Genomic DNA, 57,671 nt, shown 5'->3' on the forward strand with positions numbered 1-57,671 from the left:
CTCTGCACCATTACCACAAACATTCTCTGTTCGCGGGTAATATCCTTTACTACAAATAACTCACCCAGTAACTTACCCTGCACTTGTACAGAACTACCGCATAAAACAAAGTAGCTTTGGTTTACTTTGTAAACTTGTGGTTTAATCGGCATCTTAGTTAAGGACATTAACTCAGCTACCGTAGTATCAGATAATAAATCCAAAGTATTAGATTTTGCTAAAATTTTATTATCAGGACTTTTTAACCATAATAATGTGTTGGTATTTGCCAAATTATTAATAGCCTTTTGCAACCCAGTTTCAGGTTGCATCATTTCACTATAAATTTGCACATCTTGCGGCAAGCGCTTGGCGATTTGTTCTATATTATACTTATGACTATCAAGTAAAATTTGCTGCATTTTCCAACTAGTCCATGTAGCAAGGCTACCTAATACCAAAGCTGAAAATGATGCAATACCAACCGTGAGGCGTGATTGTAAGGAAAATGGATCTATATTTATCCCAATTTTTATGATTTGCTTCACTGTTTCGGTTGGTTTTAGGTGTTTAATAAGGCTTGAAAAATAAAATCAGACCGCTAAATGTAAAGTTACTGTTAATCGCTACATTTTTAGTTATAGCAGATTTGAACTTACCTTTGTTGCAGACCTACAGTGAAAAGTGCAGCTATTCCAAAAAGATTGCTAAATATTTGATTTAATTGCCATCTCAAATCCGCGAATTTTTGTCTAAGAATAATCTAAATGCATTTACTAGTAATTAAATTAATTTCTGCTGAGAATTCCCTTAAGATTTTTAATCATCAAAATTGATTACAAGACGGGGTAGTAACAACAAGCGTTTTTCATTAATGCGAGATAGAATCGGATTTGGATGTTGTTATGTTAAAGCGATCGCGTCTTTATCCTTCTCTACTTCTGGTTCTTGATGCCGTGCTTTATATTTACGAAATTGCTGGATTAATCTGGCAACTAAACCTGTCCAGTCGGTTCATAATCAATTATAAATTACGAACCATTGACATCAAAAATATAGGTATTTTCAGCATGAAATATTGAAAGTGTCCGAATGCCATAAGGGCCAAAAAACTCGCTTTCATCCAGCATTTTTTGCAGAATACTTCTAAGCTTATCTGTGGAAACGATCGCGATCGTGCCTTTGGTCAAAATCAATAATCGGCCCCTTGGGCACAATTCGATTTGGATTAATATCAGTCATACTCATGTAATAGCCGCGCTTGGTATAGTCTAGATTGCAAGTCGCTTTGAACTCAGGACGCTGATATAGGTCTAGTAGATAATTCCAGAGATTTGGATAGTCGATAATTCGCCGCAAATTGCATTTAAAGTGACCGTAATACACTGAGTCGAAGCGATACAGAGTTGTAAACATACAAATATCGGCTTCGGTGAGTTGATTGCTACATAAATACCGCTGCTCGTTTAGAATGGTTTCCCATCGCTCTAAACTCTCGAAAAGTTCTGTTACCGCATCTTCGTAAGCTGCTTGCTCCATCGCAAAACCAGCGCGATATACACCAGCATTAATTGGCAGATAGATTGCATTGATCGTTTCATCAATCTTATGCTGTAGGTCGCGTGGGTATAAGTCTATTTTTTGTGTTGCCAATTCCCCAAACTCTACATCAAACATCCGCATGATTTCGCGAGATTCGTTATTGACGATCGTTTGAGTTTGCTTATCCCACAACACTGGAACAGTAACTCGTCCTGTATATTTGGGATCGGCTTTCAAATAAATCTCTTGCAAATATTGAGTGTGATTCACCCAGTCAGGAATAACTTCTGGTGCTTCAGTAAACATCCATCCCTTGTCGCTCATAATCGGATCGACGATAGAGACTGAGATTACATCATTCAAACCTTTGATTTCTCGCATAATTAAGGTGCGATGCGCCCACGGACAGGCTAAGGAAACGTAGAGGTGATAGCGTCCTGCTTCTGCCTTAAACCCACTAGAACCATCGGCGGTTATGCGATCGCAAAACGTTGTTGGCGTTTCATTGAACCGATCATTAGGATCTGATTTATTCTATCGGTTGTCCATTTGCCTTCGATCATCATTCCTAACGGCATAATTTCCTCCCAACACTAGTACAACACGGCGTAAATAAACATACCATACCCTTCGGGAAGCCGATGCAGCGTCTACAAAATGACGTGAAAGCCCGGAATACAATACTTTTGAACGCCAGTTGCTTCTCCTGTGGTCGCCGCTGCGCGTAGCTTGCTTCCCTGTAAGGGTACAAGTCGGCAGAGCACAAGGGCGCACTGGCTCCTTTTGACTTCCGCCTTGCGGTACTAGGGCGTGTCTATCAACTTTTGAGGATTACTTCAGCATTACGTCTTTCCTTTTCTGAAAGATGTTAATTTCTTAAAATTCTTGACAAAATCGACTTTGCAGACAGACCACAGTTCGGATAAGCAGGAGATTCCCCATATCAACTCGTTGTTGCCAACCAAGCACGCAAAACCTCTGCCACTGTCCACGCTTGGGCAATACATCCCCGTGGAGTCATCGGGGCATCACCATCAAAAATCTCGCTGAGACTACCAAGACCGTGTGCGTTGAGGTGATTAGCCATTGGTTCCAAAAATTGACGAGCCTGCTCAGGATTTTTGTAGACGTGCAGGTGTGCTAAGACAAACGGCCCCAATAACCAACCCCAAACCGTCCCCTGATGGTAAGCTCCATCACGTTGATACTGGTTACCACCGTATTTACCCTGGTATTGGGGATGGTCGGGGGCAAGCGATCGCAATCCATGAGAAGTCAGTAGCACTCGTCCGCAAGCTGACACCACACTCCTTTGCTGGGCAGGTGTGAGCGGACTTTCTGGTAATGAAACAGCAAAGATTTGGTTAGGACGCAACGCCGAATCATCACCATCAGGACTGTCTATAACGTCATAGCAATAACCTGTCTCGTCATTCCAGAAGCGAGAAAATCTATACTTAGCACGGTCTGCGATCGCCTCATATTCTTGGTGTGGTTTACCAAGCTGACGGGCAAACTTTGCCATTGTCCGTAAAGCATTATACCACAGGGCATTAACTTCAATCGGTTTGCCAATTCGGGGCGTAACTACCCAATCGTCAACTTTGGCATCCATCCAGGTCAGTTGTACACCTGTAACGCCTGCATAAAGTAAGCCATCGGCTGCATCGAGGTGGATGTTGTAGCGTGTACCGCGACAGTGCCAATTAATGATGTCTGCAAGTATTGGAAAGAGTTCACCAAGCAAATTATCATCGTCCGTAGCGCTGTAGTAGGCGCGGACTGCTTCAAAGTACCAGAGAGTGGCATCGACTGTATTATATTCTGGTTGCTCACCTGCATCGGGAAAGCGATTCGGTAACATTCCTTGGTCTACGTATCTGGCAAAGGTGCGAAGAATTGAGCGTGCTACCTCTGGGCGACCAGTCGAAATTGTCAAACCAGGTAAACTAATCATTGTGTCGCGTCCCCAGTCGCTAAACCAGTGGTAACCAGCGATGATGGTTTTACCGTGAGGGTCTTCTGGTACTGGGCGGTTAACAATAAACTGGTCAGCAGCTAGTATTAGGTGGTTAATCCAGGTAGGTGATTCCTTAGTGTTGAGGGGTCGGTTACTATTCCAAAGTCCTGTTAGCTTCTGCTCTTGAGCGCGACGTAACTTAAGTGCAGCTTCGTCATTAAGATTTGGTTGTTTTTCTGTGCTGGCTACAAATGCGATCACTTCCCCAGCATTCAGTGTAACTTCAAAGGTGGCGGCGTGGAGATGGTCTTCTTTATCTCTTAATCCCCGATAGCGTTCAACTGCCAAGTCAAAGCCATAATACCAATTGTGGGCAACAGATGCACTACCGCGTGAAGCGCAGCTATCGCTTAAAAGCGAATCGCTCAGTAGATACAATGGTACAGCACCTGGATAGGCAGTTATACAAATCCCTTGTTCTACCTGCTCAACAGACATCTGCCAACCGTTGCTTTGAGTATCGCCGTGATAATCACGGTAGTTGACTATTGCTTTGAGCGTCAACTTCAGCGGTTGCGTGGCACGACGCAGAGTATATTGGACATAGGTTGTGTTAGCGCCTTGTTGCATCCACACCCGTTTTTCTAACAAAGCATCGGCAACAGCAAAACGCCATACGGGTATTGTACCTTCCAGAGAAAAACGTTCAATATGTCGATAACCGTGGGGACTGACAATCCCATCTGCCCAACGATTGGTGTGTAGAGAAAAAGAGCCAGTGTCATACAGAACAGTTTCATCTAGTTTTGCCAGCAGCAAAGTGCGACCCAGAGGTGGTTTCAATGCCGCTACCAGTAGTCCGTGATAGCGGCGGGTCAATAATCCTGCCACAGTTCCAGAAGCGTAACCACCAATACCGTTAGTAACTAACCACTCCCGCGATTCTGCGGTGTCGAGATTGCCGCAGATTTCCCGCCCAAATTCTATACACATAAGTCAACACTTTTTTTGGCGATCGATATCTGGATTATCGATTATGAATCCTCTAATGTGCTAAGAGTGGTATTAATAGTTGATAATAGCGCAATTTTCCGTTGATCTCAAAGCCAGGCTTTACAACATCATAGCGATCGCACTTACCCTAAATTAAACACAAGTGCGATCGCATATTCCAAATCGCTTCAGTAATTTAGTCTAGCTGTATTTATTGAAGGGAATAGTTCTGAGATAACACTTAATATCTTTTCTCCACAATCCGCATTGTATGACTATCAGCATCTCTCACCAAAAAGCCCTTTTTAAATTCCAAAGGAGAGAATTATTCTTTTAATGATTTTGCGTGATTGCAGATTCATAATTTTGACATACCTGATTGATTATAAACATTACTTAATACTGAAAAGCCTGGGGAAAAGCTGCTCAGATAATTTGGCAAATTCCATAACTCCAGCAATAGGAATTTCTTGATTATTCTCAGACTTTCCAGCACTGTTGTTTGGTGTATAAGTGCGATCACACGCAAGTTATATTGGGCTATACCTGCGAAGATTCAGCAGACGGCAGAATAATCTCAAGACCGTATCTTGGAGCAGCTGCCAAAATTTTTTCAATGTCTGCCGGACTAAGGCTAGGTAATTGCGTCTTCTCTGAGACTGGCACACCTACTTCCATAAAAAACTTCTCTAACCCTGCTGGTGTGACCCAACACAGCAATTTTGCTGGCTGTGAGCCGATATTTGTAAACCTATGAAGTTGACCTTTAGGAGAGTGAAGAAAGGTTCCAGGAATTGCTAATATAATCTGCTCATCAAGCTGAAATTCCAATTCTCCCTCTTGAATATAAAAAGCTTCATCTTCGTGACGATGAATGTGGGGAGGTGGACCGTTTTGTGGTTGAACAGTAATTTCAATTAGAGCATAAGCTTGACCAGTTTCTTCACCTACCGCCTTAAAGGTACACAAATCCTGAAACACCCAGTATGAGGAACCTTGTCCTGGTTGCTGTAATATTCCTTGCAAATTGATTGTCATGGTGATTTCCTTTTGAGATGTTTTCTATTATGGATTTCTCAACAAAATCTAAATTTTCAGCCTATAAGTACTTAGACAGAAATAAACGTAACCATATTATCATGAATGGAGCAGACTCAAGTCAAGCGATATCTACAACGGGTTATGCCTACGTAATGCTCTAAGATTGTTTGACTTTACTCACAATCACACAACTTATTCTTACCTATCTAATTGTTGTATAAATTTACATTTAATCAAGTAAAAATTCATCAGTTTGTTATATCAAATAACATATGTCTCTAGTAAAATCTTTTTATCAAACTAGTGCAGCGTGGCCCAAATAACTATTCAGTTGATTTTTGAAATTATTTTTATAACTCATGCAATAGGCATCCATGAGCAAAACCAGTAATGACGAAGTGTTGTTGCACAACCAAACTTGGCAGCGTGAGCGACAAATCATAGCACGTTTGTCTTCTTTGAACTATCGAACTGGCGAACTGGGTAGCTATTTGCACAATATTGCCTGCGGAGTCAGCGAACTTATTGGAGTTGATTGGACAGTTGTTACCTTTTGCCAAGAGGGATTTGAAACTGTTTTAGCGAGTAGTCTTGAAATGGGTGAGGGCGAACATGTTTATTCACTACATGGTTTACTAACTGGCACTGTTATCCAAATGGGTCACTCATTAGCAGTAGAAGATGCTCAAAAACACCCAGAATATGGACAGGCTCCAGAAGGTTATTGTGCATATTTAGGGATACCATTGCGGACTGCTGAAAGTGAAGTGATTGGTACTATCTGTTCATTTAATCTCCAACCACGTGATTTTAAAAAAGAAGACATTCAAATTGTGGAATTGTTTGCTGAACGAGCTGCAACAGCAATTGATAACTATCATCTTTATCAACAACAGTGCCAATTTAATCATATTTTGGAAGCTGAAATTGAAAAACGTACCGCAGAATTACGAACAGCCCAAGCCCAACTTTTAGAACAGGAACGACTGGCAGCTATTGGTGAATTTGCTGCCATTATTGTGCATGAAATTCGTAATCCTTTGACTACAATGATTATGGGATTAAAGTATTTCCGAAAAACTCTTATGACTGAATCTGCTCAAGAGCGATTAGCATTGGCACTGAGCGAAGCTAGTCGTCTGGAACGTCTGCTGAATGAAATTTTGCTCTACGCCAAACCCCAAGTGTTGCAGCTTTGTGAATTAGATGTGAATGAATTCATTCATGAGTTACTGCTACACATTCGTGAAATGCCAGAAGCTCTAGAACGACAAATTGAATTTATTCCGGTGTTACCTACGGTAAAAATTTTGGGGGATAAGGACAAACTTAAACAAGTATTTATCAACATTGTCCGTAATGCTTGCGAAGCAGTAACAGCAGGAGATGTTGTGAAGTGGAAAGTAGAATGTTCGCATACAGATAAAGTCTGCATTAATGTCCACAATGGTGGCGAGCCAATTCCATCAGAAGTTCTCGCCAAGCTTTCTGTGCCATTCTTCTCCACAAAACCTTCTGGCACTGGGCTAGGACTTGCTATTACTAAACGCATCGTTAATGCTCATAATGGAGAACTGTTAATTTCTTCTAATCTCTTGACAGGTACTACCGTGAGTGTTCAATTACCTGTAGTTATTCAATGAAGATAGCAATCTGACTACTGTTGCACCTTCAATCACATTGAACTTGAGCGATGGACAAGCCTAAATCTGTACTATCAAGCTGCAAAGCGACTACGTATCCTCAATATGCCCAAAAACCATATCCCTAGTACGTCGGGCGCGTAAATAGCGCAAAGTTGAGCCAGTCCGTTGGTAAGGTTCCCCCACTTAAAGGAACTGGCGTTGAGCGGCGGTTCCCGCTGATAGCGCAGCCTCTTCTCTACGAAAGGCTACGCCAACGAGTCCGCGTACCCCTTCGGGGAAGCTAGCTACGCGTAGCGTCTCGTAGAGAGCGTCTGCCTGCGGCAACGCCAAAGGCGAACAGTTAGCACAGCGTAAAGTCTGAGCCGTTCGCGGAGCATAGCACCCGATGAGATCGAACAACGATACTGGAATAGCCAGAGCCTCCTTAGGGTGGGGTGAATGATAGCAAAATTTCTATGTTTTTACATCTAGCCTGTGTAGAAATTTGAATTAATATAGCTACAATAAAAGTACTGAGGCATCTTTATAGGAAAATGACAGATTTAACTCCAAATAGGACATTTTTAATAGCAGGAATTGTTTTTATAACGATTGCTGTCATCGGGCAATCTAAATTAGGTTTTATTGAAATTAATCCCGGTTGTTTTGGGAGATTTTTAGCTCTATTTATTGGGATTTTGAGCCTATTATATGCTTTGGGATTACTTAATATTTCAGCCGAAACCCTTGACTTATTAAGAACTTCTCTGACAGAACAAATTAAACAGAGCATAAGTTCAATTAATGAACTTATACAAGGATCGTAACAGGTCTGACAAATTGATTTCTGGGTGCATCTGAATACTTTTAGTTAAGAGGAAAAGCTTAAATTTCTCTCTTAACCTTATATCCCCTGCATAAATGACGAAGGCTTTACGCATCACGAGTCGTAAATATTTTCCATTCGTTTCGCTACCACCCCTATTTATGAAGAGGAAAAATGAACGTAATTTTGTGTCCCTAATCTGTATAGGTAAATCTATCTTATTAGTGATGGACACGGCAACAAGTTTTCATCTAAATTTACACTGCCACTATCCCGAAGCAGAATATAGACTTACAACCATCGGCAAGGTTAACAGCAACTTGTCACTTGTAGCGAGCACTAAATTCACTTATCAGATGCTTTAAAACATCAATCCTATTGAATTAGTCTGCCTTTAGGTAAGGAAAAATCCTGACTTTGACATAGTTGTAAACACAGACATAATATCACTCCTCGGTTATCAACTTTCTTTCTTCAGGGAGTAAGGTAGTTTCATCCTCAGGGGGTTTGCCATCTACGGATTTGACTTTAGTTATATACGGTTTGATAATTAGACTAACGCCAATTGTCCAACCTAATGTAACCATCCAACCTGCGAGAATGTCACTGGGAAAATGAACCCCCAGATAGAGACGACACCAGGCAATAGCTATTACATATAAGCTGCCGAAGATGAGAACTAACCAATGCCAGGAGCTAGCCCAAGTTAAGAATAGCAAAATTGCTACCAGAGTTACACTCGTCATGGCATGAGCACTGGGAAATGCAAAACTAGACTCAGGTGCAATGGACTGCCACAATTGTGGACGCACTCGATGCATTAATTCCTTTGCAGTGAGGTTAATGATGATGCTTCCTACAGAGGCAGTGAGTAAATAAGCTAGCGATCGCCAGCGTTTTTGAAGTAGTAATATTAGTGCGATCACACCCAAAATCGGTATCGCCGTCCAAGGCAAGCCAATTATAGCTAGCGCCACTGCTAAAAAATCTAACTGTGGGTTTGCTGTAGAATGAACTGCTAACAGAATAGGCACATCCCACGGGAAGCCAGCTTGATTCTGCCATATTTTCACTGTCAGAATTTCAAAGACCTGCAAAGGTAAATATACTCCTATCAAAAGGAGTAAGAGCGATCGCCAACGGGCAATCAACAGGTTTCTGATAAAACAAAGAGGCGACTGACTCTCTTTATTGACTTTTTTCACTTTTTCCATATCTAAATTAAAAAGACTGATGAACGACTTCACTGATTACAAATTACTGGAATCTTGAGAAGCTCCACAATGTTTACAATACGACAAATGTTTATAAGTAAGATTATGACAGTTTTGACATTCAATGTCTTGATCGTAACCACAGTGTGGACAGTAAATATCAAGAGGTCGAATTTTCTTGGCGCAATTGACACAGCGTGATTTTTGAACTCTGCTAGCTGCTTGGACTTTAGGATTAAAGACAAATTTTTGAAAAAACTGGATAATTCCAAAACCAATAATTGGAATTAGTAAAATATATATATAATTAATCAGGAAAAGCAAACCACCAAAAATGGCGCTAATGATATTAAAGAAAAATCGAAATATTGCACTTATTTGAAGAAATTCAAATATTTTAACGATTAGTGGAATAAAAAAGATAGCTAGCAAATGCCAGCTAATTAGTGAGATGAGTCCATATCCTCTTCCTTGGGCAAATTTGTGAACTGATAAAGCAATGAGAATCAACGGTAGAAGAAAAAGGGACTGAAAAGCAAGCTGGATACTTGGATACCAAAATGATGCCTGTCGATAGCCTTTGTCAACTTCCCGGAATTGATTGTCATCTTTAAAAAAGGCTATAAAACTAATGCTTTCCGCTTTGGCAAGCAGTTCATTTTTAAGAGTATAAATAAACTGTTTAAACGTAGAAATTTCGCGATTATTTTGTTCTAATACCTGTTTAGCTTTTTCAGCACTGACTTGATTAATTGATTGTTCACGACCTTGACCTGCAATTTTTTCTAAGAGCGTTGAGTCATATTGGGCTTTAATAGTGCGATTTTTTTGTTCCAAGGTACTGATTTTCGCTTGTTCCTCATCAATAGTTTTGATGATTTGCTGCTTTTCAGGATTGTTAATCTTATCTTTGTAGTCGGCATATTGCAAACATGTTTTAGAAACCTTACCCAAATGTCCTACTTCTGCTTGTTGATAGTTTCGCTGAAAACTGAGTTGATTATTTGTGTCAGATGGCAACGAAAGTTTAACAATTTCATAGTCTTTATCCTTAGTGGTTTTTGTCCGGTAATTTTGCCACTCTGAATAACATGGATAAGCCTCAGTCGGGCTGATATGCCATCTGCTAATATCATCGAGTCCCGTAAAAACATTAATTAAGATAAAAATATCAATTAAAATAATCACAATCAAACTTACTTTATTCAGTGGTTCGTTGTTGATTGTCCTTGTTCTCCTAAAAAATTGACTCAATAGTTGGCGAATTCTGGTAAACATATTGTCTTTTAAATAAATAAAAATTCAGTCCGAATTGATTTTACATGATCAATAAAAAATACATCTACTCATCTGAAGATTTGTTCACTGCTAAGTTTTGAGAAACAAAATCCCCGACTTGTTTGAGAAATCGGGGATCTGTAGCTTTCAATTCTCACAAATCAAGTTGCGGTCAAAATACCATGACTTTCACCTAAAGTTGACACAGATGACGGCTGTGTGCCCCAGCTAAAACCTATTTAGCAGCAAAGTAGGCTTCTAGTGCCTCAGAACCACCAATTAATTTACCATCGATAAACACTTGGGGAACTGTTGTCGCACCTGTAACTGCTTTTAACGACCGTGTGGTGATATCCTTACCTAAGGTAATTTCTTCGTAGTTAATGCCATGTTCCTTGAGCATCGCCTTAGCACGGGCACAGAAGGGACAGCCCACTTTCGCAAACAGGGAAACCACTTCGGGCTTCACTGCTTGGGGGTTAATGTATCTGAGTATTGTTTCAGCATCAGACACCTTAAAGGGATCTCCTGGCTCGTCTGGCTCAATAAACATTTGGTCAATTACGCCATCTTTCACCAGCATAGAATAGCGCCACGATCGCTTACCAAACCCCAAGTCTGATTTATCTACCAGCATACCCATGCCTTCAGTAAATTCACCATTCCCATCGGGAATTATTGTGATATTTTCTGCCTCTTGATCCTTTGCCCATTCGTTCATCACAAAGGCATCATTGACAGAAATACAGATAATATCATCGACACCATTTTCTTTGAAAACCTTAGCCAACTCGTTGTAACCAGGGAGATGAGTTGATGAACAAGTCGGAGTATAAGCACCCGGTAAGGAGAAGACAACCACTGTTTTATTAGCAAATAGCTCATCGGTTGTTACATCCACCCAGTCGTTGTGATGGCGAGTATGAAAAGTGACATTGGGTACTCTTTGTCCTTGACGATTGGAGAACATAATTTTGCTTGCCTTTAGTAATCAATTCCAGTCATAACCTATCATGAGAGAACTGGTATAATCTCATGATCAATCAACTAAGAAACTTTATTAATAAATGGGGCGATCGCTGCAACAAATTCAGCGGTTGATTCATATGGTAAAACATTACGCCCATTTATTTTTATACTTCGACCTTGAGACAAACAAGCGAGGTAGTGAGCCAAGCGTTCATCTGGCGTTTCTTTTTTACTTTCTTGACTAATACTCGATGCAGTTTCTCCCACAACCGCTAATGTTGGTTGCTGAATAGAGGCGATAAAACTAGTATAATCCTGTCGCCAAAATCCTGCTAAAAAAGAAAATACTGCATGGCGACTAGCAGGATTTTCTGCACCTGCAAGCAATGTCTTCAACCACTCTGCATCCACAGCATTTTCAGAAGCAAAGAGCTGACGAGTCGAGAAAGAATGTAAAAACTTTGGGGTGCGTGCATAGCGATAAAAAGCACTCCCAAAAGGCGAATCTAACAGATTCCAAAGGATTTTTTGCTGCCATTCTGGTGATTTCTTTGTCATCAAAGCCCACACTGGAGGTCCAGAAAGTACGAGTCCAGCAATTAAGTTTGATTCCTTTTGGACTAATTTAATCGCAACTGGTAATAAACTACCTTGTACTACTACAATCACAGGCTTTTGCACTACTGTTTGTAAAAAGTACTGCAACTGTTCTGCCCAATCACTAGGAGTGTAAGCCACATGAGGCATATCACTTTCACCACATCCTAATAAATCAGGGTTGTAAATTAAATTACGCTGACCCGTATTATACCATTCACGACAAAATCGCTGCCAAAATTGCCGCGACAATCCGACGCCAATAGGATGAATTAACAGTAAGGGAATACCCTCAGCTGTTGTATTAATTGGTTGATGAACTTCGTAGGCACAACGATAATTCTGCCAAGTGTAAAACTGACTAGGAGATGCTGTCAAATTGGTTGTGTTAGCTATAGCTGATGGTTGCATAATTCCCAGTTTTTAATAATTGCTAAAAAATCATCTGTGGATGAATTAACTGGTATCCAGCCTCTTTGAGCTTTTCATTCGATACCCAAGCATTATATGGACGAGTACTCTTGATAGAAGTATCCCATTTAGCTTTGGGTAAATTATGTTTTTCAAATAGGCATTCTAGCAATTCACGGCTGGTAAGATGTGCATCATCCACTAAATTGTAAATCCCTTGCAAACGACGGTGACGGGCAAATTCTATGGCACCAACAATATCATCCAAATGAATCCAGTTTGTGATATCCTTGCCATTGCCAGGACGGGTTGCACCAGAATATCTGTTAAATATTTTCACCAGTTCCCTGTCAGTCCCATAAATCCCTCCTAAGCGGAAGATACAAACGCGGAGATTTTCGTTAGATGCTGATAGCAACACATCCTCTGTTTTTCGGAGAATTTGTGCATTTAAATTAGCGGGTGCAAGCGGTGTTTCTTCATCTACCCATACACCATTTCTGTCACCATACACTGCATAACTTCCTGTGTATATCAATTGTTTTACACTTTGAATCTGCTGCAAGCAGGAAACTAAAGTTTGAGCAGTTTTTAGATAAGTTTCTTCATAAACTTCTGCACCTTTTGCACCAACACTCAAAAGTACAACATCTTGATTGTGCAAAACTGATTTTAGACTATCTAGGTCATTTCCACAGGTAACTACAACTCTTTGGGATACTGATTGTAGTGCAGGAACACGCTCAGGGGAAGTTGTGGTTACACTGACAACAAAATCCTTTTTTTGCTGCCAATATTGAGCAACTTTATAACCAACATAACCACAACCAATAATTGCAACGTTCATGATAAATTAGACACAAATAAATGAAACTACTCATCAAGACAATATTCTCAATTAAGGGACTGAACGGAAATAATTTTAACAGTTCAGAGCCAAAAATCACTACCAATAGTACAACTTAATGACTAATCACTAATGACTATTTTGCTAATTCTTTCTCAATTATGGCAATTATCTCTGGTGAATTTGGCTGGACACTACTATTAAATCTAGCTATCACTTCACCTTGTTTATTAACTAAGAATTTTTCAAAGTTCCAAGCAACAGTTCCGGTTGGGTTAACAGCTTTGGTAAGTCGCTCATAAAGTGGATGCTGCTGCGAGCCTTTAGCACGAACTTTATCGAATAGTTCAAAGGTAACATTATATTTACTTGTGCAGAATTGCGAAATCTCTTTATTGCTTCCTGGTTCCTGCGCTCCAAAATCGTTACAGGGAAACCCTAAAATACGTAACCCTGCTTGCCCATACTTTTGGTTCAACTTTTCTAGCCCCTCATATTGAGAAGTATAACCGCAGTAGGAAGCCACATTCACAATTAAGAGTACCTTGCCGATGTAGTCGTTTAATTGCTTATCCTCACCGTTGATGGTCTTGACTGCGATGTCCGAAATTGTATTACTCATCTTGAATCTGATTTATAGAGAATATTGCCAAGTCTCCCATATTACAGGTACTCTAAACTCGGTTTATTTTAGGAAATTAGGTTTGTTAACCTTGTTTGCCACTACGATTATATTTAACTCCGGCTATAAGCTTGTATGGGAGTTTCGATAGATGTTTCTCTCACTGATTAGTGCTTAATGACAAGTCAAGAGGCGGAGCGTCTTTGCTGAACTGGTACACCTGATCAATTAAGATAGCGATCACCTGTGATATCATGTCTGCCTAATCATTAACGATATGTAATTGCGAGTGCAATGTACTCCTACACAGAAGCAAGCTACGCGAACACTTCGTACCCTTCTCCTAACAAAGACGTACTCGCGGTCGGGTTCTCCAAAGGAGTACGTAATGACAACTATAGCGGTTCTCAATTGCATGGAATATAGACCTAACAAGAACAGCCTCAACCCTAGTAGCTTTGGGGAGTAAGATTCAAAGCCTCTGACGCCACGTGCTTGGTTGTCGGCAGAGCGCAAGGGCGCAGTGGCTCCTCCTTTTAGGAGAGAGGAATGGAAGTCAGATCAGAGCGTATTGTATCCATAGACGCGTAGCGGCTTAAGGCAGGGTACGAGAAGCGCTATAATCAGCTGGACATAATATGAGTTTACACTGGCAACCAGATTTAACTAAATGATAACTCTTTTATAAATAGCTCGGCTCAATCCGCTATCTCAGGATAGGTTTTGGAAATCTGCGTTGCTTTTAATACAAATTTTCTTCGCAGAGATGAATTATGTTGACCTCCGTCTTGAGTTTATCTCTACAGTCCGTTAGTTTTATCAACAAAGTTGGATGCTGGAAACTGCGGGCAATCTATCGGTTCTTTTTCCCAATGGTAGCTTGTGAATTTTTAGAATTATCCGATCCTAATATCGGAAAATACCTTGGCAGGATGCTTGCGAGTATTGACCGAATAATGTCACGATCAATCTGCGTGATCTGAATCAAAGTGAAAACTTAATTTCAGCAAAACTTATTTTACCTTGTGACAATTTTATGGTTAAAGGATTGAGAGTTAGTATGCTGCTATTAGCAGTTCTGGGAAATCTGGCATGGTCATTTAGTGCCAAAGCAAATTTTAACGGCAAACTCACCGTCGAAATTGATGGCTTGAAGAATAAAGAAGGACAAGTATGTGCCAGTATATTTGCGAGCAGTGAAGGATTTCCTAGCGATCGCAATCACGTCTTACAAAAGCAGTGTACCAAGATTACTGACATTCCCTTTAACATTAACTTTGAGAACTTGAAAGCGGGTAGTTATGCCGTTGCTGTCTTCCACGATCAAAATAATGACGGCACTCTCAATAGAAATGGACTTGGTATACCAAGCGAAGGCTTTGGATTTTCCAGCAACCCAGAAATTCGCACAAGAGCGCCCAAATTTAGCGAAGCAGCATTTTTGGTCGCAGGCCCAAACACTAATATCCAAATCCAATTGAAATATTTTTAGGCTGACCAAAAAGCGAAGTTGCTCTATTCTCGTGAATCGTTGTGTGAATCTTCCGGTAGACTTTGTTGTTCTGGTAAGCCACGCATTCGATTCATCTGACTTAAAGCATATCGTGCTGTTGCTTGCACTTCGGGATCTGGGTCTTCCAGCGCATGGAGCAACATCTGACTGGTTTGACTCATCATGTCATAAACGCGCGTCAGGTCACGGATCGCATTTTGCCGCACTTGTGGACTTTCATCTTGGATTGAAGTTGCTAGAGCACGGTTCATCGGTTTGAGTGTGCGGATGCCAATTTCTGCCAAAGCTGCCAAAATTAAGCTGTTTTCTTGAGAATCGGCATCAATCATCAGGTCAACCATAGGCTGAATTGCCCGCGAATCTCCCTGCTGACCCAAATCCCAAATAGCCTTGCGTCGCTTCGTTGGGTCAGGACTGCGTAAGTCTTGTATTAATTCGTCAACGATATTGAGTTTAGCAAGCCGGGAAGTTTTTTCTGGTAGTAGTAATTGTGTGGCGAGTGGTGGCGTAGCTGTTTGTGGACTAGTTACAGTCTCTGGTAAGGGTGGTGTCATCACATCTTTGTTAGCTTCACTCAAACTTTTAGTATTTGATATTTCGGACTTTTGCACTTGTTTGACCTGACGAAACCACCTCAGCAGGTAAACAAGTGCGCCAATACTTCCTAGAACTCCGATGGCAAATATTAACCACCAGACAAAACCTCTCTCGGTTGGCTTGGGTTTTGCAGTTGGTTTGGAAGTCGCAGCAAAAGAGGTAACAAATGGAGAAGTCATAATCTGATTTTTGGCTGCCAAAGCTGCTTGCAGCTTCCCCCTAGTCGCCAGACCTGTAATCCCATCTACTTGTAAACCCTTTGCTTTCTGAAATTTAGCTACAGCGATTTTCGTACTGGCGCTGTACTGTCCATCTACAACCCCACTGTAGTATCCCAACTCCTTTAATTGGGTTTGTAGTATCTGCACATCTGATTTTGGACTACCATATGTCAAAACAGCCTGACTAGCAGAAACTGTCGAACTAGCTTGTGCAAGTTCTAAAATTTCAGGTGCTAGGTTAGGTGTGGCTGTACTTGCGCGAATTGGGTAAAAACCCAGGCAAGAAAAACAGGTAAATATCAAGATTGAGGAAGGGCGTAGCCTCATATTGCAAGTTTCAGCCTGAACGTGCTTTTGAAGTCATCGATCCCACAATAACTTCAAGGTGTCTAAATGTTAACTGTTATTTGTCATTTGTCACTAAGCATTGGAAAGAGGAAATAGGGCATTGGGTATTGGGCAACAGACTTCTGTGCTCATCTCCTCTTTAACTAGTTAGGGCAAAATTTCTGGTTCAGATTCTCTGACTGCTAGGGTTATAGGGTTCAATTTTTTAGCAGATGCTTCTAAAATTGGTTGCGATATATTAGCTTTTTCGCCGACAGTAACTGTGTCGGTTTGCGCTGCTAAAGTATCACGTTGGTTAATGAGATAGATGCTGATTAAAGTCAGGAAAACACCGACCCACTGCAACGGACTGAGGACTTCTGAGAGGAAGAGATTGCCGAATAGTAGGGCAAAGACGGGTGTGAGGAAGGTGAGGGAACTAAGACTGGTGAGACTGCCACTAGAGGCAAAGTAAAAGAATAATCCATAGGCGATCGCACTGCCAAATACGGTAGCATAACCCAAAGCCACTAAATCAGATGCTCCTAGATTCTCCCACTGCTGGGATTCCACAACTGATGAAACTCCCCATAGTGGCAATCCACCCAAAATCATGTGCCATCCCGTGGCGCTTACTGGGTCAGCATGTCGGCACACAAACCGAATCAACACTGTTCCCACTGCCATTGATAGCGCTGCTAATAGCATCAACCACTCGCCGCTGGCAAACAAACCTTGCCAGTTGCCAATTGTGATATTTCCGCCTGAGTCGAGAAAATGTAAAATCCACTCATCAGATAAACCAATTAAACTAATGCCTGTGACTCCTAGTCCTAGCCCCAGCCATCCCCAAAAACCAATATGTTCCTGGAATAGCCACAACGACAGTAAGGCAACAGCCAAGGGTTGGGAGTCAATCATCACAGACCCTAACCCCGCACTGGTTCTGACTAATCCTTCTGCCAAAAAGCCTTGAAACAGCGTCCCATCTATCAGGGCAAATAATCCAATCCACAGCCATGCAGCCCAACCCTTGGGCTGGGGTTTACCCATGAATGCTGCTGCAATCAAAATTAACATCCCCGCTGGTATCAGACGCACTCCCGCCATAAATAGCGGTGTGGTATGCGGTATCACTCCTTTCATGGCTACCATTGCCGTCCCCCATAGGAAAAAGGGGGCAATTAACAAAAAGGAGGCGAAGGGAAATCGAGATGCACTGAGTTTCAGTTGCATGGGTTTGCTGATGCCTTTGTTTAACAAGCGCAAAAATTGCTTTACCAATTTTACCGAATTATGTAGTTTTGTGTTCGTGTAGCGTCTAAAAGAGAAAGAAAGAATACTTAGGTGTAGCTAAGGTTACAGGAGGCTGAAGATTGTAATTAGATGGATACATTTAAAAAGCTTTATAGCGCTTTTCGTACCCTGCCTTAAGCCGCTACGCGTCTATAGATGTAATACAGTGTGACCTCACTTCCATTCCTCTCTCCTAAAAGGAGGAACCACTGCGCCCTTGCGCTCTGCCGACAGCCAAGCATGTGGCGTTAGAAGCTTTGAATTTTACTCCCCTTTCCTTGTAGGGGCTGTTCTTATTAGGTCTGTATTGAACTCAACACAGAAGCGCTATAAGTAGCTGAACAAAAATATTTACTGTCATTAGATTTCTTCCAAAAGTCAAAAAATTAGAAATGTCATTCTGTTCGCGCAGCGTTCCCGCAGGGTACGGAACGCAGTGGAGAGAAGAATCTCACTAGATGTTTCGCTTTGCTCAACATGACAATTTAAGCATTTATGCAAGAGGTATATTATGTGATTAATTCCGTCCGACTACTTATCAGGTAACAAGCACAAACACTTCAAATCAGGCAGATAGTAGTTTTTATATGTATAAATACTACTGTTAAAGTGCCTTTCTTAAGCTAAAAATGTAAGTTATTTATCTCTTAGATTAGCTGACTCAATTTAGGAGCATCGGATGCCTGTAGGATTGCCTAAATTCGTTGAAAATCCAGAAAATCGTTGCCCTGTAATTCTTTTGCTTGATACTTCTGGCTCTATGTCAGGTTAAATGGCTTAAATTTTCGTAAGCTGTTTGTCTGGCTTTCTACTTCTATGAAACGTAAGGATTCAGGTGGCAAAGTAGGGCAAGCTGTAGCTTTACCAACTATGGGATGGGGTCAAATTACCAGTAAGAGGAAATTTTGTGAATTGGAAAGCTGTTGCGCGTTACGCTATCGGAACAAATCATCAAAACCAGGGGATACGTTGTCAAGATTATGGGGATTATCGCATCTTTAATGATGTGATTGTAGGCGCTGTTGCCGATGGTGCTGGTAGTGCCAAATATTCTGATATTGGTTCTAAGTTGGCGGTAGAAACGGTACTCAAATGCTTTTATGATATTAATGAATCTCCTCAGAAGCAAGAAGAATTAGAGGAAGGTTTTTCTCAACCACTGTCCAAAGAAGAAGTTCATAACCTGTTTGCTAAGATTCTGGAAATAACTCTTGAAAAATTACATAATCAAGCAGCCCAAGGAAATTATTCTGTCAATGATTTAGCTTGTACGTTGTTGGTTTTCGTGGCGACTCCTGACTGGATTGCAGCTATGCAAATTGGGGATGGATTTATTGTGGTGCGTTCCCAAGAGTCAGAATATCAACCGTTGTTTCAGCCAGATAAAGGTGAGTTCATCAATGAAACAACTTTTATCACCTCAACAAATGCAGTAAAAGAAATGCAGGTAAAGATTATTTTAGAAAAACAAGAGTTTATTTGTGCTTCCACTGATGGGCTGGAAAAAGTAGCAATTCACTTGAGCGATTGGAAACCCTTCCCACCTTTCTTTAAACCTTTCGAGGAATACTTGCATGATACTGTTAATCCAGAGAAAGAAGATAAATATCTAATAGAATTTCTCAACTCTGAACGGCTAAATTCTCGCACTGACGATGATAAAACCTTACTTTTGTGCTTCTTTGATAGAGAGTAAAAGTTGATAACAGTTATCACCTGTGCCAGTACCGATCAATCGATTACTCTAGTGGGTGAACCGATAGCTGATAGTGGTGAAGGTAAAGTTTGGCGAACTAATTACAATCCGGCAAATTTCATGCAAGGATGTTCGCTTTGGGGAGGTTCAATTTCCAAAGTCACTATTTCCGGTTTTCGCTCTTGTAAAAGTTGAATTAGTTTCTCTTGCGCTTTTTCTTTCGTCGCACCAGAGCTTTTAATATCTGGCAAGCCTAGCACTCATAAAAGGATACCTAAGTTTTTCCAGCTTAGATATCCTATAGCAACATAACCTACAGTAAATAGATTGTTAATTATAGTCTAATTCTAATTTGTGTTTTTAAAATACTTCTTGAGTTAGTTTTTAAATTCATACTTAAGTATGATGAAAAAGTATATGAGAATTCACTTAAATTTTAAAAGCATATGCGTAAATCAATACGCCTGGGTTAAAGCCAAAAACCAAAACCAGCGTAGGTTGGGGAGCCACTGCCTTGCGGGGGTTCCAAGAGTTGTCCTTTGCGCGTCTTTGACAGGAGAAGCAAGTGGCGTTTGAGGGACGTAGACGCCCGGAGGGCGGCTTCCCGTTCGCGTAGCGTCTCCGACAGGAGAAGGGGAACCCAAGATTTTCGGGACTTTGTTGGGTTTTACTACGTACCCCTACTAGACAAGCAAGCTACAACCCAAGCGTATTGATGCGTAAATTACAGATAATTTGTAATAGCGCACATATATGCGCTTATACTTTATTAAGCAGATGCGTTACACAACATTTATGTACCCTAATTTTTAGTAGTCTGTCAAGCTAACTTTGCAGAGTTAATACGAGCTAGAAAAATTCTTTTTCTCCTCCTGCTTACCCTGCTTTCCCCTGCTTTCCGTGCCTGCCTCCACCCGTCATTTTTGGCTTGACAGAGTACTAGTTTCTACGAGAAGCTAGCAACGCTAGACTTTTCTAAACTCGCTACTAATTTTACTCCAAATTCTTCCTCAAACACTCCTTTTTTATAATCTAAACTCCAGAGTTCTAAGGCGCAGTCATCATTAGGTTGAGATGGGAATATTAGCAAATTACACTGCCTCAATTGTGGATAATACTCACATTGCACTTGAGCGATCGCACCAATTTGTCGTCTATCCAATGCCACTGCCAATCTTAAGATTGCACTCAATTGACTGACCATTTGTCGCTGATGTTTAGTCAGGCAATTCTGGTAATTTTCATGTTTTTTCTTCGGCGGCGATTTGCGATGATAACGCGCTAAATTGGCAATGATTTCAATCTCGGTTTCTGTATAACCGAGTAATTCCCCATTGCGAATTAGATAGTAAGAGTGCTTGTGGTGAGACGAATGGCTAATATAATGACCGCAATTGTGTAATATTGCAGCTGCCCACAGCATTTGTCGCTCGTCAGATCCCCAATGGTGTAGTGTACCTTGAGTTTGGTCAAATAAACTCTGGGCAAATGTTGCGACGCGATCGCTATATTCTAAGTTGACGTGGTATTTATTAGCGAGTTTGAGAACATTGCGTTCCCGAATTGAACTTTGGTAGCGCAGCTTATCTTCAATTAAACCGTGGGTTAGCATCCAGTCTACGATTACGCCTTCCCTTAGAGAACGCTCACAAACTGTGACCGATTCACTACCCAAAAGGGTCATTGCTTCCTGTAATATTACTGCACCAGCGAGTATAACTTCAGAACGCTTATCTGGCATACTGGGAATTGCAGCCTTTTCTGAGTTACTCAGTTTCCGGAAGCGATTTACCAACTCCCGCAAGTCTTTAAGACTGAACTGGTAACCATTGAGAGTGGAAGGAATGACACCTGACTTTTCTCGTGCATGAATCATTGCTAGGGTTTCAATTGTACCAGCCGTACCCACCAAACGCGGAGATTCCCCAAGTTCGAGGTTTGTTAGTACCTCATCCACAGAACGTTCTAACATCCCGCGTGCATAGGCTTGCAGATACTGAAACTCGGTGTTGCTGATGGGATCAGTGGTGATTAACTCGCTAGTGAGTCGCACTGCACCGACTTTGGTACTGGTGAGAGTCCGTGCTTGGTGACTATCACCCAAAATTAATTCTGTGGAACCACCGCCAATATCAACAATCATGTGCGGCTGGTTGTTAAATTCCATCCCCGATAGCACGCCAAGGTAGATTCGTCGCGCTTCTTCTTGACCAGAAATCAAGTCAACGCTTAAACCCAACTCTGTTTCTATCTTGTGCAAAAAATCTTTCCCATTGGGGGCTTCCCGTACAGCACTAGTTGCCACCGCAATGATTGTTTCAGCGTTGATAGTTTTCGCAACTTCTTGGAAGCGTCCTAAAGCAGTGATCGCCTTTTTAATTATCTCCGGTTTGAGTTCCCCAGTACTAAGATCGCGATCGCCAAGTCTGACGGTTTCTTTTTCTCTGGCGATAATACTGAAAGCTGGTAGTGTGGGGTCAATCTTCACTACTACCATATGTAGAGAATTTGTTCCCAGGTCAATGGCAGCAATAATCCGGTCTTGCTTAGTTGGTTGAGTCGGAACACTCTCCCAGCTAGCCGAAGCAACTAAATTCAGCATCTAGTTTTCTCTCTTTATAAGAAATGGCAAACGGTGGTATGTCGGGGTAGCTGGCACTGATATTTGTTGCAACACACTTGCTCAAACTGAGTACTGGGTGCTGGGTACTGAGTTAGTTAAAAATACTCAGCACTCTTCATCTTTAGTTGAGGGGAACTCACCTAAGTATATTCACCCTACTGCTTCTAACCGTAGTGACTATTTAAAGATATTTTAAGTTGCCACTTGGGGTTATGTTTTTACAAATAACAAATAACGTTATTCTCTAGATGTAAAGATGTGTGAATTAAGAATAAAAAATCAATGATAGTATGTTATCTGCTTGATTGATGCCGTATTGTTGGCATAATTAGGCGAATGGAAGCATGTTTTTACAAATATTAAATGACGTTATTCTATAGATGTAAAGATGTGTGAATTCATCTATCTAAAGTTATTTGTTGATTTCTATGTTAACGACGCCAGAACGCCCCCAGCAACCAGTTTGGCTTGTAATTATCCGGCTTTTGCGCTGGCATAAACCAGAAGGACGGTTAATTTTAATGATTCCTGCCCTTTGGGCTGTATTTTTGGCAGCTTCTGGGAAACCGCCTTTACCTCTAGTTGGTGTAATTATATTGGGTACTCTGGCCACGAGTGCGGCTGGGTGTGTTGTCAATGATTTGTGGGATCGGGATATTGATCCACAAGTGGAGAGAACACGCGATCGCCCCCTCGCTTCTCGCGCCCTGTCTGTGAAAGTTGGGATTGTAGTCGCTATAGTCTCGCTAGCATGTGCAGCAGTCTTGGCCTTTTATCTTAACCCCCTGAGTTTCTGGTTATGTGTAGCAGCAGTGCCTGTAATTCTGCTTTATCCAGGTGCAAAGCGGGTGTTTCCTGTACCGCAACTGGTGCTTTCCATCGCTTGGGGTTTTGGCGTGTTAATTAGCTGGAGTGCAGTCACACAAACCATCTCCCAACCAACTTGGTTACTTTGGGGCGCGACTGTATTGTGGACATTGGGATTTGATACAGTTTACGCCATGAGCGACAAGGAAGACGATCACCGCATTGGTATTAATTCTAGCGCTCTATTTTTTGGGAATTATGCCCCTGTAGCTATTGGAATTTTCTTTGCTGGCACAATCTTGTTATTGGCTTGGTTAGGTGTACTCATACATCTGCACTTAGCCTTCTGGATTAGCCTTGCAGTTGCTACTATCGGATGGGTTTGGCAGTCTCTGCGATTAAAACAGCCAGACTTACCTAATCCTATTTATGGTAAAATGTTTCGGCAAAACGTCTGGATTGGTTTTATTTTACTTGCTGGGATGATTGCTGGATCTTTTTAATAAGTAAAAAGAAAATTCTCATAACTTTAATTATGGGATTTTAAATTGGAGTGTGCTTTTAAGTCGAAGCGACTGCGCGTCTATTAGTTAGATAAAAATATTTATGAGTTTTTGTATGGGTATATTTTTTGATTGGTTTAGTCCCTTATTTCAGTATGTGCGTACTTGGACAGCAATAGGTCTGCTATCTTTGGTTGTTACCTGGTCAATTCCTGCACAAGCTGCTAGCCGTATTGATCCACAGTTGGAACAGCAAGTATTACAAATTATCCGGGAACACCCAGAGGTACTTATTGAATCTGTTCAAGCCTATCAGCAGCAACAACAACAGAAAGTAAAACAAGCACAGCAAGCATTTTTACAGGATTTTAAGAAGAATCCTCAAACAGTGATTGGTGAGTCTCCCACCACAGGTTCAACTCAATCAAAAACTGTGCTAATAGAATTTTCAGATTTTCAATGTCCCTATTGTGCTGAGGCGCATAAAACCCTGAAACAATTGTTAGTAAAATATCCAGATAAAGTAAAATTAGTTTACAAGAATTTCCCGCTGACTTCAATTCATGCTGAAGCATTGCCAGCTGCGACAGCGGCTTGGGCGGCATATCAGCAAGGTAAATTTTGGGAATATCATGATGCGCTATTTACTAATCAAAAGCAACTAGGTGAGGCGTTATATTTAGATATTGCTAAAAAACTGAATCTGGATTTAGGTAAATTTAAACGCGACCTGACTCTTGCCACTCCCGTAATTAATAAAGATATCCAGCTAGCTGAGAAATTGCGTGTTCCTGGCACACCTTTCTTTGTAATTAATAGTCCAACTTTTTCAGGAGTGGTGCAGCTAGAAGACATAGAAAGTATATTAGTTGGTGCTAAGTAAATTGGTGTATTTAAAAATTGATTAACGTCGGTAATAGCAATACATAATTGTTCTTACAACATCCGTAGCAAATAGGCTGATTACAGGATTTTGAGCAAGGGAATGTAATTTTCCTTTTCTCCTTGACTTCAGTAAACTGTTGTACCGAAAGCAAGTGTAAGGAATAGCTTATGAGGAGTGATGAAGAGAAATTTTCCTCACTTCTGAGAGTTACTTTATAAATGATCTTTCAGATTTACTTTTTGATTCTCTAAATATTTCTTTTGTAATTCCTCTGGAATGGGAATAAGACAATTGGGTAATATTAATTTACTAGTAACCCATTAACCATAATAGATAGTTTCAAACTTCTACTTTGTAGTTTAAGATTAACTCATCGCCAGGTAAACCTCTAATTCCCCAATTAGATTTAGGCGTTTCAAAAATTGTAATTTCAATATCGTACACAGAAATATTCAACTGTTCATTAATATTTTTAATCAGCAGGCGAATCAACTGTTTTTTTGTTTCCACCGAGCGTCCATCAAACATACTAATTTCGATAATCAGATAATTGTCTGATCTATCAGTTGGATAGTAAAAATCTGATTTATTCAGTGGAAAAAAGCGGTGAAATCTTTTTTCAGGCGGAAGCTGTAAAACCTCAATAACAGAGACATGGATTATATTTGATAGCTCCGTTTGAACAGGATTTAATTTGTCTGCTAAACCATATAGCTTGATTTGTACCATACACTTAAAGGTGAGTTTCCAAGTATTGATTCAGGTGATTAATTACCCTGTGCATGTGAATTGAATCTCCATAAAGCTTGCTGATCATTACGGCTCCTTCTAGCGTTGCAATTATGATGGTAGCGATTTCATCAGCACTCACTTCCGGGTGAATTTCACCCTTTTCAATTCCCGTTTCAATAATTCGACGAATCAGATTCAGCCAAGAGTTCATCGCCTGTTGAGCACGTTCTCGCAACGCTGGATGAGCATCATCACTCTCCACAGCAGTATTCAGCAGTGGACACCCTCCCTTGATAGGTGGATTTTCTGCGAAGCTACTAAATACGCCAATGATTGCTTGCAGGCGTTCTACTGCGTGGCGTTTGCTTCGTAATGCAAATCTAGTATGCTGATTGATGCGTGCGATCGCAAAGTCAAAAGCCTGTAGCGCAAGATCATCTTTGCTTTGGAAGTGATTGTAAATTCCTCCTTTCTGCAATCCAGTAACACGCATGATGTCTGACATTGATGAGCCTGCATATCCCTGTTGGTTAAACAGTTCGGCTGCTTGATAGAGAATTCTGCTTTTTGTTTCTTCGCCTTTGGACATTACAGCGATTTATTAGATGAATGGACTACGGAGAGTAGGAAGTAGTGTAATTTGATTGAATTGAAAATTGCTGTAAATAAAATATTACCGACCGAATGGTCTGATTAATATAGCATGATAGGTGCTTGCAAGTCAAGGGTTCAGATAATCTAGCGATATACAACGCGAATACGCTGGACGTTTAATCATGTTTACTATTAAAATACGGTAAGTTCATCGTCTTACCGGCTTTTATATGTAAAACCTTAGAAAAATCAGTCAGGAGTTGAGTTAAGCAGAGCAACTGACCCATAAATAGTTATCAAAGTCTGTTTTAGCTAAATCCCAGTCTGTCATGCTTCCAAAACTTCCAGACCGATTTTGAGTTATCCAGGAAACCTCTACCCCAACTTTTAGCTGGATAACCTTTGTATCACTCATCCTTTGAGAAACACAATAAGTTACTACCCCTAGCTCTGTCTGGCACTGGGCTACAGTTCGGCTGGGTTGCGGCTCTCTAGTAGTGAAGCTCTAGCTGACTTTCAGTTCAATCTGATTGTACTTGAAACCCCCAAAGAGTATGCACTATTTATTACTACCGTTCTTAAGCTTTTTTGTTGGTATCATCGTTGGTTTGACGGGAATTGGCGGAGCCTCTCTCATCACCCCAATGTTGATTTTTGTTTTTCAGGTTCCGCCTTCTATCGCTGTGAGTTCTGATGTTGTGGCTGCTACATTGATGAAGATTGTTGGTAGCGTCAAACATTGGGAACAGAAAACCCTTGATACAGAAGTTGTCAAATGGCTGGCATTTGGGAGTGTTCCAGGCTCACTGTTCGGGGTGGGGATTTTGCACTTAATTAAACGTACAGGTGAGTATAACCTGGATAACATCTTGCTCCGTTTGCTTGGCGGGATGATTTTGCTAGTCACAGTATTAGCACTAGTGCAATTGTTGTTATTGACTTTTTTCCCCAAATTTAATTTACCTGAACTGCCAAAGTTAGACTTAAAAACTAACTTTGGTCGCTTCTTAACAATCACTTTAGGAGCAATTTTAGGCTGTTTAGTTGGTCTAACTAGCGTCTCATCAGGTTCAATGTTTGCCCTGGTACTGATTGGGTTTTTCCGGCTTGATGCCCGGAAGTTAGTGGGTACAGATATTTCACACGCAGCAATTTTGCTGCTGTTTACAGCCCTCGGTCACCTCAGCCTGGGAACGGTTGATTGGAGTCTGGTAGTGCCTATATGGCTAGGCTCTGTGCCAGGGGTGTTACTAGGTGCTAAAATCTGCCAAGTAGCTCCGCAACGCCCACTACGGTTTATTATTTACGCAATCTTGATGATGGTGAGTTGGAAATTAGTTCATCAGGTATGACCAATTTTAGATTTTCAATTCCAAATCCAGCATTCAACATCCAACATTGATTAACTTCTCACCCGAGGCAGTAGAGTAAATGTACCTCGTTCATACATAATGAACAGACCCAAGCCAATCAACACAAAAGGTACGACAGCTTTACCGTAGCGACTTAAAATATAAGCAATGGTAGGTTGACGGCTTAAAAAATAAGCGATCGCACACCAAACCCCTACCATGATAAAAAATATACTTAAAATTACTCCCAAGCTGGCAAGATCATGACCAGCGAATAAAGGGATATATATACTAATATTGTCACCACCATTAGCAACAGTTACTCCTGCCACTTTATAGGTTTGGGGGTGCAAAACACTCAAAATAAAAGACAATACCGGGTTAGTAGGTGTGGACTGCCTAAAATCACTGCTGACTGTCTGAACTGTTATAGTTTCTTCTGTTTTATATACTAATTGTTGAATCCCAATTGCTATTGGTAGCAGTCCTAGCAATCCTATCCATTCTCGCTGTACGACCAAGCCACCAAAAAATCCTGGTAAGCTAGCGATGATAATGGCTGAAAAACCCAGATATTGACCGAGTAAGATATGCCGCCGTCGAAAATTAACATCTACCTGTGAAAAAAATATTAACAAGATAATGATGTCATCTATGTTAGTGGCTATAAAGGCAATTATCCCTTCACTGAAGGTTGTCCCTAGCTTACTCATGCTGGATTTTTATAACCTACGATTTATTACCATACCAAATTAACTAATTCGTAATTCGTAATTGTTGGGTTTACAGCAGTTTTCATCTATTTGAACCACATCTGTCGTAGGGGCACAGTAATGCTGTGCCCGTAGAGCGTGGTCTATTTACCTGAAAATAGCTGTAAGTCCCCCACTAAATTGTCTTTCTTAGTGGTCTAGAAAAAAGTTGCAGTCCAAATCCCAATACTAATTCAATTATAAATTACCTTAGCGAGTCCGCGTACCCCTGCGGGTAAGCAAGCTACGTGCAGCGTCTGGTAGAGAGCGTCATTATCAATTACTAATTATTTTATCCTTCTAGCACAACTAAGCTTTAAAATGACAAAGTAATCTAGTTTCAGCTTTTGATGCCTTGCTTAATGATTAGTGAAGATTAGTTTTTGAACGAATCGCGTCAGAGAAAGTAGCTGGACGCAGGGTAAAATGCTCCCCAATACGTAAAAGCATGTCTATGTTTGTCATAAAATATGAACGAGTTAGTTACTGCAATTACTACAGGGGCAATTGCATTCATTGCCACTAACATTGATGATATTGTTATTCTATTGTTGTTTTTTTCTCAAATAAATGCTAACTTTCGCCCCCGGCATATAATTGCTGGTCAGTTTCTAGGTTTTACGGTTCTGTTAATTCTTAGTCTTCCTGGTTTATTTGGTGGGTTAGTTTTATCAAAAAGCTGGATTGGATTACTTGGTTTACTACCAATGTCCATAGGTCTCAGTAGCTTAGTAAATCGGGAAGAAAATTCATCAAAAGAAGTTGTAGCTGCAACAGAAGAAACTGAAGCATCAACAATTACTAGTTTTTTTTCTCCCCAAGCTTATAGTGTGGCAGCCGTTACAATTGCCAATGGTAGCGATAATATTAGTGTCTACGTACCTTTATTTGCTAGCAGCAACTTAGAAAGTTTTGTAGTAATTATCGGATTATTTTTTCTCTTGTTAGGAGTTTGGTGCTACGCTGCATACAAATTAACTAATAACAGAGTCATCGCTGATGTATTGACTCGCTACCTTAATAATCTTGTACCTTTTGTTCTTATAGGATTAGGCGCTTTTATTGTATTAAAAAGTGGAGCTTTGAGCTTAATAAAGCTAGCTGCTAGTTGTTTGTGTTTGATGATTTTGGTGAAAAATAATGAAAGTACCGATGAAATTAGCGAAAATTTTAATAAATAACCAAGCCAATTTTAGATTAAAGAATATTTAGGATTGGCGAGCGCTGTTGAGAAAAACTTTGCGATTTACTGAGAGTGGTAAGTAGCACTTGGCTCATTAAGCATTTTTACCAGAGCTACTGCATCAATAACCTAACTAATTGTTGAGTAATGGGAAAACCTGTTTTTTTCTCAAAATGCAAAAACATTGGACTCGGGTTTGCTTCGAGGAAAACATATTCGCCACTAGGTTTTAGACGCCAGTCAATGGCTGTCCACTCCAGCATTAATACTTTAGCAATGTCTAAACATTGCTTTTGAACCGAAGAAGGTAGTTCTAATGGAATCAATTCACTTTTTTCGTCTAGGCGAAAATCTAACTGACTAGTGCGAATTTCAGCAGCATAAATTGACTCACCAATTACATAGCTACGAATATTAGTACCAGGAATATATTCCTGTATCTTTACCGGAGAAATTCGTAGGGCTAAATTTAATCGTTTTGGGTCTAGATGTTCTGCTGTTACTAGTTTAGTATATGTGCCTCCATAGACAGGCTTAAAGATAGCTTTATCTAAAGAGTCAGTAAAGTGAATAATTTGTTCTGCATCATTACTGACAAGAGTCTGTGGAATTGAAACCCCTATATTGTTCACCATACTTAGTTGTATAGGTTTTTCTTTATGAAGCTGGTACGCTTGCCAAGAATTTACCCAACGCCCCTGACAAGCCTGCATGAAAGAGCGCAGAGTACTCATTGAATCATTGATAGCAATGTTTTGCTGATCATAATTGTTTAAAAACGGTACAGAAACACCAGAAAAACTTCGCCAGAAAACACTATGTATTTCTCCCATTTCTAACTTACTTCCTTGAGGTAATATTAAACTCCCTATTTGTGTTTTTGGCTTCCAAGATATTTTTAATTTAGTTGGGAAAGAATAAGTATCAAAATAATCTGCTGTCGCTCCTGCCTCAGTAAGAGCTTGCTGCATAGCTAATGCATGAGCATCTTGAGAATTACCCAAAATTAAAATATTCATCTCAAAATAGTAATTTTTTAGAAAAATAATTCCTCAATAACAATACTTCGCCAATTTGGTGGCGAAGCTATTGCAATAAAAGTGCAGCACAATACATTGAACGTAGTATTCCATATATTATGCTGTCATCAGTCAGCTAGATTTAAGGCAGTTATTCAAGGTTTTAACCCAAAAATTTTTGGGTTAAGAGCGACCACCTTTTTCACCCAGAACTACGCAAGTCCCTTACCACCTTCCTCGCCCAGAGCTTGGGTAGTAGCCCTACCACCTTCCTCACACAGAGCTTGGGTAGTAGCAGTAGCCCTACCACCTTCCTCACACAGAGCGTGGGTAGTAACCGTACCACCTTCTTCACACAGAGCGTGGGTAGTAACCGTACCACCTTCTTCACCTACAGCTAGGGTAGTAACTGTACCACCTTCTTCACCTACAACTAGGGTAGTAACCGTACCACTTTCTTCACCTACAGTTTTGGTCACAATTGCCGAACCACCACAAACTTGATTGGCTTCGTCATCGCTTAACGTTGTAATCTTTAAATCAACAGATTCGAGTTCAGCAATTTTTAGATCAAATGGATGTTTCATAATTGACCCTCCTTAAAGACTTTACTCAACTATAGAGTCGGAAATAATTGATTTTTTCTGGCTAAGTTGTAGTCAGCCACAAACTGTTTGTATTGAGTTATCAACTTGTTAGCTATAAATAATGCAAAAAGTTATATAACTTTATAAACGGTAGATCGGCAGATCTGACTTTTCACGGGATGTAGAAAGGGGAGATTGGTTCGCGAATGATGTTCGCAACCAATCTCTAATAAAAATGATCCAAAGACTAGCTGCTATTGTCGTCATAAGTGTAAGTGACATAGGTGCAAATGAAAATGTTAGAGAAAAATCCGGCGTTGCATAAATGGGGGATGAATTAGCTAAATACAGGTATTTCTCTATACTTTTAACAATGAAGTAATAATTTAATTAGTATTTAGGTATATCCACTGATTGACAATAATATAATGTTTTTCAATGTAGGCGTGCAAGATAATGACGTAAACGTGTTTTTCACCTTCTACTTTGGTCATATATGTTTTAGTGACGATATGATCTTTTGGGTTACAGCTATTTTCAGGTAAATAGACCACGCTCTACGGGCACAGCATTGCTGTACCCCTACGACAGATGTGGTTCAAATATATGAAAACTGCTGTAATAAAACTGGGGTAAACTATCCATCCATCCGTCACATAAAAATAGCACTGCCAACAGCAAACAATGTCCCACAAAGGTTTAAATGTTTTAGCACTATGGTCTCCTAAAACCTAAGCTAAAATTCCTTGGTGAAATATTTTCCACAGGTTTCAACTCTTTGATCACAGAGAGTTAGGAAGTGACGATCGCTTTGTTGGACTTTAAGGTTTGCTAAAATTCCCAACCTCAGTATCATTGATTTTCCCAAGCTCTGGTCAATTAAGAATTTTACTTTAACGAGCCTGCCATTCCGGTAAAATCCCTTGTTAAGGCTGGATAAGGGGTGTTTGGTAGTACATCCAAGGCGGATAACTCCACAATTCCGGCGTGTCCATGCTGAAAGTGGAGTTGCTTAAATCTAGGTTTTAAATGTCTAATTATATTTGACTATAAAATTTGGAACTATGTGGAATCAAACTTTACTCAACCACTCATTCTCCTCTGGATCTTTGAACAATGAGGTACTGAGGTAGCGTTCGCCGGAGCTAGGCTGGATCATGACGATTAGGCAACCGGCATTTTCTGGTCGCTGTGCCACTTGAATAGCCGCGTATAAAGCAGCGCCAGTAGAAATGCCAGATAGTAATCCTTCTTCTTTTGCTAGACGACGGCTGTAAGCGATCGCCTCCTCATCTGCTACCTGAATCACTTCATCTACCACTTCTGAACGGTAAATTGCTGGGATAAATCCCGCGCCGATACCCTGAATTTTGTGAGGCCCTGATTTACCACCTGCTAATACTGGGCTGTTGCTTGGTTCAACTGCGATCGCTTGGAAACTCGGCTTCCGTTTTTTAATAACTTCTGCAACTCCCGTGATCGTTCCACCAGTACCCACTCCCGCCACAAGAATATCCACCTGTCCATCGGTATCATCCCAAATTTCTTCTGCTGTGGTTTGAGCGTGAACTTTCGGGTTAGCGGGGTTGCGAAACTGCTGCAACATATAAGCATTGGGCGTTTGAGCTAAAATCTGCTCTGCACGACCGATCGCTCCTCGCATCCCTTCTACCCCTGGCGTTAACTCTAGTTGAGCGCCATAAGCTTTGAGCATGGATCGTCTTTCCTGGCTCATTGTGTCAGGCATCGTTAGAATAAGATGGTAACCCTTAGCGGCCGCCACCATCGCTAGCGCAATTCCTGTATTACCAGAAGTCGGCTCTACTAAAACAGTTTTTCCAGGGTGAATTAAGCCAGCTTCTTCGGCCGCTTCCACCATACTCCCGCCAATCCGGTCTTTCACAGAAGATGCTGGGTTCATGCTTTCTAGCTTCACTACAATCTGAGCAACCGCTCCCGAAGCTTGGGGAATCTTGTTTAATTGAACTAAAGGAGTTCGTCCGATTAACTCTGTGATATCTTTCGCTATCCGCATCTGGGTACTCCGTCGTGTCTAAATATAATACATCGGACTTTGCTGGGCGCGAGTTTCTCTTTCCTGGCACAAGTCTTGGAGTGTATAGCGACCCAAAACTTCAATTGAGGCTGCGTTAGCTTGCTCCCAAACTTCATATACCAGAGTCTTTTCTAGAGTCGGAGAGTCAGAGGTATCTTTCTCTTTCCGCTCGCCTTCTACCAAAGTGACAATTTCAAGTATTGTAATCTGCCAAGGTTCACGAACTAAAACGAAACCTCCTTTAGAGCCGCGTTGACTCTGCACCACACCAGCACGCCGGAGGTTGGTTAAAATTTGTTCCAGATAGCGCTCAGGTATGGGTTGCTTGGCAGTGATCTCGCTCATGGTTAGAGGAAGTTTTTTTCCGTGGTGGCTTGCCAGTTCTAAGAGTGCCAGCAGCGCGTATTCCACTTTGGAAGACAGATCCAAGAGAGCGTAGTTTTGGCTATTCAAGACTGTACTCAATATACTACGGTGAATTGAGGGACTTATCGCAGTTTATGCGAAATTAATTTTTATGAAAGTGTGGAATGTGATAGCATCCCACTTATCTCCCCACAAAACACTTTACTCTATCGACTTACCGTAGATTATTATCTTACACAATTCCCATAAATGACTTGATCTTTTTGTGGGAATTATCCTGAGTTTCTGTTTTCAGAGCCTCACTTACCAACGAAAATCTCAACTGAGTATGCTACTAACTGATTTGCAAACCATTTTTGAGCGTGACCCAGCAGCCCGTAACTGGCTAGAAGTATTATTCTGTTACCCTGGACTTCATGCCTTAGTGTTTCATCGATTGGCACACTGGCTGCATAAAATGGGAATTCCCTTCATACCTCGGTTTCTCTCTCATATTAGTCGGTTTTTAACCGGGATTGAAATCCATCCTGGGGCATTAATTGGTCAGGGAGTGTTTATTGACCACGGAATGGGAGTAGTGATTGGTGAGACAGCGATCGTGGGTGACTATGCCCTAATTTATCAAGGCGTCACCCTTGGCGGGACGGGGAAAGAAAGCGGCAAACGCCATCCAACTTTAGGCTCTCATGTAGTTGTGGGAACGGGTGCGAAGGTTTTGGGAAATATTCAAATTGGCGATCGTGTCCGGATTGGAGCCGGTTCTGTGGTGCTGCGAGACGTGCCCAGTAACACTACCGTAGTTGGGATTCCAGGGCGTGTGACTCGTCAAAACAACTTACCTACCAATGTTCTGGATCATGATAAAGTACGCGACGTAGAAGCTGAAGTAATCCGCGCTTTATTTGAACGCGTCAAGGCTCTAGAGAAACAGTTCGAGCAGTTGGAAGATCAATCAAGTTTGTCCCCAAATGAGCTTGGCGACGAACCAACCGACAACCCTAAGAGCAAAAATTATGATGGGGTGATTGAAGATTTTCTTGATGGTGCGGGAATTTAATTTAAAGCATTGGGCATGGGGCATTGGGCATTATTAGTTATTCTTTCTCCCCCTGCCCTTGTGCCCCTCATCTCCCTACTCCCCTCTTTAAAATACTCATAAGCTCTTAGAACCTGATATAAATATATAATACTACGGTTAATTTATCGGAAAATAGTGTTATATATGGTGTCTTTGTACACAAGCTTCTCTAGCACAAGCAGTAATAATACTAAGCAAATTTTTGCCCGTAGGTCATTTCTCCCAGAGCATCAAAACGGACTTTGGAAGATTGAAACGGGTTTTGTGCGGACTTTTACCTATCTGGAAGATGGTACAACCGTTGCTCTGGGATTGTGGGGTCCTGGAGATATTGTTGGTAAGGCTTTGTCAAAATTAGAACCTTATCAGATGGAATGCTTAACTAAAGTGGAAGCGACGGTCTTACGTTTAGAGGAATGGACTCAACTAACAGAAACTCTGCTTGCTCATATCCAACAGGCTCAAGAATTGATGATCATTCGTAGCCATAAAAAAGTGGATACTATGCTTATCAAGCTGTTGGCATGGTTATCCAAAAAGTTTGGTTTTGAAGTTGAGAAAGGACGTTTAATAGATATGCGTCTGACTCATGAAGACCTGGCGGAAATGCTCGGTTCAACTCGTGTTACCATCACTCGTGTTCTTGGGCAGTTTGAGCAAGAGGGCTTGATTGATCGTCTTTCTCTGCATCGAATTGTGCTGCGAGAAGAAGAAATTTGGTACTACGAAATTTAAATTATTTCAGCAAAACCAACTATTGCCATCAGCATTCGACTTGCCCACAATTCTATGATTCAGGGATTCCAGGTAAGCCAGACCGCTACATATTTGTGGCAGTGTTGCCCGCAGTTCAATGTCAAAGCATCCTTCTGCATCTGTATTTGGTTGTAGCATAGCTTTAGTAATATTAACTACCAAGCCGTAAGCAGAAATTAACTGCGAAATCACAGGCGTTTGCAGATAGCATTTGGGAACATGTATCCGCAGACGAATCTGAGTGACTTGGCTTTTTTCATAGACTCAAGGAACCAGTGATAATCTGGTTTGAGAATTGGTTTGACGGTTATTAACTAGCCATCGCTATAAACGCTAGACAAATCCAGCCAAATCGGTAGCCCCAGTTTTTCTAAATAACTCAGGCTAGAGTAGAGTTGCTTTGTTCTCCCCCACAAATCCAAGTCAAACCAGCCGTCATCTTGCATATCGGGTTGAAGTCTAGCACTGGTGATATTGACTGTTAGTCCATAACGAGAAACTAACTCCGAAATCACCGGTTCCTCGTAATAGGTTTTTAAGACGCACAGTTGCAAGCGCAATCGATTGGTTTGACCTAGAGAAATCCATTGCTGGAATTGTTCTTGCCATTGATTTGTCAGCGATGCAGAGTCTTTGGGATTCAGCTTGCTAGTTGGATTGGGGAAAGGTAAACAGTGCTGGTTGGGTTGAATCTGGTTAGCGATCGCTAATTGCAGCAAATTCACTCCCAATCCTTGCAAGTAAGATAGGCTATTTGTGAGTTTTTGGGGATTTCCCGAAAGTTCCAAATCAAACCAGCCATCGCTGTCACTATCTGATGTCAGGGATGCAGCTTTGATATTGACGGTTAAACCATAACGAGACACCAGTCGAGAAATTACAGGTTGCCTATGATACCGCTGAGGCACAAGAATTCGGCTGTGGACTGAAGCGGGTTCTACAGATTTTGTGAGAGACATCAGATTAATTCCCAATAGCGATGTCTACGGTGGGCTGCGCCTACGCAATTTTTGGTTTCGGTAGAGAATCTTGCTGATGCCGTGTCTCTACAACTCAACTGTCCCTGGTTGAATGTCAGCCTCATAGAGATTTTCATATTTCTGGCTTTTATTAAACTACGGTAACTCTATCGATTTAATACATTTAGTTGGGATGTAAAGGATAGTTCCATAAAGACCGCAAAGAAACAATAGGTAAATTCACGTAAATTAGACTCAATTTATGTGGAGTACTTTGACGCCAAACCAATTGAGAATCATTTCAATGGTTGCATGGTAAATGTCCCTAAATTCCGATTATTTGGGAATTATTTTATATAACTCTGTTGATAAGATAATTATCTTTGTGCTTGCGTTTGCGATACCACCACATCACAAAGCCAGTGATAAATAAAATTAGCGGTATAAGTCCGACAAACAAGTAGAAAATACGGGATGGAAATCCCCAGAAAGTACCATAGTGCAAATCGTTGAAAGAATTGAGGACGCGATCGCCCAACGATGAAGTCGTCGGCTTATATACCTGTACCTTGCCACTATGCAGATCAACAGAAACATCTCCAAGATCAAAGCTAAACCCAAAACCGTCTTCTGGTTTTTCTGGAAAGTCAATTTGAGCAAGTGATGCGTTGGCCAAAGCAGCTTGAACGATCGCATAGATACTGAAACCGGATTTTTTACAGCGAAATCGGGATGTCCTTTTTGCTACAAACCTTTTTGCTGACGATATTCTCTAGGAGTGATGCCAAACTGCCGCTTAAATAGATGCCGAAAATGAGTTATGCTTTCGTACCCTACTTGAGAAGCAATTTCTGCAACTGTGAGATTAGTGCCTCGAAGTAGCTGTTGTGCTTGCTCTAGCCGTAGAGATTGCACATATCCCAACACCGTAGTTCCAAAAACTTCCCGAAATCCCCGCTTGAGCTTAAAGTCATTGAGTCCGATTTCTTCAGCTAGATTGAGCAGAGAAGGTGGATGCGACAACCTTTGATTTAAAATAGCTTTAGCGTGATGCAAATGTTCAATTTCATGAGGACGAAAATAAAGCGATCGCTTAGAATCAAGGCGATCGCCTTTGATTTCTGCTGCGCGATCGCCAAATCACTGAGTAAATAAAAATGCCAATTTGTAAGCTTCAACTTGAAGTTGTATAAATCCTATGTTTTGTAGTTGTTTTTGTTCGGTAACGATACCGCCACATCACAAAGCCAGTAATAAATAAAATTAATGGTGCAAGCCCAACAAATACGTAGAGGATACGGGTGGGTAAGCCACCAAATGTGCCATAGTGCAAAGATACAAAAGAGTTGAGGACGCGATCGCCCAATGGTAACTTTAAAGCATTATCAATTCGTAAAACCTTACCACTGTATTGATCGAGATAAACATTGCTATTACCATACTCTACATTTTCCTGTGGTAACTTCATGCGAATTTGTAAAGCTTCTTCTGGTTTACTAGGAAAATAAATACTTTTGGTAACAGCACCAGGTAAGGCAGCATCGGCAATTTTCAGTTGTTGGATTAGATTTAAAATCGATTTCCCAGGAATTGGCTTGGAGACTGGCTCGGATGGTTTTGAGGTGAATGTCACAGCGTAAATAATTGGCTCAGTCAAATCGTAGAAGTTCCAACAAAAACCCGTAAAGCCAGTAAAGAATAAAAAAACCACAGCGATAATACCAGCCACTTTATGAATATCAAAGTTGGCGCGTTTAGGATGGGCATTAAGCTTAATTTTGAAGCCTGCAATCAATCTACGCCAACCAGGCCAAAGAATTAAACCTGTGATGGTGAGCATACACATAAAAAAGGCAGCAATGCCAACAATTATAGTTCCGGTTTCGCCTGCCATTAGGCCATAGTGCAGACTAAAAATCATACCTATTAAGGTGTTATCTGATATCCGCTCACCAATAATTTTGCCTGTATAAGGATTGAGAAAAACTTCTGTCCTTTGATCTTTAATTGTTGACAATTGTCCCACGTAGGGAGAAGTTGGAGTATTTGGTAAATAAATCCGAAAAAGATGGAGATCGCTTCGTGCAGCATACTTCGTCTTAATTGTATTCATTACAGACTCTGGGGATACTAACTGCACCTGTTGGGCAGTAATCTGTCCATACTGTTGAGCGATCGCAAAGCGGTCAAAATCTTGCTCAAACACCAACAAGCTACCTGTCAGGCCAACGATAACCAGCACCAGTCCTACTACTAAACCAAGATAGCGGTGCAGAATAAATGTTAGATCGCGTATTTTTTTAAAGTTCATGGTAAAAGCTCCGTGATACCATACAGCACTTAATCAGTTCAAAAATTCTCGGAATCAAAACTGTACAGAAAACGTCCCCAGTACAGTCAAAGGCGCACCAGGACGCAAATAGTAGCCTTGAGAATCGTAATATGTAGTATCAAAAAGATTCTTAAAGTTCAATCCAACCCTCCAGTTATCGCGTTTGTAAAAAATGGTGGCATCAGCGCGCACATAGGAGGGGATTTTGAATGTGTTGGGGAGTTGAGCTTCGCGATCGCCTGTGTAAAATACTCCCCCACCAAACCCGAATCCTTTCCAATCACCATTTTGAATTTCATAAGTTGTCCACAGACTCCCCCCAACACCAGCAGCATTTACTAACGAGTCGCCCACTGGTAGAGTATTATCTTTACTCACAAAAGCATCGTTGTGGAATAAGGACGCAATCACATTCCAGCCTGGTAGAATCTGCCCAGAAACATCAAATTCCAAACCGCGACTTTTGACTTCTCCAGCAGCAATAGAAAAGTCAGAGTTACCTGGAGTGGGATCGGTTGTAGCGACATTTTCTTTGGTGATATCATAAGCGGCAAAGGTCGCAGATAGCCTGTCTTTAATTAGTTCCGCTTTCAGTCCCGCTTCATACTGAGTACCCCGCTCTGGTGGCAGTTGAGTTCCATCTACTGTCCGCGAGTCACTGGGATTAAACGAACGGCTGTAGCTGGTATAAATTGAAATTGGTTCAATTGGCTGATAAACAATGCCAACGCGAGGTGAAAAAGCCTCATCATAGTACCGATCAACGCTCTCATCACCAATCAGATTGTTGCCCGTAGGATCTAGTTGTCGAACGGTATATTTACGATTAATAAAGTCATATCTGCCACCCACTAATAGCTTCAGGTTTGGTAGCAGTGTGACTTGATCTTGCAGATAAAGGGCGATCGTGTCGCGATAGTAGCGATCGCGCTCTGAGGCTTCATCAAACTCTAGTGGTCGGGAAGCACCATACACAGGATTAAACAAATCAATACTAGGAGTCACTGAAGGGCTTCTGCGGAGATTATCGTAGCCCAGGAGGTCTTTATTCCACTCCAACCCCAGCAAAACTTGATGTTGCACAGATCCCGTATTGAAGTTACCAATTAGATCCGTTTGCAGGGAGTAGTTGCGGTAAAGGTTTCTATCTATCGCATACCCCCGTAACAGAGTACGACCGTCTGGATCAAGAGAGTCCGGTCGAAACGCTAAGTCATCACCATCGTTGAGCTTCACGGAAAAGGCACTGCGAACCCGCAGGTTTTTGTTAAAACTGTGGTTAAGAGTTAAATTAATGATGTGGGATTGAGCTGAGTAATAATCTCCTAGCTCTCCCGAGAAGCGACTAATCGGCACCTTGAAAACCTTGGGATCTGGTAATAAACCGTCGTAGAAAGTGCGATCAGCATTGAGGTATTCATATTGAAACGTTAACGTCGTTGCATCCCCAAATTTGAACGTGAGTGAGGGGGCGATGCTAAAGACTTTTTCATTCAAAAAGTCAACGAAGCTACCAGAGTTTTCATAGGCAACATTCAAGCGATATAGAATGCTTTTGTCTGAGTTAAGCGGCCCAGAAAAATCGAGCGAAGGACGATAGGTGCTAAAGCTTCCGGCTGTAAACTCAGCAGAGTAATAGGGATAATCAAGTGGTTTTTTAGTGACATAATTCACCACCCCTCCCGGCTCAAACTGCCCATACAGCACAGATGCTGGCCCCTTAAGCACTTCAATCCGCTCAATATTTGTCGGATTTGTCAGGGTCAAAAAACCCTCAGAGAAAAAACCATCCCTCAAATTGTTGTAGGTTGAAAATCCCCGGATGTTGTAATTATCTACCAGTCCAGCGAACCCTGCTTGTAAAGTTACACCACTGACATTGCGTGCTGCATCACTAATCCTTATGATTTGCTGATCCTTGATGACTTGTTGAGGAATAACTTGAATTGACTGGGGAATGTCACGTTGAGGAGTATCAGTTTTAGTTGCAGTTGTGCTATCTGGTACGCTATATCCGTCTTGTTCACCAGTGACTACCAACTCAATCGGTTCATCACCTTGTGTTGATGGTTTTGGCTGTGTTTGACTTTCTGGCTGCTGTTGAGGAGTTGGTTGGGTTTGAGGTTGTTGTGCTATGGATGCAGCAGTCGCCACACTAAAAATTAAACCCTCATCCGCACTGTCAAATAACTCGACAGTTGGAACACCTGTTTCTCCGATCGCACTTACCCTAATAGTATTGGCATCAAAGTTAGTAACTGTGATTTCACTAACACCCGCTATTGGTTTATCTGAGCGGAATGTAAATGCCTCACCACTGGGTAAACGCAACTGTGCATTGGGAATATCAGCGATAAAATTATTGCCAACACTGCGATTCGTGATTTGCAACTGTTCGCCTTTAGATGTCTGTAAAATCACCTCCACACCTTTAGCAGTGGGGTTTGCCTTGACTGCTGTAACTTGCACAACTTCTGTTTGTGGTGTTTGGTTCTGTTGTTCTATCTGAGCTAACCATTCTTTAACCGTTCTTGCAGAGCGATCCAGTTCTTGCACGCGAGGAATTTTAGTGATTTCCTTTGCTTGAGTTGGTTGTATCAGAACAGCAACAAGAAAACAACAAGTGAACAACCATCGCAACAGTTTCATAACTTCACACACCAATTGTACTTTTTTAAACAGCGTTAATTACTGAAATAATTTTTATCTAATTGAAGTCGTATAGATGCTATCTTTTGTAGTTATTTTTGTTCGCTGACGGTAGCGGTACATCACAAAGCCAGTCATAAAAAGAATAGTGGGAGTAAGTCCCACAAACACATAAAAAATACGGGTGAGTAAACCGCCAAATGTGCCGTAATGCAAAGGTACAAAAGAGTTGAGAACGCGATCGCCTAAGGATTGCTGTAACCCGTTATCGACTCTTAAAACTTTGCCACTGTATTGATCGAGATAAACATAGCTATTACCGTAATCCCCCGCTTCTTGGGGAAACTTATAGCGCATCGACAAAGTATTTTCTGGTTTGGACGGAAAGTAGATTGTTTGCAGTTTTGCTCCTGGTAGCGCTGCCTGAGCCGTTTTTAATTGTTTGGTTAGCGGCAGTGGAGATTGAAGAGCGATCGGTTGAGAAACTGGCTCAGTTTTTGAAGGACTAAATGTGATTGCCCGAATCATCGGTTCACTAAACTCAGATAAATTCCAGCAGAACCCTGTGAAAAAGGTGAAAACAAGAAACACAACGGCAACAATGCCTACGATTTTGTGAATATCAAAATTTATTCGCTTGGGATGAGCATTCCACTTGATTTTAAAACCTGAAATCAGCTTACGCCAACCCGGCCACAGCACCACTCCGGTAATCGTGAGTATACACATTAGCAAACCAATAATACCAACAAGCTTGAGTCCGATGTCGCCTGCTAACAATGCATAATGCAGCTTATAAACAAGTTTAAAAAATGACTCCACCAGATCGGGGTTGAGCGTGTTGCTCAAAACGGCTCCTGTATAAGGATTCACGTAGTTCTCGATCCAATCGTTGGCTTTAGTTGCATAAACAACATTAGCTGGCTCATTTAGTTTGGGTGACAGATAGAACGCCTGAAGCACAGCATCAGGCTGGTTGGCGTAAATGGGTTTGACTGCATTCACAATCGTCTCAACCGATAACAGTTCCCCTTGAGGGGCAATGGTTCCAATTTTGTGATGCTGTTGAAAATTGCTGATTTCTGTATGGAAAACCAAGATGCTACCAGTTAAGCCGATAATGATCGCAATCAGTCCGATCGCTAACCCAAGATAGCGGTGTAAGGCAAATACGAAATTACGCAGGGTTTTGGAGGTCATGGTAGATATTCCTGTTCAAAAAGGTCAAAACTCAAACGAAACTGTTCCCAGCACGGTAAGAGGCGCACCAGGACGGAGAAAGTAGCCTTGAGAATCGTAATACCGAGTACTGGTAAGATTCTTAAAGTTCAGTCCTACCCTCCAGTGATCGCGTTTGTAGAAAATAGAGGCATCAGCACGCACATAGGAGGGGATTTTGAAGGTGTTAGGGAGTTCAGCTTCGCGATCGCCAGTATAAAACACTCCCCCACCAAACCCTAATCCTTTCCAATCACCGTTTTGAATTTCATAGCTTGTCCACAGACTCCCCCCAATACCAGGAGCATTGACCAACGAGTCGCCCACTGGTAGAGTATTATCTTTACTTACAAAAGCATCGTTGTGGAATAAAGACGCAATCACATTCCAACCTGGTAAAATCTGACCAGAAATGTCAAATTCCAAACCGCGACTCTTCACTTCTCCAGCCGCAATGGAAAAATCGGTATTATTGGGATCGGTTGTAGCGACATTTTCCTTGGTAATGTCATAGGCAGCAAATGTTGCAGATAGCCTATCTTTAATCAGTTCCGCTTTGACTCCCACTTCATACTGAGTGCCAAGTTCCGGTGGTAGGGCACTACCGTCAGCTGTACGTGATGTGCTGGGGTTGAACGATTCGCTGTAGCTAAAATAGAGCGAAATCGGTTCAATCGGCTGATAGACAACGCCAACTCGCGGAGTAAAGGGAGTATTATAGGAAGCATCTGTTTTCTGATCATTAATGGGATTCCCTTGACCGTCAAGATCCTGGGTCAAGATCCTCTGGTTGATAAAGTCAACTCTGCCGCCCAGCAGTAACTTGAGATTGGGTAGCAAAACGATCTGGTCTTGCAGATAAATGCCAAATGTGTCGCGCTTGGTGGTGTAATTATTAGAAAACTCAAGTTCGGTTTTTGGCTGAGGAGAGCCATACACTGGGTTAAAAATATCTATGGGCGTAGCCACATAAGAAGTGTAGGGAGCGGTTTTATAGTCGTAATAGCTCCAGTCAAAGCCCAGAAGCACCTGATGTTTGATGGAACCTGTATTGAATTTTCCAATTAAATCTGTTTGCAGGTTGTAGCTCAAGTAGTCGCCAGAACCGTCTGTTATCAAGCCACGAGATAGCGTCCGACCATCTACACCCAAATCACCAGGTCGAAGATATTGAGAGCCAATGCCGAAATTTTGGAAATAGGCGGCAAATCCAGTGCGGAGCTGTAGGTTTTCACTAAATCGGTGGTCAAGAGTTAAATTGATATTGTTTGATTCCTCGGTGAAACCGTCGTTGATATCTGGCTCTAGCAAAAATCGGTTAATGGGAAGTTGAAAAACAATTGGCAGGGGTGGTAAACCATCGTTAAAGACTCGCTCAAGTTTGCTATATTCATACTCAAACGTTAACTTTGTGTTCTCACTAAATTTATAGGTCAACACAGGAGCAATAGAAAACGTTTGAGAGTTGACAAAATCGACAAAATTGCCGGCACTTTCATAGGCGGTATTCAAGCGGTATAGTAACTTTTTGTCAGCCGTGAGCGGTCCAGAAATATCAATCGAGGGGCGATAGTAGTCATAACTCCCAACAGTAAATTCACCAGAGTAGTAAGGGTAATCGAGTGGTTGTTTGGTCACGTAGTTGACAATTCCACCGGGTTCAAATTGACCATATAACACTGAAGCTGGGCCTTTCAATACTTCAATCCGCTCAAGGCTGGCAGGATTAATAACGGGGTCTTGAATTCTAAAACCATTCCTCAAAGTGTCGTAGGTTACAAATCCTCGAATCCGATAGACATCTGTCGCATCCCCATAACTCCCTTCTTTGGTGACACCTGACACATTGCGTAATGCATCTGAAATTCGGGTAATTCCTTGATCCTTAATCACCTGTTGAGGAATCACCTGAATAGATTGCGGGATATCGCGCACAGGCGTATTAGTTTTCGTCGCAGTTGTCGCATCGGGCACTCGATATCCGTCTTGTTCACCTGTTACTACCAACTCAATCGGTTGATCACTATTGATTGATGGTTTTGGCTGTGTTTGACTTTCTGGCTTTTGTTGAGAGGGAGTTGGTTGGGTTTGAGGTGGCTGCTGTGTTCGTGCTTGGGATGTAGCAGTTGCAACAGAGAAGATTATACCCTCGTTGGGACTGTCAAACAATTCGACAGTTGGTACACTCCCCTCACCCGTTACTGTGACTCGGATAGTATTGGCATCAAAGTTAGTAACTGTGATTTCAGTTACACCCGCAATTGGTTTAGTAGAGCGGAATGTAAACGTATCGCCACTGGGTAAGCGCAGTTGAGCATTGGGAATATCAGCAATAAAATTATTACCTGCACTGCGATTTGTGATTTGTAACTGTTCACCTTTAGATGTTTGTAAAATCACCTCCACACCTTTATCAGTGGGATTTGCCTTAACTGCTGTAACTTGCACAACTTCTGTTTGTGGCGTGTTTGGTGGTGTTGGCGACTGCACTAATAACATTTTGGCGCTAGTCACAAAAGGTTCTAGCTCACTTAATTGCCTAATCTTCTTATTTACTTGAGGTGGTTTGACTTGTATTGATGTTTTCGCAAGAGCGCTTAACCGATTATTAAGTTTAGGAATATCTTGCGCTTTTGCAGGCTGAACCAGCAAAACTGTGAAAACTATTAACAACCACTCTCGTCTGTAACTGAATTTACATATTTGCTTATTCATTTTCTCTCCACACACCTTATTATTCCAGATGACAAAAACCTCACATTGTGCGTAGCTTTGATGCAGATGCCTATTGAGCTTAGAATGTGAAAGAAACAGAGCCAATCACCGTAAACGGCTCACCTGGGTAAACAACGTCGCGTCCCTGAGTTTCCAGGTAGTAGTTAATATTAAAAAGATTTTTGAAATTGAGACCAACCCTCCAGTTATCTTGCTTGTAAAACAGCGCTGCATCTGTGCGAAAATAACTTGGTAGGATAAGGGATTTGTCAATTTCTCCGGGGCGATCGCCCACATAATAAAGACCTAAACCAAAGCCCAACCCTTTGAAATTACCTTGTTGAAGTTCGTAAGTTGTCCAGAAACTGGCAGTATTTTCTGCCACGTTTTGTAAACGATTGCCCACAGGCAAGTTATTATCACGGGTGACTCTGGCATCTATATAACCATAGCTAGCAATCACATTCCAACCTGGTGTTATTTGTCCGACAATATCAAGTTCAATGCCCTTGCTGGTTTGTTCCCCCACCTGAATGGAATAATTGGAATCAGTGGGATCACTAGTTAAAACGTTAGACTTTGTAAGGTGGTAAGCTGCCAATGTTGCTGAGAGTTTGCCGTCAAGCAGCTCTCCTTTTATGCCTACTTCGTACTGTTTACTGCGTTCGGGAGTAAAAGGTGAATTGTCTCTAGACCGTCCATACTGTGGTACGAATGATTCTGCATAGCTTGCATACAGAGAAACAGGAGGGATCGGTTGATAGACAATGCCAACTCGCGGTGTGAAGGCGGAATTATTGTCGTTGGTTGCACTTTGGGCTACCAAGTCCTTCTGTAAAATACTGACCGTATCAAAACGACCGCCCAAGAGTAGCTTGAGGTTCTCAGCTATAGTTACCTGGTCTTGCAGATAAAAGCCTAATGTATCTGTAAAATTTTGAACTATGTAAGGAGTCGTGGGACGGGTAATCGGAACAAAGTAGACAGGATTGAAAACATCAATCGATGCAAAAGGCCCGTTAGTAAAGCCATTAGAGACATCAGTGTAACGGTTCAGGTCTACGCCAAACAGCAGTTTGTGAGTAATTGTTCCTGTTTTGAAGTTACCAATAACATCTGTCTGGAGTCTGTAGTCTTCTTGAGTCCTTCCACCAAAATTAGCAATGTCTCTAGTTGCTGTGCGTCCATCTGCTTGCAGTTCGTCTATCTGAACGCGAATTTCATCACTCTTGAAGATGTTGGTAGAAAAAGCCTGACGCAGTTGCCAATTTTGACTGAAGCGGTGTTCGAGATTGTACCCAAACTTGTAGTTTGTAGCAGTGCCTTCGTTAATAGAGGGTTCACCAAAAAATCGACTAATCGGAACTGACCCAGGGCGATCGCCAATTGCAATCACTCCGCGATCGGGTTTATAATCTCTGTCATTGTATTCAAAAAATAACTTTAAATCCGTATTATCACTAAGCTTCCAAGCGATGACTGGTGCAACAAATATCTTCTGGGAACTAACAAAATCTCTGAAACTACCAGCATTTTCGTAGGCAACATTGAGGCGATAAAGTAAGGTTTTGTCTACATTCAGAGGCCCTGATAAATCCAAAGCTGAACGATAGAAAGCATAATTTCCAGCACTCAGATCGACATTGTAGTAGGGGTCACTTAGAGGTTGCTTCGTCACAATATTGACAATTCCACCTGGTTCAGTTTCTCCAAAAAGCACAGATGCTGGGCCCTTAAGTACCTCAACCCGTTCCACATTTGCAAAATCTGTGGACGCAAAGTTGTCACGAATTCCATCTCGAAAAGTTATTTCTTGCGTAAATCCCCGAATTCTTACTCTATCAAAGGAGTTTTGATAGCCTGCACCTGGTGTTACCCCACTGACATTTTGTAGAATATCCCGCAATCTAATTGTTTTTTGATCATCAATTATTTGTCGTGGAATCACCTGAATCGATTGCGGGATGTCGCGCAGAGGTGTATCAGTTTTAGTCGCGGTTGACGCATCTGGTACGCGATATCCATCTTGCTCACCCGTTACCACCAATTCAATTGGCTCATCACCTGAAGCTGATGGTTGACTTGGTTGTGTCTGGTTCGTTGGCTGTTGTTGTGTTTGGGGTTGCTGCTGTGATGGCACAGAAGGTGCAGTACTCGCAACAGAGAAAATCAGACCCTCGTCTGGACTATCAAATAACTCGACAGTTGGTACACCCACCTCACCTGTTACTGTCACCCGGATAGTATTGGCATCAAGATTTGTTACCGTTATCTGTGTAACACCCGCTATTGGCTTTTCTGAGCGGAATGTGAATGCTTCGCCCGATGCTAGGCGCAGTTGAGCATTGGGAATGTCAGTGATAAAATTGCTACCAGCACTGCGATTGACTAGTTGCAACTGTTGACCTTTCGAGGTCTGTAAAATCACCTCCACACCTTTATCGGTGGGATTTGCCTTAACTCCTGTCACTTGCGTAACTTCAGTAGTTGGCATATTCGGTGTTGTTGGTGACTGTACTAGCATTTGAGCGCTGGTATTGGGAAGTTCTACTTGATTGAGTCTTAGAATCTTTCCAATCGACCTAGAATCACGTAGCACCGATGTAACATATTTAGTTTGTACTTTGTTAACTTCTTGAGCAATTGCACTTATTGGAACGCAGAACAAAATAGAGCTTGTAACCAGCAGAACTTTCAATATTTGCCTTAACACCATTTGCCACCCCTACACTTACTCCCCGGCTGCCATTAACTCTCAATAAATCAGCAAATAATTGCTAGCTACTGAGATAGTAATCAGCTACTTGAGAATCCAGATTACAGGATATGACTAAGCAATTGCAAATAGTTATCAGAATTTATTTACAAGGGGAGTTGACAGATAATAGGTTTTTGATTTTAATGCTGTGATTTCAGCTACCTTTTTGTTTAAGTTAATTGAAAACTATCTTAAAGGTGTAAAACTATTAATAATATTTATTTTTAATTTCTAAATCTATAAAAGCTAATGGGACTTTGAAACAATATTTGCCCAAACATAGCCAGACTTAGTTTTATGAGCGGCAAATACAATGTCCGCCTCATAGAGATTTTCATCTTTTTGGCGATTATTAAACTACGGTAACTCTATCGATTTAACAAATTTAATTGTTATGTAAAGGAGAGTCTCACAAAGACAGCAAAGAAACAATAAGTAAATTTACGTAAATTAGGCTCAATTTATATGGAGTACTTTGACGCCAAAACAGTTGAGAATCTCTTACATCTATCTGTTCCTGATATCGTCATTATCAGGACTTACGCACAGGTAACGAAAAATCGTAGACGCAAAGCGGCTTGCCGCAGACTACCGCAGAGGACGCGGAGGACACGGAGAAATAAGAGTTTCAGAGAGTTCTTGCGTAAGTCCTACTTGGAATCAAAATTGGAGGGCGACGCCAATAGCGAAGTGTTAGCTAGTCTTGTCTGCGACACGCTGTTCGCGTTCGAGTGTCACAGCCCGTCGTAGATATCGCCTTACTCATTACCAAGTGATTAAAGAGTTCCCGAAGTCAGGTTAGGTGGTGTTGCAAGGATTTTGTTAGATTTTATTTCATAGTGGGCATACTGCAAGTATCAAGTAAGTAGCATTGAAACAGGAAAAGCAGTATGTTGACGACACAGCCGCAAGAAGAAATTACATCATTGAAGCAAAAATTAAGACATGAAATCAGCAAACTCTCAGGTGCTTCAGAGAATAATATACCTAAGTATATTTGCATCAATAACCTGAATTCAATGGCTAAATTATAATTGTCTAAATAAAACTTGTTTTATGTAATATCTGAGGATGAATTAACAATGAACAAAGATGAAATAAATGCTCAAGTAGCTAAAACAGATCGTAGATTAGCAAGTGAAAATATCTCTATTGCTGACAGACTTGATATAGTAAGAAATGAATTATTTCCAGATCTAAATTCAAATGAAGATGATTATCCAGATGTAGATGCTTTATTAGGTAGAGTCTCTCCTGACCGCTTACTAAATTATCTTTTTGAAGTTGATAATTGGTATAAAGAAAATTATGGCGATAAGATATATCCTGTTTCTTTAAATATTAAAGAGACTCCATTTTTTTTCAAGGTGAAATTTGGTACTTTGCACACCCAGAGAAAGTTGACAACAATTCTAATGTTATTGAATTTACAAATTTCCCAAAAATAGTCAAGCAAAATTTAACAGAAGAGGACATTGAGCATTTAAAAAATTTATATGAGCAAGGCAAAAACAAATTATATACCATCAATAATTTAGAAGATGTTGTTAGGTATTGCGACCCCAAAAATCCAGAAAAACTAAGAAATATTATTGATAATATTTTTGATTTACCTAATAAAACAATAGATTTTATTCGTTTTGTACTTGAAGACTTACATCTTGCTATTGTTACTTTAAAAAACACCAGAGATTATCAATTTGTAATTTTTCCAGCTTCGCAAGCAATTGAAAAACTCTTCAAAGCTTGCATAATTGCAGAACCATTGTTAAAACAATTAGACCAAAATATTTCTATATTTCCTGAACAAATAAAATCACAAACAGAACTAATAGATATCTTAAGTAATAAGTATGGACATAAACTATTTCATATACTTGACAAATTCAATAATATTTTTACAGTTCATGAACAAATAAAGCTAGAAATAGATAAATTTCCCAACGCAGAAAGAATGTTTAAAGAAGGTATAAAGAAGGAGGATCGTATAAACCCTAGATATGATGTGATCCCAATTTCTGCAAAAGAAGCAGTAGAAATCATAGATGCTACATTAAACATTTTTGAATTAGTAAGCGATAAATTTCTTAAACCTTTATACAGATTCATGTATTATCCTGAACTTGAGGAAGGATATGATGAATACTTTAGTAGATTAGATGATAATTATTTTGATGAATAAAATCGAGATGTATTTGAGACCTGGTTGGAAACTTGCTTAGTACCTGTACTTAAACCAGGGCAAGTTGTCACAATGGACAATGCCACCTTTCATAAAGGTGGACGTATTGAACAGTTGATTCGAGAGGCTGGCTGTGAAGTCTTGTATTTGCCATCTTATTCCCCAGACCTCAACCGAATTGAGAAATGTTGGTCATGGCTCAAGAGTCGAATCCGCAAACAAATCCAGCATTTTGACACTCTTCGAGAGGCTATGGAATCTGTCTTACGTTTGGCGTCCTAACTCATCTGGCTATTACTATATTTTGAAAAAGCTCAAAATAGAAATTTTGATAGTTTTGTTTATCTGATTAGAAAATATGCTAAATATACAACTAATAAAGTAGTTTTTAAACTTAAACAACAGCAATCCGAAATAGAAGGATATTTCTTCAATATACAAGAAAATAAAGTTTACTATGATAGATGTGGTAAATATTCCCAAAAACAACAAAATTTTGATTGCCAAGATTTTGAAAAACTAATTTCTATCGCTTATTAAAGAAAAACCTAACCCCCTAACCCCCTTCCCGACGCGGGAAGGGGGAAAATTCAAAGTCTCTCTCCTTTAAGGAGAGAGATTTAGAGAGAGGTTAATCCTTACCAATCACTTGCTTGAGTGTCATCCCAGACTTGCAACTTCAAGTCGTGGAGATAGGTTAACCCACTCTGAATTTGTGCATCTGTTCCTTGTAATTCAAGGTCAAACCAACCATCACCGACAGCGTTGGCTCCCAAAATCGCTGCCGTGATATTCACAGTCAGTCCATAGTCAGACACCAGGCGAGAAATGACAGGTTCCTGGTGATAATTCTTAGGAATTCTTAGTCGAATCCGTTTATTGGTAAGTGTATTGTCACTAGCCATATTTGAATTATTTTAATCCCTAATCAGGATTGGTACAGAACTACCCTTAACTTTAATGGTAATTTCCTGATCGGTACTAGGTAGAGCGTACCATGTCCCCTGATTTGCTTGTATCCTATTTAAAGGATAACTATAATCGCTTGATTTTTCTATTCAACATCTTTAATGCGGGTTTTCCGTTCTAAAATCTCCTTCAGCACTAAGGTTACTACTGCTAACAACGCTAACAGTACAGCTGCAGAGAAAGCAGCTTCGGTTTCATATTGTTTGTAAGCATCTTCTACAAACAATGGTAAACTCTGGGTTTGGTCAGCAATGTTGCCAGATACTACCGAAACCGCCCCGAATTCACCCATTGCTCTGGCATTGGTCAAAATTAAACCGTAGAGTAAGCCCCAGCGAATACTAGGTAAGGTGATGCGCCAAAATATCTGCCAATCTTTCGCACCTAGAGTTCTCGCAGCTTCTTCTTGATCCTTACCAAATTCTTCTAAAACAGGAATTACTTCCCGCGCCACAAAGGGCATACTCACGAAGGCTGTAGCCAGCACCATACCTGGAAAGGCAAAGATTATCTTGATATCATGGGCCTGGAGCCAAGGGCCAAACCAGCCATTGCGTCCGTAAAGTAGCACAATCATTAATCCTGCGACTACAGGCGAAATCGAAAAGGGCAAGTCAATAATGCTTAAAACTACGGCGCGTCCGGGAAATTTATGACGAGCGATCGCCCAGGCTGCACATAGCCCAAATACTGTATTTATAGGCAGAGAAATCAAAGCTAGCAACAGTGTTAGCCAAGCTGCATGGATAAAAGCTGGTCGCGTCAGGTTGGACAGAAACGGCCCAAATCCTTTGCTAAAGGCTTGGATAAAAACGTTGATTGCAGGGATGTATTGAACTAAGGCTAAATAGGCGATCGCTATCCCAATTAAAACTATTGGTACCCAACTCTTCTGCTCTTTAGGCTTGGCTATTTCTGTATCAGACGCAGAAGATGAGTGAAAACTTGGCTTATCTACTGTCATATCGCCTTGCCCATGCTTGTAAGAAATTAATTGCCAATAGCAGTACCAACGAAATTGATAGTAAAACTATGCCAATTACTGTTGCACCAGAATAGTCATACTGCTCTAACCGCTGGAAAATTAGCACAGGTGCAATCAAATCTTGGAAAGGTGTATTGGAAGAGATAATCACAGTTGACCCATATTCCCCAACTGCACGGGAGAAACCCAAAGCAACACCAGTCAAAATTGTCGGAAATAAAGGTGGCAAAATCACTTTCCAGAAGGTCTGCCATTGAGAAGCACCCAGACACCAGGCGGCTTCTTCAATTTCGTGTTCCATTTCCTGAAGCACGGGTTGGACAGTTCTAACGATAAAAGGTAGTGAGATAAATATCATTGCCACCGCTACTCCCGTGCGGGTAAAAGACACCTTAATTCCCAGTGGTGCTAGTAGCGAACCTATCCAGCCGTTATTACTATAAACTGTTGCCAGAGTTAGCCCTGCTACCGCAGTTGGTAGTGCAAAGGGTAAATCCACTGTGGCGTCAATCAAGCGTTTTAAGGGAAAGTCGTAGCGAACCAGAACCCAAGCGATTAGAGTCCCAAAAATGCCATTAAGAAGGGCAGCAAATATTGCTGTAACAAAAGTGACATTATATGTAGCTAATGCAATCTCACTGGTTGCGATCGCCCAAAATCTCGCCGGAGGTTCCGTACTTGCTTTCAGGAACATGGCAGCTATCGGGATAAGCAACATCACCGTCAGATATGCAATGGTGATTCGCCAAGTCCACGGAATCCGCCCCAATCTCTTCCAAAATGGCGTTTTGCGTTGAACTTCCACAGAAGGAGATACAGTCGTCATAGTCAAAAATTCAAAATTTTAATTTCAAAAAAAGTTTTTTACCAGTGGTCAGTTGTTTTTTTTACTGACCACCGATTATTGATTAATGACTAATTACCGTTTAATTTGGGCTTGAACCTTATCAAACACACCGCCATCTGCAAAGAACTTCTGATCGATTGCACTCCAACCACCGAAGTCTGCAACTGTACCCAGAGTTTTCAGATTGGGAAATTTGTCTGTGACTTCCTTGTTTTGAGCTAAAGTCTCATCCACAGGACGGAATCCCAATTTAACAAACTCTTGTTGTGCTTCTGGGCTATAGAGGTATTTCACAAAACCTTCAGCAACTTCGCGGGTTCCGTGCTTATCAACATTTTTATCTACCACAGCGATCGGATTGTCGATGGATATATTCACATCGGGAACGACATAATCAACCTTCTCGCCCTTTTGCTGTGCCAAAATAACTTCGTTTTCGTAGTTGATTAAGACATCCCCCTGCCCTTGCTTGGCAAATGTATCAGTAGCTTCCCGCGAATCTTTAGGCAAGATTGGCACATTTTTGTAAACTTTAGTCACAAATTCAGTCGCTTTCGCCTCATCGCCACCTGTTTTAATTACAGAATCCCATAGTGCTAAAAAATTCCACTTAGCACCGCCAGAAGTTTTGGGGTTAGCAGTAATCAATTTCACACCGTCTTTGGCTAAATCTTGCCAGTTCTTGATGCCTTTAGGATTGCCGGAACGAGTGACTATTGCTGCAACAGATTTAGAAACAATACCATTGTTGGGAACTTCCTTCTCCCATCCTGGTTGAATCAATCCAGCCTTCTCAATCTTTGTGGTGTCTCCAGCTAGTGCCAAGTGAACAACATCTGCTTCCAAACCATCGATAACAGCACGAGTTTGGGAACCAGATCCGCCATAGCTTTGCTTGAAGGTAACAGTTTGGTTATGATCTTTCTTCCACTGTTCTACAAACTTAGGAATGATCGCTTCGTGAGCTGCTTTCGTAACTGCAAAAGAAACGAGGGTTAGTTCAACATTATCCTTGCTTGCAGCAACAGGACTAGCAGTAGGGGGTTCAGAGGAAGAATTACTTCCAGTTCCACCAGAGCAGGCGGCAAGCGCCACACTCAATACAGTACCTACTAAAAAGAGCGATACAAAGCTTTTGAGCGAATTTAGCCGGAACCGATATGTTCTATGTTCAGCGATCGCTTGTAACCTTTTCAGTGGGCGTTGCCACAAACTCATTCTATTTCCTCCACTAAATCTACAAATAATTGATGGGAATACAGTTATATAGTGTTTATCATACTGGATGATTCCATGTATCTAGTTGCAAATACCAAAAAACCTCACATTCTTTATCAAGAATATGGTGATTTTACCAGTTTTGTGAGCAATTACAAATGTTTTTACTTTCAACTATTTAACCCTCGTGTCGATGGATACTCCAGTTTCCAACCTGGGCGAAGCTATCAGTAGGTCGTTTGCAGGGTGATTAGCGTTCGCCAGTGTTATCAGGGATAGACTTGGAGTTAACTGTTGCTCAGGTGTTTGGTTGGCTAAAAATCAGCAGTTAGAGAAACCCTAGTAAAATTGACGACTATCGTCTCCAATATTACACTAGATATTGAGTGATAAGTTTTTAGATATGAAATCCTACACCGAGATATACAACGACTATTTGGCTAATGTTTATCTCTATGCAGAGAAGGAATATTCTTGGTATAAAAAAGCTGGCAATTTAAGAGATGCTGTCAAAAAAGCTTTTCTTAGCAAAGATGAGCAGGGAAAAGTTCATAGGCATCAATGCCGTGTTGGTCGCCAGTGTCTAGCTTTAGCGGTTGAGATTGCCTTAGAATATTTTGATGGTCACTATATTAGTAGTTTTGAAAACTTTCACAGTATTCACCAATTTGTTGAGTCTGTTAGCTGTGAAGTAGAAGGTTTTGGTCAATTAGCCACTTATGATGTTGCACTTCGTATTACTAAATATCTAAGTTATGAACTTCAGGAAGTCTATCTTCATGCAGGTGTTACGATTGGTACTCGCGCTCTAGGCTTTAATGTCAAGGATGGAGATATTATACCTGTACAAGAATTTCCTGTACCCTTTAACCAATTAAGCGGAGATCATCTAGAAAATTTACTTTGCATCTACAAAGAAGTATTAGCTAATTCTATAGCCGAAGTAGGTAAAACTTGTATTTGTCCAAAAACCAATTCTTCCTGTATCAGTAAAAACGGCTGCGCTTAAAATGCTAATAATATATGAAAAGCATGAAAAATAAAACCCATCTAGAAAGTTTCTAAATGGGAAAAATTGAGCAATTATTTATTCTTAACTAAATGCATATTTTAGAGGTAATCCGTCCTGAAAAACTAGTAATTCTCCCGGTTGGATTTGTGTCCAAACTTCGTTGTCAGTCAGGGGTGTGGTAGCAATGACAGCGACGCAATCGCGTTCGGTAGTCACTTCCCGAAAATCTACGGTCATGTCTTGGTCAATTAAATGGGCAGCTGCAAAGGGCGCTTGGCGGACAATGTAGCTGAGTTTGGTTGAGCAATAAGCAAACAAGTGTTTTCCATCGGACAATAGGTAATTAAATATACCAGTTATTGCGATTTTATCACTAATTTCTTTCAGTACAGGGTACAGTTCCTTGATGTCAGGCTTCCCCTCAGGAAAGTGCTGTCGCAATGTTTCTAGCATCATACAGAATGCTTTTTCACTATCAGTGTCACCTACAGCTTGATAAAAGCCTAAATTTTCCGGATCAAAATCTGGCAAATTACCATTGTGGGCAAACACCCAATACTGACCCCACAATTCTCTGCGGAAAGGATGGCAGTTATGTAGGGCAACTTCACCCTGAGTGGCTTTGCGGATATGGGCTATGACATGGGTTGAGTGGATGGGATAACTCCGCACCAACTCCGCTACTGGAGAAATAATAGAAGGTTGGGCATCTAAAAATATCCGACATCCCTTTCCTTCAAAGAAAGCAATGCCCCAACCATCGCGATGATCATCCGTTTTTCCTCCCCGTGCAGAAAACCCTTCAAAAGAAAAGCAAATATCCGTTGGAACATTGCAGTTCATTCCAAGCAATTGGCACATAATAAGGCTAGAAGACTAGTTTCAGCCATCAATAAAATTGTTCATCCCATTAACATACTATTTTAGAGCTTTTTGGAAATTAAAAACGTATTTGGCCTTACATTAACCTGCCATTTTTAGGCATTGTAAAAATTAGATATTGCAAATGTTCTGAGAAGTTTTTAGTTGCCTTAAGAAGTATAAAACATTTTCTTATCATTGACCATTGACGCGTTATTATAAGACTTTCTCTCTCCCATTGAACATCTGACCATTTAACAGCTATTGCCTCACTGATACATGTTACTGTCAAAAAAATAAACTCGATTAAAGGTAGCACAATTTAATTTTCTACCATAGTTGTAGCTCTCAATTTTTGACTAAGGCTTGAGGAGCAAGATACTTCAGAATGCTGCATTGATTGGAGCGATCGCTTCAATCCCAAAATTTAAGGTTGAGATATTCCCAATGATCCCCAATAATAAAGAATCTACTTCAAGTTAGCATTATGTGACTATGCTAAAAGATGGTATCGGCGGACATCTGGTGCAGCAGTCACTAAACCTTCGAGTTTGGCTACTCCCGCTTTGAGATGGGGTGAATCTAGATGAGTATTCAGGGCTTGATCAGAAGTCCACTCCTCTATAAAAGTAAAGTCTGTTGGATCGGACTGGTTTTGCACAAGTTCATACTTGATCACACCTGCTTCCTGACGCGTTGGCTCAATCAGTTCTAACAGTACAGCTTTTAGTTCTTCTACTTTATTAGGCAAAGCAATAAAACGGGCAATTACGCGAATAGTTTGGTTAGTCATTTGTCTATTTGTTATTTGTTTATTGGGCACTTGTACTTAGCTTGTCTTGATCAAAGTCGAGGTAAGCCGTAAAGCCTGGGGCATAGCTACGCTTAGGGCGCAGCCTCTTCAAGAGTTGTATTGAGCATTAAGCATGGCGCATAAGGGAAAGACTTGCTGCTCCCCTGCTCCCCTCCTCTGCTGTTAACATTTATTAAAACATCTGCTGTAAATATTGCTCATAGCCTAATTCTTGTAGTTTTACTTGCTTTGCAATTACTGATTCAGATAAGATTTGGCGATATTGCTGCACTCTTTCTAGCAATTCTGGTTGCCCAGTTGCGAGGATTTGCACTGCTAAAAGTCCGGCATTTTTGGCATTACCGATCGCCACTGTTGCCACAGGAATACCCGCAGGCATTTGTAAAATAGAATACAAAGAATCCACACCTTGTAAGTTACGGGTGGGTATAGGAACACCGATGACAGGAAGTGGAGTTAAAGACGCTACCATTCCAGGCAGATGGGCAGCACCACCCGCACCAGCAATAATCACCTTAATACCGCGTTGGTGTGCAAGTTGAGCATATTGCACCATGCGTTCTGGGGTACGATGAGCAGAAACGATCGCCACTTCACTCTCAACGCCAAATTCTTCACAAACTGCGATCGCGTCTTTCATGGTGGGCAAATCAGAATCGCTGCCCATGATAATACCGACTAGGGGTGTCATAGAATTTTGGATTTTGGACTTGTCGTGAGCGTTCAGTCGAACGATTTCGGATTTTGGATTAATCGCCGATTGTTTCATCTAAAATCGGATGAGATTTAGCTCTCTTCTCGCCAGTGTGATGATCCAAGCAACACAAAATCCTGTAGATATTATCAATGCTAGAGTACCAGGGTACAAAGATTTGCAGATGCTCTTGGTTAATCAAGAGGGCATAATTGAGCAAATCTTGCCAATGGGTACAGGAGGAGTACACAGCCGTGCGCTTCTACTAGATGTAGCAGGTGACTGGATTTCTTTAGGCGGCGTTGATTTGCAAATTAACGGTGCTTTGGGTTTGGCATTTCCTGATTTGACAGCTCTTAATGCTCACTTGCTGGTGAAAATATCACAATTTTTGTGGGATGCCGGGGTAGATGGATTTTTACCGACACTTGTAACAACTTCGGTAGAAAATATTCAGCGATCGCTTGCGATTATTGCTGAGGTTCTCTCCAGTCAACAAGCAGGTGCCAAGATTCTGGGAGTACATCTAGAAGGCCCATTTTTGAATTTCCAAAAGCGTGGCGCACACCCAGCAGAGTACCTGTTACCCTTAACAATTGATCAGGTAAAG

53 protein-coding genes and 4 pseudogenes (1 of these 57 running past the window's edge) are annotated in these 57,671 nt (G+C 41.1%); 16 read left to right on the forward strand and 41 right to left on the reverse strand.

Features of this window, described 5'->3' with window-relative positions; all coding sequences use genetic code 11:
* The 5 genes and pseudogenes from V7L29_RS28250 to V7L29_RS28270 all read right to left on the reverse strand — a co-directional run.
* Positions 1–527: pseudogene (locus tag V7L29_RS28250) on the reverse strand (two-component sensor histidine kinase); the annotation flags it as partial.
* Positions 528–1,010: 483 nt separating this feature from the next.
* Complete coding sequence (locus tag V7L29_RS28255) at positions 1,011–1,175, reverse strand: hypothetical protein (protein WP_334689172.1); 165 nt, start codon at positions 1,173–1,175, stop codon at positions 1,011–1,013.
* Positions 1,132–2,099 (reverse strand): annotated as a pseudogene (locus tag V7L29_RS28260) (glutathione S-transferase family protein). Before V7L29_RS28260 ends, V7L29_RS28255 begins: the two are co-directional and overlap by 44 nt.
* A gap of 365 nt (positions 2,100–2,464) precedes the next feature.
* On the reverse strand, positions 2,465–4,474 hold the full coding sequence (locus V7L29_RS28265; protein WP_334737534.1) for an amylo-alpha-1,6-glucosidase: 2,010 nt from the start codon (positions 4,472–4,474) through the stop codon (positions 2,465–2,467).
* A gap of 540 nt (positions 4,475–5,014) precedes the next feature.
* Positions 5,015–5,512: a quercetin 2,3-dioxygenase gene (locus tag V7L29_RS28270; protein WP_334689174.1), complete on the reverse strand. Its 498-nt coding sequence runs from the start codon at positions 5,510–5,512 to the stop codon at positions 5,015–5,017.
* 377 nt (positions 5,513–5,889) lie between these two features.
* On the opposite strand from V7L29_RS28270, the gene V7L29_RS28275 reads away from it, so the two are divergent.
* Entirely contained in the window at positions 5,890–7,158 is a 1,269-nt protein-coding gene (locus tag V7L29_RS28275; RefSeq protein ID WP_334737535.1) for an ATP-binding protein, read from the forward strand.
* Between the two features lie 186 nt (positions 7,159–7,344).
* Here the strand turns inward: V7L29_RS28275 and V7L29_RS28280 are convergent, their stop codons facing one another.
* On the reverse strand, positions 7,345–7,560 hold the full coding sequence (locus V7L29_RS28280; protein ID WP_334737536.1) for a hypothetical protein: 216 nt from the start codon (positions 7,558–7,560) through the stop codon (positions 7,345–7,347).
* Positions 7,561–7,694: 134 nt separating this feature from the next.
* Between V7L29_RS28280 and V7L29_RS28285 the strand changes: the two genes are divergently transcribed.
* Entirely contained in the window at positions 7,695–7,967 is a 273-nt protein-coding gene (locus V7L29_RS28285) for a hypothetical protein (RefSeq protein ID WP_334689177.1), read from the forward strand.
* Between the two features lie 445 nt (positions 7,968–8,412).
* Here the strand turns inward: V7L29_RS28285 and V7L29_RS28290 are convergent, their stop codons facing one another.
* The 6 genes from V7L29_RS28290 to V7L29_RS28315 form a co-directional block, all read right to left on the reverse strand.
* On the reverse strand, positions 8,413–9,180 hold the full coding sequence (locus tag V7L29_RS28290) for a phosphatase PAP2 family protein (RefSeq protein ID WP_334737537.1): 768 nt from the start codon (positions 9,178–9,180) through the stop codon (positions 8,413–8,415).
* A 36-nt stretch (positions 9,181–9,216) separates the two neighbouring features.
* A complete protein-coding gene (locus tag V7L29_RS28295) occupies positions 9,217–10,458 on the reverse strand; it encodes a hypothetical protein (RefSeq protein WP_334737538.1) in 1,242 nt (413 codons plus the stop codon).
* A gap of 235 nt (positions 10,459–10,693) precedes the next feature.
* Complete coding sequence (locus tag V7L29_RS28300; protein ID WP_334737539.1) at positions 10,694–11,428, reverse strand: glutathione peroxidase; 735 nt, start codon at positions 11,426–11,428, stop codon at positions 10,694–10,696.
* Between the two features lie 77 nt (positions 11,429–11,505).
* Positions 11,506–12,435: an alpha/beta fold hydrolase gene (locus V7L29_RS28305; protein ID WP_334737540.1), complete on the reverse strand. Its 930-nt coding sequence runs from the start codon at positions 12,433–12,435 to the stop codon at positions 11,506–11,508.
* Between the two features lie 22 nt (positions 12,436–12,457).
* Entirely contained in the window at positions 12,458–13,282 is an 825-nt protein-coding gene (locus V7L29_RS28310; RefSeq protein ID WP_334694293.1) for an SDR family oxidoreductase, read from the reverse strand.
* A 136-nt stretch (positions 13,283–13,418) separates the two neighbouring features.
* Entirely contained in the window at positions 13,419–13,904 is a 486-nt protein-coding gene (locus V7L29_RS28315; RefSeq protein WP_334694292.1) for a glutathione peroxidase, read from the reverse strand.
* 1,036 nt (positions 13,905–14,940) lie between these two features.
* Here V7L29_RS28315 and V7L29_RS28320 point away from each other — a divergent pair.
* A complete protein-coding gene (locus V7L29_RS28320; protein WP_334737541.1) occupies positions 14,941–15,396 on the forward strand; it encodes a DUF2141 domain-containing protein in 456 nt (151 codons plus the stop codon).
* A 23-nt stretch (positions 15,397–15,419) separates the two neighbouring features.
* Here V7L29_RS28320 and V7L29_RS28325 read toward each other — a convergent pair whose 3' ends face one another.
* Both V7L29_RS28325 and V7L29_RS28330 read right to left on the reverse strand, forming a co-directional pair.
* On the reverse strand, positions 15,420–16,562 hold the full coding sequence (locus tag V7L29_RS28325; protein ID WP_334737542.1) for a peptidoglycan-binding protein: 1,143 nt from the start codon (positions 16,560–16,562) through the stop codon (positions 15,420–15,422).
* 168 nt (positions 16,563–16,730) lie between these two features.
* Positions 16,731–17,798 (reverse strand): DMT family transporter, encoded by a 1,068-nt coding sequence (locus V7L29_RS28330; protein ID WP_334694289.1) that lies wholly within the window; start codon positions 17,796–17,798, stop codon positions 16,731–16,733.
* Between the two features lie 967 nt (positions 17,799–18,765).
* Here V7L29_RS28330 and V7L29_RS28340 point away from each other — a divergent pair.
* Together V7L29_RS28340 and V7L29_RS28345 are read left to right on the forward strand one after the other, a co-directional pair.
* Positions 18,766–19,554: a PP2C family serine/threonine-protein phosphatase gene (locus tag V7L29_RS28340; protein WP_334737543.1), complete on the forward strand. Its 789-nt coding sequence runs from the start codon at positions 18,766–18,768 to the stop codon at positions 19,552–19,554.
* A gap of 3 nt (positions 19,555–19,557) precedes the next feature.
* Positions 19,558–19,749, forward strand: coding sequence for a hypothetical protein (locus V7L29_RS28345; RefSeq protein WP_334737544.1), 192 nt, complete (start codon positions 19,558–19,560; stop codon positions 19,747–19,749).
* A gap of 751 nt (positions 19,750–20,500) precedes the next feature.
* Here V7L29_RS28345 and V7L29_RS28350 read toward each other — a convergent pair.
* Positions 20,501–22,156 (reverse strand): Ppx/GppA phosphatase family protein, encoded by a 1,656-nt coding sequence (locus V7L29_RS28350; RefSeq protein WP_334737545.1) that lies wholly within the window; start codon positions 22,154–22,156, stop codon positions 20,501–20,503.
* Between the two features lie 449 nt (positions 22,157–22,605).
* On the opposite strand from V7L29_RS28350, the gene V7L29_RS28355 reads away from it, so the two are divergent.
* Together V7L29_RS28355 and V7L29_RS28360 are read left to right on the forward strand one after the other, a co-directional pair.
* Positions 22,606–23,487 carry a 4-hydroxybenzoate solanesyltransferase gene (locus V7L29_RS28355; RefSeq protein WP_334737546.1) on the forward strand — a complete coding sequence of 294 codons (882 nt, stop codon included), beginning with the start codon at positions 22,606–22,608 and terminating at the stop codon, positions 23,485–23,487.
* Positions 23,488–23,602: 115 nt separating this feature from the next.
* A complete protein-coding gene (locus V7L29_RS28360; protein ID WP_334737547.1) occupies positions 23,603–24,370 on the forward strand; it encodes a DsbA family protein in 768 nt (255 codons plus the stop codon).
* Positions 24,371–24,712: 342 nt separating this feature from the next.
* On the opposite strand, the gene V7L29_RS28365 is transcribed toward V7L29_RS28360, so the two are convergent.
* From V7L29_RS28365 to V7L29_RS28375, 3 genes are all read right to left on the reverse strand, one after another.
* Positions 24,713–25,102 (reverse strand): tautomerase family protein, encoded by a 390-nt coding sequence (locus V7L29_RS28365; protein WP_334737548.1) that lies wholly within the window; start codon positions 25,100–25,102, stop codon positions 24,713–24,715.
* A 4-nt stretch (positions 25,103–25,106) separates the two neighbouring features.
* A complete protein-coding gene (locus tag V7L29_RS28370) occupies positions 25,107–25,694 on the reverse strand; it encodes a TetR/AcrR family transcriptional regulator (protein WP_334737549.1) in 588 nt (195 codons plus the stop codon).
* A 270-nt stretch (positions 25,695–25,964) separates the two neighbouring features.
* The gene (locus V7L29_RS28375) at positions 25,965–26,114 is read right to left on the reverse strand and encodes a hypothetical protein (RefSeq protein WP_334737550.1); all 150 of its coding nucleotides are present in this window, start codon (positions 26,112–26,114) and stop codon (positions 25,965–25,967) included.
* 139 nt (positions 26,115–26,253) lie between these two features.
* Between V7L29_RS28375 and V7L29_RS28380 the strand changes: the two genes are divergently transcribed.
* Positions 26,254–27,051: a sulfite exporter TauE/SafE family protein gene (locus V7L29_RS28380; protein WP_334688932.1), complete on the forward strand. Its 798-nt coding sequence runs from the start codon at positions 26,254–26,256 to the stop codon at positions 27,049–27,051.
* Between the two features lie 50 nt (positions 27,052–27,101).
* Here V7L29_RS28380 and V7L29_RS28385 read toward each other — a convergent pair whose 3' ends face one another.
* Positions 27,102–27,764: a cadmium resistance transporter gene (locus V7L29_RS28385; RefSeq protein ID WP_334737551.1), complete on the reverse strand. Its 663-nt coding sequence runs from the start codon at positions 27,762–27,764 to the stop codon at positions 27,102–27,104.
* A 509-nt stretch (positions 27,765–28,273) separates the two neighbouring features.
* Between V7L29_RS28385 and V7L29_RS28390 the strand changes: the two genes are divergently transcribed.
* Positions 28,274–28,984, forward strand: a complete 711-nt coding sequence (locus tag V7L29_RS28390; RefSeq protein WP_334737552.1) for a cadmium resistance transporter — start codon at positions 28,274–28,276, stop codon at positions 28,982–28,984.
* 115 nt (positions 28,985–29,099) lie between these two features.
* Here the strand turns inward: V7L29_RS28390 and V7L29_RS28395 are convergent, their stop codons facing one another.
* The 5 genes and pseudogenes from V7L29_RS28395 to V7L29_RS28415 form a co-directional block, all read right to left on the reverse strand.
* Entirely contained in the window at positions 29,100–30,005 is a 906-nt protein-coding gene (locus tag V7L29_RS28395) for an ATP-grasp domain-containing protein (RefSeq protein ID WP_334737553.1), read from the reverse strand.
* A gap of 212 nt (positions 30,006–30,217) precedes the next feature.
* Positions 30,218–30,592 carry a hypothetical protein gene (locus V7L29_RS28400; RefSeq protein ID WP_334737554.1) on the reverse strand — a complete coding sequence of 125 codons (375 nt, stop codon included), beginning with the start codon at positions 30,590–30,592 and terminating at the stop codon, positions 30,218–30,220.
* A 367-nt stretch (positions 30,593–30,959) separates the two neighbouring features.
* Positions 30,960–31,347, reverse strand: a pseudogene (locus V7L29_RS28405) (IS1 family transposase); the annotation flags it as partial.
* Positions 31,348–31,664: 317 nt separating this feature from the next.
* Entirely contained in the window at positions 31,665–32,627 is a 963-nt protein-coding gene (cysK, locus tag V7L29_RS28410; protein WP_334737555.1) for a cysteine synthase A, read from the reverse strand.
* 18 nt (positions 32,628–32,645) lie between these two features.
* Positions 32,646–33,128: an RrF2 family transcriptional regulator gene (locus tag V7L29_RS28415; protein ID WP_334737609.1), complete on the reverse strand. Its 483-nt coding sequence runs from the start codon at positions 33,126–33,128 to the stop codon at positions 32,646–32,648.
* A 214-nt stretch (positions 33,129–33,342) separates the two neighbouring features.
* Between V7L29_RS28415 and cysE the strand changes: the two genes are divergently transcribed.
* Both cysE and V7L29_RS28425 read left to right on the forward strand, forming a co-directional pair.
* Entirely contained in the window at positions 33,343–34,071 is a 729-nt protein-coding gene (gene cysE / locus V7L29_RS28420) for a serine O-acetyltransferase (RefSeq protein ID WP_442944282.1), read from the forward strand.
* Between the two features lie 165 nt (positions 34,072–34,236).
* On the forward strand, positions 34,237–34,827 hold the full coding sequence (locus tag V7L29_RS28425) for a Crp/Fnr family transcriptional regulator (RefSeq protein ID WP_334737556.1): 591 nt from the start codon (positions 34,237–34,239) through the stop codon (positions 34,825–34,827).
* Positions 34,828–34,833: 6 nt separating this feature from the next.
* On the opposite strand, the gene V7L29_RS28430 is transcribed toward V7L29_RS28425, so the two are convergent.
* The 10 genes from V7L29_RS28430 to V7L29_RS28475 all read right to left on the reverse strand — a co-directional run bounded on the left by V7L29_RS28430 (position 34,834) and on the right by V7L29_RS28475 (position 47,437).
* Entirely contained in the window at positions 34,834–35,085 is a 252-nt protein-coding gene (locus V7L29_RS28430; protein ID WP_334737611.1) for an NIL domain-containing protein, read from the reverse strand.
* 77 nt (positions 35,086–35,162) lie between these two features.
* Positions 35,163–35,807, reverse strand: coding sequence for an NIL domain-containing protein (locus tag V7L29_RS28435; protein WP_334737557.1), 645 nt, complete (start codon positions 35,805–35,807; stop codon positions 35,163–35,165).
* Between the two features lie 352 nt (positions 35,808–36,159).
* Positions 36,160–36,483: a PepSY-associated TM helix domain-containing protein gene (locus tag V7L29_RS28440; protein ID WP_334737558.1), complete on the reverse strand. Its 324-nt coding sequence runs from the start codon at positions 36,481–36,483 to the stop codon at positions 36,160–36,162.
* 68 nt (positions 36,484–36,551) lie between these two features.
* On the reverse strand, positions 36,552–36,830 hold the full coding sequence (locus tag V7L29_RS28445; RefSeq protein WP_334737559.1) for a helix-turn-helix transcriptional regulator: 279 nt from the start codon (positions 36,828–36,830) through the stop codon (positions 36,552–36,554).
* 8 nt (positions 36,831–36,838) lie between these two features.
* Positions 36,839–36,985 (reverse strand): hypothetical protein, encoded by a 147-nt coding sequence (locus V7L29_RS28450; RefSeq protein ID WP_334737560.1) that lies wholly within the window; start codon positions 36,983–36,985, stop codon positions 36,839–36,841.
* Positions 36,982–38,118, reverse strand: a complete 1,137-nt coding sequence (locus V7L29_RS28455) for a PepSY-associated TM helix domain-containing protein (RefSeq protein ID WP_334737561.1) — start codon at positions 38,116–38,118, stop codon at positions 36,982–36,984. Before V7L29_RS28455 ends, V7L29_RS28450 begins: the two co-directional genes overlap by 4 nt.
* A gap of 54 nt (positions 38,119–38,172) precedes the next feature.
* A complete protein-coding gene (locus V7L29_RS28460; RefSeq protein ID WP_334737562.1) occupies positions 38,173–40,788 on the reverse strand; it encodes a TonB-dependent siderophore receptor in 2,616 nt (871 codons plus the stop codon).
* A 54-nt stretch (positions 40,789–40,842) separates the two neighbouring features.
* A complete protein-coding gene (locus tag V7L29_RS28465) occupies positions 40,843–41,988 on the reverse strand; it encodes a PepSY-associated TM helix domain-containing protein (RefSeq protein WP_334693162.1) in 1,146 nt (381 codons plus the stop codon).
* A gap of 24 nt (positions 41,989–42,012) precedes the next feature.
* On the reverse strand, positions 42,013–44,721 hold the full coding sequence (locus V7L29_RS28470; protein ID WP_334737563.1) for a TonB-dependent siderophore receptor: 2,709 nt from the start codon (positions 44,719–44,721) through the stop codon (positions 42,013–42,015).
* A 79-nt stretch (positions 44,722–44,800) separates the two neighbouring features.
* Positions 44,801–47,437: a TonB-dependent siderophore receptor gene (locus tag V7L29_RS28475; RefSeq protein ID WP_334737564.1), complete on the reverse strand. Its 2,637-nt coding sequence runs from the start codon at positions 47,435–47,437 to the stop codon at positions 44,801–44,803.
* A 1,124-nt stretch (positions 47,438–48,561) separates the two neighbouring features.
* On the opposite strand from V7L29_RS28475, the gene V7L29_RS28480 reads away from it, so the two are divergent.
* The 3 genes and pseudogenes from V7L29_RS28480 to V7L29_RS28490 form a co-directional block, all read left to right on the forward strand.
* Complete coding sequence (locus V7L29_RS28480) at positions 48,562–48,927, forward strand: hypothetical protein (protein ID WP_334737565.1); 366 nt, start codon at positions 48,562–48,564, stop codon at positions 48,925–48,927.
* Positions 48,928–49,244: 317 nt separating this feature from the next.
* The gene (locus V7L29_RS28485) at positions 49,245–49,661 is read left to right on the forward strand and encodes a hypothetical protein (RefSeq protein ID WP_334737566.1); all 417 of its coding nucleotides are present in this window, start codon (positions 49,245–49,247) and stop codon (positions 49,659–49,661) included.
* Positions 49,662–49,943: pseudogene (locus V7L29_RS28490) on the forward strand (transposase); the annotation flags it as partial. It abuts the gene before it with no gap.
* Positions 49,944–50,299: 356 nt separating this feature from the next.
* Here the strand turns inward: V7L29_RS28490 and V7L29_RS28495 are convergent.
* The 4 genes from V7L29_RS28495 to V7L29_RS28510 form a co-directional block, all read right to left on the reverse strand.
* Positions 50,300–50,566: an NIL domain-containing protein gene (locus tag V7L29_RS28495; RefSeq protein ID WP_334737567.1), complete on the reverse strand. Its 267-nt coding sequence runs from the start codon at positions 50,564–50,566 to the stop codon at positions 50,300–50,302.
* A gap of 149 nt (positions 50,567–50,715) precedes the next feature.
* Positions 50,716–51,594 (reverse strand): sulfate ABC transporter permease subunit CysW, encoded by an 879-nt coding sequence (cysW, locus tag V7L29_RS28500; RefSeq protein WP_334692114.1) that lies wholly within the window; start codon positions 51,592–51,594, stop codon positions 50,716–50,718.
* On the reverse strand, positions 51,581–52,441 hold the full coding sequence (gene cysT / locus V7L29_RS28505) for a sulfate ABC transporter permease subunit CysT (RefSeq protein ID WP_334737568.1): 861 nt from the start codon (positions 52,439–52,441) through the stop codon (positions 51,581–51,583). The genes cysW and cysT overlap by 14 nt, the downstream gene beginning before the upstream one ends.
* 93 nt (positions 52,442–52,534) lie before the next feature.
* Positions 52,535–53,680 carry a sulfate ABC transporter substrate-binding protein gene (locus V7L29_RS28510; protein WP_334737569.1) on the reverse strand — a complete coding sequence of 382 codons (1,146 nt, stop codon included), beginning with the start codon at positions 53,678–53,680 and terminating at the stop codon, positions 52,535–52,537.
* 403 nt (positions 53,681–54,083) lie between these two features.
* Between V7L29_RS28510 and V7L29_RS28515 the strand changes: the two genes are divergently transcribed.
* Positions 54,084–54,689, forward strand: a complete 606-nt coding sequence (locus V7L29_RS28515; RefSeq protein WP_334737570.1) for a hypothetical protein — start codon at positions 54,084–54,086, stop codon at positions 54,687–54,689.
* A gap of 84 nt (positions 54,690–54,773) precedes the next feature.
* Here V7L29_RS28515 and V7L29_RS28520 read toward each other — a convergent pair whose 3' ends face one another.
* From V7L29_RS28520 to purE, 3 genes are all read right to left on the reverse strand, one after another.
* Positions 54,774–55,553, reverse strand: coding sequence for a class II glutamine amidotransferase (locus V7L29_RS28520; RefSeq protein WP_334737571.1), 780 nt, complete (start codon positions 55,551–55,553; stop codon positions 54,774–54,776).
* 493 nt (positions 55,554–56,046) lie between these two features.
* Positions 56,047–56,346 (reverse strand): putative quinol monooxygenase, encoded by a 300-nt coding sequence (locus V7L29_RS28525; protein WP_334692119.1) that lies wholly within the window; start codon positions 56,344–56,346, stop codon positions 56,047–56,049.
* Between the two features lie 193 nt (positions 56,347–56,539).
* Complete coding sequence (gene purE / locus V7L29_RS28530; RefSeq protein WP_334692182.1) at positions 56,540–57,058, reverse strand: 5-(carboxyamino)imidazole ribonucleotide mutase; 519 nt, start codon at positions 57,056–57,058, stop codon at positions 56,540–56,542.
* A 118-nt stretch (positions 57,059–57,176) separates the two neighbouring features.
* On the opposite strand from purE, the gene nagA reads away from it, so the two are divergent.
* Positions 57,177–57,671, forward strand: partial view of an N-acetylglucosamine-6-phosphate deacetylase gene (gene nagA, locus V7L29_RS28535; RefSeq protein WP_334737612.1) — the 5' end (the start) only. The gene runs 675 nt beyond the window's last position; 495 of the gene's 1,170 nt are visible here — the first part of the coding sequence; the start codon lies at positions 57,177–57,179; the stop codon falls past the right edge of the window.

The organism is Nostoc sp. (assembly GCF_036916575.1).
Lineage (GTDB): Bacteria > Cyanobacteriota > Cyanobacteriia > Cyanobacteriales > Nostocaceae > Nostoc.

Bases quoted from the DNA above. Each gene is read 5' to 3' on its own strand.
- V7L29_RS28265 (WP_334737534.1), bottom strand. From the start codon at position 4,474: ATGTGTATAGAATTTGGGCGGGAAATCTGCGGCAATCTCGACACCGCA.
- V7L29_RS28270 (WP_334689174.1), bottom strand. From the start codon at position 5,512: ATGACAATCAATTTGCAAGGAATATTACAGCAACCAGGACAAGGTTCC.
- V7L29_RS28275 (WP_334737535.1), top strand. From the start codon at position 5,890: ATGAGCAAAACCAGTAATGACGAAGTGTTGTTGCACAACCAAACTTGG.
- V7L29_RS28285 (WP_334689177.1), top strand. From the start codon at position 7,695: ATGACAGATTTAACTCCAAATAGGACATTTTTAATAGCAGGAATTGTT.
- V7L29_RS28290 (WP_334737537.1), bottom strand. From the start codon at position 9,180: ATGGAAAAAGTGAAAAAAGTCAATAAAGAGAGTCAGTCGCCTCTTTGT.
- V7L29_RS28295 (WP_334737538.1), bottom strand. From the start codon at position 10,458: ATGTTTACCAGAATTCGCCAACTATTGAGTCAATTTTTTAGGAGAACA.
- V7L29_RS28300 (WP_334737539.1), bottom strand. From the start codon at position 11,428: ATGTTCTCCAATCGTCAAGGACAAAGAGTACCCAATGTCACTTTTCAT.
- V7L29_RS28305 (WP_334737540.1), bottom strand. From the start codon at position 12,435: ATGCAACCATCAGCTATAGCTAACACAACCAATTTGACAGCATCTCCT.
- V7L29_RS28310 (WP_334694293.1), bottom strand. From the start codon at position 13,282: ATGAACGTTGCAATTATTGGTTGTGGTTATGTTGGTTATAAAGTTGCT.
- V7L29_RS28315 (WP_334694292.1), bottom strand. From the start codon at position 13,904: ATGAGTAATACAATTTCGGACATCGCAGTCAAGACCATCAACGGTGAG.
- V7L29_RS28320 (WP_334737541.1), top strand. From the start codon at position 14,941: ATGGTTAAAGGATTGAGAGTTAGTATGCTGCTATTAGCAGTTCTGGGA.
- V7L29_RS28325 (WP_334737542.1), bottom strand. From the start codon at position 16,562: ATGAGGCTACGCCCTTCCTCAATCTTGATATTTACCTGTTTTTCTTGC.
- V7L29_RS28330 (WP_334694289.1), bottom strand. From the start codon at position 17,798: ATGCAACTGAAACTCAGTGCATCTCGATTTCCCTTCGCCTCCTTTTTG.
- V7L29_RS28350 (WP_334737545.1), bottom strand. From the start codon at position 22,156: ATGCTGAATTTAGTTGCTTCGGCTAGCTGGGAGAGTGTTCCGACTCAA.
- V7L29_RS28355 (WP_334737546.1), top strand. From the start codon at position 22,606: ATGTTAACGACGCCAGAACGCCCCCAGCAACCAGTTTGGCTTGTAATT.
- V7L29_RS28360 (WP_334737547.1), top strand. From the start codon at position 23,603: ATGGGTATATTTTTTGATTGGTTTAGTCCCTTATTTCAGTATGTGCGT.
- V7L29_RS28365 (WP_334737548.1), bottom strand. From the start codon at position 25,102: ATGGTACAAATCAAGCTATATGGTTTAGCAGACAAATTAAATCCTGTT.
- V7L29_RS28370 (WP_334737549.1), bottom strand. From the start codon at position 25,694: ATGTCCAAAGGCGAAGAAACAAAAAGCAGAATTCTCTATCAAGCAGCC.
- V7L29_RS28375 (WP_334737550.1), bottom strand. From the start codon at position 26,114: ATGAGTGATACAAAGGTTATCCAGCTAAAAGTTGGGGTAGAGGTTTCC.
- V7L29_RS28380 (WP_334688932.1), top strand. From the start codon at position 26,254: ATGCACTATTTATTACTACCGTTCTTAAGCTTTTTTGTTGGTATCATC.
- V7L29_RS28385 (WP_334737551.1), bottom strand. From the start codon at position 27,764: ATGAGTAAGCTAGGGACAACCTTCAGTGAAGGGATAATTGCCTTTATA.
- V7L29_RS28390 (WP_334737552.1), top strand. From the start codon at position 28,274: ATGAACGAGTTAGTTACTGCAATTACTACAGGGGCAATTGCATTCATT.
- V7L29_RS28395 (WP_334737553.1), bottom strand. From the start codon at position 30,005: ATGAATATTTTAATTTTGGGTAATTCTCAAGATGCTCATGCATTAGCT.
- V7L29_RS28400 (WP_334737554.1), bottom strand. From the start codon at position 30,592: ATGAAACATCCATTTGATCTAAAAATTGCTGAACTCGAATCTGTTGAT.
- cysK (WP_334737555.1), bottom strand. From the start codon at position 32,627: ATGCGGATAGCGAAAGATATCACAGAGTTAATCGGACGAACTCCTTTA.
- cysE (WP_442944282.1), top strand. From the start codon at position 33,343: ATGCTACTAACTGATTTGCAAACCATTTTTGAGCGTGACCCAGCAGCC.
- V7L29_RS28425 (WP_334737556.1), top strand. From the start codon at position 34,237: ATGGTGTCTTTGTACACAAGCTTCTCTAGCACAAGCAGTAATAATACT.
- V7L29_RS28435 (WP_334737557.1), bottom strand. From the start codon at position 35,807: ATGTCTCTCACAAAATCTGTAGAACCCGCTTCAGTCCACAGCCGAATT.
- V7L29_RS28455 (WP_334737561.1), bottom strand. From the start codon at position 38,118: ATGAACTTTAAAAAAATACGCGATCTAACATTTATTCTGCACCGCTAT.
- V7L29_RS28460 (WP_334737562.1), bottom strand. From the start codon at position 40,788: ATGAAACTGTTGCGATGGTTGTTCACTTGTTGTTTTCTTGTTGCTGTT.
- V7L29_RS28465 (WP_334693162.1), bottom strand. From the start codon at position 41,988: ATGACCTCCAAAACCCTGCGTAATTTCGTATTTGCCTTACACCGCTAT.
- V7L29_RS28470 (WP_334737563.1), bottom strand. From the start codon at position 44,721: ATGAATAAGCAAATATGTAAATTCAGTTACAGACGAGAGTGGTTGTTA.
- V7L29_RS28475 (WP_334737564.1), bottom strand. From the start codon at position 47,437: ATGGTGTTAAGGCAAATATTGAAAGTTCTGCTGGTTACAAGCTCTATT.
- V7L29_RS28480 (WP_334737565.1), top strand. From the start codon at position 48,562: ATGAACAAAGATGAAATAAATGCTCAAGTAGCTAAAACAGATCGTAGA.
- V7L29_RS28495 (WP_334737567.1), bottom strand. From the start codon at position 50,566: ATGGCTAGTGACAATACACTTACCAATAAACGGATTCGACTAAGAATT.
- cysW (WP_334692114.1), bottom strand. From the start codon at position 51,594: ATGACAGTAGATAAGCCAAGTTTTCACTCATCTTCTGCGTCTGATACA.
- cysT (WP_334737568.1), bottom strand. From the start codon at position 52,441: ATGACGACTGTATCTCCTTCTGTGGAAGTTCAACGCAAAACGCCATTT.
- V7L29_RS28510 (WP_334737569.1), bottom strand. From the start codon at position 53,680: ATGAGTTTGTGGCAACGCCCACTGAAAAGGTTACAAGCGATCGCTGAA.
- V7L29_RS28515 (WP_334737570.1), top strand. From the start codon at position 54,084: ATGAAATCCTACACCGAGATATACAACGACTATTTGGCTAATGTTTAT.
- V7L29_RS28520 (WP_334737571.1), bottom strand. From the start codon at position 55,553: ATGTGCCAATTGCTTGGAATGAACTGCAATGTTCCAACGGATATTTGC.
- V7L29_RS28525 (WP_334692119.1), bottom strand. From the start codon at position 56,346: ATGACTAACCAAACTATTCGCGTAATTGCCCGTTTTATTGCTTTGCCT.
- purE (WP_334692182.1), bottom strand. From the start codon at position 57,058: ATGACACCCCTAGTCGGTATTATCATGGGCAGCGATTCTGATTTGCCC.